The organism is Dyadobacter sp. HNCC25DJ183, from assembly GCF_056895175.1.
In genome coordinates, this window is sequence record NZ_JBXHAP010000006.1 from 115,343 (window position 1) to 173,013 (window position 57,671).

Sequence of the window (57,671 nt, forward strand, 5' to 3'; positions counted from 1 at the left end):
AAGTGCGAAGGCGCATAGCGAGGCAGGAAGTGAGCTGAAAGGGCAAACTATTCCGGCTGTCGGTGTTCCCAACGGAATGACACAATGGACACCTCAAACGCGCTCGACTGAGACCAAATGCATTTCGCCATACTATTATAATGATCAGAAATTTCAGGGATTTCGTGGTACGCACTGGCTGAACGGTTCCTGCGTGCAGGATTACGGCACACTCACGATTATGCCAATGTCCGGCGAGCTGATTACCAATCCGGAGCTGCGCGCAAGTACTTTCTCGCACGAAAAAGAACGGACTTCACCCGCTTATTACGGGGTATATCTGGAAGATGAAAAGATTGACGCCGAGGTAACAGCTTCCGCCCGGGCTGCTGTTATGCGCTTCCGGTTTGAGAGTGGTAGCGAAACATTCATCGTCATCGAGCCGAACAGCGACGAGGGACAGGGTTTTGTGGAGGTATTTCCGGAGAAAGGCGAGGTGGCAGGCTACAATCCTGTGCACCGGATTTACCAGGGTTCAGGCCAGCCGGCAGGGTTCAGCGGGTATTTTGTAATGCGGTTTGATAAAAAAATCTTTCAGTCCGGTGTCTGGCTGAACGACACAATTTCGCCAATGGGCCGCACTTTGACCGGTAAGGGAAAAGGGGAGAAGCTGGGTGCTTATGTAGGTTTCGGCGAAGGTGTGCAGACCGTCACTGTGAAAATCGGGACTTCATTTACGAGTCTGGAAGCAGCCCGGCAGAACCTGGATAAAGAAATCGGCAGCAAAGATTTTGAAAGTGTCAGAAAATCAACCGAAAAGATTTGGAATGATGCACTGGGGAAAGTTCAGGTGAAAGGTAGTGAGAATGATAAAACGCTTTTTTACAGTGCATTGTACCGCACGAAGCTGCTGCCCAGGCTTTTTTCAGATGTAGCCGGGACTTACCCTTCCTTTGCGGGAGGTACGCCGTTGCAAAAGGCGGAGGGTTTCGATTACTATTGTGATTTTAGCTTGTGGGACACTTTCCGTGGCGCTATGCCTCTAGATATCCTGCTGGAACCTGAGAAAGCGGGAGATATGATGCAATCGCTTGTGAAAAAAGCGGAGCAGGGAGGCTGGATGCCCATTTTTCCGTGCTGGAATCATTATACCGCAGCAATGATCGGCGACCACGCCATGTCAGTAGTCGCAGATGCGTACAGCAAAAACGTTCGCAATTTTGATGTGAATGCAGCTTATACTGCGCTACGGAAAAACGCATTTGAAGTAAACAGTGATGCGAAAAGTTATGCTTCGGGCAAGGGCAGGAGGGCGCTGGACTCCTATCTGAAATACAACTATGTGCCGCTGGAAGACAGTGTGCCGCTTGCATTTCACAAGCGTGAGCAGGTTTCCAGAACGCTGGAATATGCATATGATGACTTTTGTTTGTCTGTGCTAGCCAGTGGAATCGGCAAAACGGAAGATGCGCAGGTATTGCGAAAACGCGCTCTTAATTACAAAAATGTCATAGATCCAGCAACGGGTTATGCGCGCGGCCGCTACGCAAATGGGGGCTGGATTGCAGATTTTGATCCGTTTGCCAAACGGGCCAGCTTTATTACTGAGGGTTCGCCTGCGCAGTATACCTGGTTTGTTCCGCAGGATATCGCCGGTTTGCAGAAGATCATTGGCGGTGAAAATGCCTTTATCAATAAACTGGACACGCTTTTTAATCAGGGGCATTACTGGCACGGGAATGAGCCTAATCACCAGATTGCTTACCTGTACGCATTTGCCGGGCAACCGTGGAAAACACAGCAATGGACACGCAAGATTATCCGTGATGAATATGATACCGGCATGGGCGGGTTGAGCGGCAATGAGGATGGAGGCCAGATGTCGGCCTGGCTGGCATTTAGTATGATGGGTTTTTATCCTGTCACGCCAGGTATTGATCAATATGTACTTGGAAGTCCGGTGTTTGAAGAAATGACAATTCAGGGTGCAAAAGGCAGGAAATTCAGTGTTATCGCGAAGAATGTGGCTGACAATGCACCTTACATTCAATCTGCCACCTTGAATGGAAAGCCATTTAGCCGCACTTACCTCACCCACGAAGAGATCGTCAAGGGCGGTAAGCTCATTCTGCAAATGGGAACAGAACCAAATAAAAAATGGGGCTCGGAAGCGGCGAATGCACCATTTTCTCTTTCAACCAGCGGATTGTAGTCTGGTATAATCAATAGTAATTTTTGGATTTATAAACAGAAGTAAGTGTTTTCTTCTGAATTTCGCCGGGTATGCAGTAGGATATTTGTGATTATTGGTCAATGTCATTAATTTCAGTCAAATCCATTCCTATTTTACACCAACCCAGATGAACCGCAGAAACTTCTTCGAGAAAGCAATTCCCGCCACTTTTGCATTAGGTACCATTGCTGCTTCATGCGCACCCAAAACGCAGCAGTATTATCCTGACAAGCACTTTCATATCAGTGGGGGCTACCATCAGATTCCTAAGCTGCGGCTCTCCATGGACCGGATTGTGAAGGAAACGGTGGGCTTGCGGCCATTCCGGGCGTCGGGGCCGCGGCTCGATGTGGAGCAGCTGGGTAACAAAACGCTTGTACATAATTACGGACACGGAGGAAGCGGCTGGTCGCTGTCTTGGGGTACGGGCAATATTGCGCGGAATAATGTGCTTAAAACCGGCGAGAAGAAAATTGCGGTACTCGGTTGCGGAACAGTCGGCATTGCTACTGCCCGGCTTTTACAGGAAAGTGGCTGCGAGGTGACGATCTATGCCAAAGATGTTCCGCCGAATATTACAAGCAACCTCGCGACAGGTACCTGGTCGCCTGCATCGCGGGTTTGTGACAAGAAAGTAGCCAAACCTGAATTTCAGGCAATCTGGGAAGAGGCGACGCGGTTTTCACACCGCCGCTTTCAGTTTCTGCTAGGAATGAACGATATCGCCTGCTGGGCTGAGGAATACAGTGTTTTTAACCAGGCTCCTGTTTACGCGCCCGGCGCAGGCGGCGAAGATTTTGAAGTGGAAGGGTTGCTTCCGGAGCGGGTGCGGCTTACTTCCAAAGAGCACCCGTTTAAAGCTGACTATGTGACACGCCGCTCCAATATCATGTTCAATATCCCCACTTACCTGCGTCACCAATTGCAGGATTTTACGATGTTTGGCGGAAAAGTAAAAATTCACGAGATCAAGCGATTGGAAGATATTGACGCATTGCCGGAGAAGGTAGTTGTAAACTGCATGGGCCTCGGCGCCAAGCCCGTATTCAATGATGAAGAACTTACGCCGGTTTCAGGCCAGCTTTCCTGTCTGATCCCGCAAAGTGATATCAATTACAAACTGTACACGCAGGGAGCTAATTTTATCTCACGCAAAGACGGAATTTACATCGGGAGCAATGGCATTGTAGGTAACTGGGATACCACGCCAAGCAAGGAGCAAACCGAGAAAACGGTTGGTATTTTAATGAAACTTATGGAGGATATGAAAGGCTAGTGGCCTAATCCTCTTTCACGTGATATCTTCTTCTGATTTCGTTGATAAGAAACTTCTTGTGGGCAGTAAAACTTTCCGGGTGCATTGTTTCAAATATGCTGCGCCACTCCTGAAAACGGGCATTGTCTGCCTTTTGGAATGTTTCCGGGTCTATCTTTTTTGACGTTAAGTACTCTTCAAACTCCATATCTCAGATTTTTGACGCAATATATCGGTTTAAAAGTATTTGCAACTTATCATCACTACTTCCGTTATTCGTTGATATTTGGATTTGCAAAGTTTCAGGCAGCAATACTTTTGATTTAATACTAAAATGAAAATTGACTTACGCAGCGACACGGTCACCAAACCTACCCTGGGAATGCAGCAGGCCATGTGGGCCGCAGAGGTAGGGGATGATGTAATGGGCGATGATCCGACCGTGAATGCATTGCAGGAAAAGGCCGCGCAGCTTTTTGGAATGGAGGAAGCATTGTTCTGCGCGTCGGGTACATTGACGAACCAGCTCGCTATCCGCGCGCATACACAGCCCGGAAGCGACGTGATTTGCGATAAATACTCTCACATTTACCTTTATGAAGGTGGCGGGATCATGCTCAATGCGCTTTCCTCGGTGAAGCTGCTCGACGGCGACAGGGGCAGGCTAACGGCGAGCCAGGTAGCAGAAGCGATCAGCCCGGAGCACGATATACACTCCACAGTAACCCGGCTTGTTTCTTTGGAAAATACGATGAACAAAGGAGGCGGCAGCTACTACGATTTTGAGGAGATCCGTGCAATCAGGCAGGTTTGTGACACAAAAGGAATTCCATTGCACCTGGACGGCGCCCGTCTGTTTAATGCATTGGTAGAAACACGCGAAGAGCCCGCAAAATACGGTTCGGTTTTCGACAGTATCAGTATTTGTCTTTCCAAAGGGTTGGGCTGCCCGGTAGGTTCATTGCTGATAGGTACCAAGGAAGTAATCCAAAAAGCACGCCGTTTCCGGAAAGTAATGGGCGGCGGCTGGCGGCAGGCAGGTTTTCTGGCGGCGGCAGGGATTTACGCATTGGATCACCAGGTAGAAAGATTAAAGGAAGATCACCTGCGTGCCCGGGAGATTGGAGCCATTTTCGCTGCGAAGCCGGAAGTGGAAGAGGTATTTCCCGTGGATACAAACATCGTTATTATCAGGCTTGCGCCGGGGATATCAGAAGCTGAGTACGTACAGCAACTGGCGCAAAGAGATATTCTTGCTGTTACCTTCGGAAAAGGACTGGTGCGCTTTGTCACGCACCTCGACTTTACTGATATGCATCTGGAAGAACTAAGAAAAAGAACAGCCTGAACGATAACGTTGCAGGCTATACTTCCGGGATTGTTTCCTCGTATTCATACTCTGAATTCGGTCCCTGATAAATCACTTTCATTCCCGTGAGGTCGGCTACGTAGGTATGTATGCCTGCGGCGCCTATCTCGCGTAGGAAAGTTGGATAATCCGTTTCACCTTCCTGTGAACGCCTGATCGCATTTTTCACCTCTTCCAGCTCGAAAGCTTCGGCACATTCAAATTCCGGGAGCTCGCCCGGGATCATCAGTTTGTCCCCGTTCGTGGCCGTGTAAGTACGCTGGTAATTCCTCACTTTTACCTCGTAATTATCTACCCCGATCGCTTTCAGGTTCTTTACAAAATAAGGATATGGCTGTCCAGCAGATCGTTGCTCTGCCGACCGGATCAGTTCTTCCGTTAATTCGATCATTTCCATAGCTATGTGTTTTTTTAAATCCCCAAACCCTTAAAATAGCTGTGCCAGGCCCTTATTCCCAAATGTACAGCAACAAAATTCAGGCAATTCTCGCCGTGTTCAGCGAAGGTACCCACTCGTCACGGTTACAAAGACGACAAGTATGTGCCCCCGACTTCAACACTTCGGTGTTGCCGCAAAATGAGCACGAATGATAACCGTCGCTTGAAATCGTTTTGCTTTTCTTGTAATACAAAGACGGCAGCAGCGGCAGTCCGTATTTCACTTCTTCATCCTTGTAAAAAAAGATACTTACCTCGCCGGAAGGTTCCAGCAATGCAGTTCTTACCTGACCAAGATGTTCAATGCTTTTTGACCGCAATTCAGAAAAAAACTCATCCTGCGCCAGTGTTTCCTTCGAAAATTCAGAAATGGAAAAGCGGCCTTCATTGATCAGGCAGACTGTTTTTCCTTCTACTATCTTCTCGAAAAATTTGCTCTTTCCCGTAAGCCAGGTTACCAGCCTGTAAAGCATGATAATCGTGGCAAACACCACCAATGCCGGTATAATACCTACATCTTCATAAAACATCGGATCACCTGCTGCTGAGCCCAATGCGATGATAATGACCGTCTCAAAAATGGAAAGTTGCCTGACTCCCCGTTTGCCTGTGATTCGCAGGGCAACAAGAAGGAAGACAAACATGATGGTCGATCGCAGGAGTACTTCCAGCAGAAAAATGGGAGGGAGTTCGTTGAACAAAACCCGGTCCCATTCCAGAATTTCCGTCATTTAGCAGCAGATTTAGTAGAAAGGTTTGAGCAAATGAAAAGATGTTACTTTACACCTTTCGGGTAAGGTAACATCTTTTTGCACTTGTTTAGTCGAGGTATAGTGTGATTGACGCTTTTAATGCGCTATATCTTCATCATCGTGGTGCACGATCAGAGAACTTCTTGTATCAAGTTTCTTGATCATCTCATTTGTCATGCTATCGGCATAAACCCCATAGCTGCTGATCAATGTGCCTTTCAGACCATCTTTTGACTCAATCGCATAGAGGATCGACATATCGCCCGGGTCAGTCATACCTTCGAATCGGTATACCTGAACAATGTCAAAATCTTCCGGCGAAAGGTTCAGGCAGATACCGTCTTCCTTATGCACTTCCAATGCATGTGCAGTCAGGTTGAAATCGTAGGTAAACCCATCCTCTTTCAGATCTTCAAGTGTTTCGAGCAGGGTATCCGGCTCCGACATGTTTTTATTGGAAGGATTTTCCTTTTTGGTTTGATCCTTATCAGTTCCTTGCAAGTCCATATCTAATTTGTTTAAGGTTATAATCAGGATATCATATCTTCCGATATGTATGTATATAAGCCTCGTTGTGATCGGAGGCAGTTTGTTGTGCTAGTTTAAAAAACGCTACGCTGTTTGAAGGGTGAACAGAAAAAAGCATGCCTTTCAGCTACAATGTCACCAGGCAGTTATTAAGAAACTACTGTAATCTGTTCAGCGCATTTGAAATGTGCATTTTAAAACCGCTGAATGCTGCGTTTCTGCTGTTTTGGAATTCGATATGTGCAGTAATTTCTTGCAAATATTTTAGAAATCATGCGAACATTTTGAGGTGCTTTGACCTCAGTTTGTCTTAAAATGTAGAAAGAAAAATGCCCTGAGAGAGGCAGGAACTTACTTTGGCCGGTAAATCAGCTGTCCGGTGTGGTAAGCGGCAAAGCATCCGAGTCCGCCCTCAATATTGGTGAACACCAGTGAAGGTTCTACGAAGGGATTATCAGCGTTGCGTGCATTGTCCAGAGACTTGTGATACCTGAAATAATTCTCATCCGTATTTAACACCTCCATAGTCATGGAAATGATCTTGGCTTTTGGATAAACCGTAAAATACGATCCGTCACTTGTGCCGAAACCTGTGGGGCCGGGCAGCCTCAATGTACCTGTTGGCGAGGTGAAAACCGTTCCGTCCAGATTGACGTCGCTTTGAAAATTGTCGCGGCCGATGGTTTCTTCCCAGTTCACATTGAAACGGTTCCGCACGCGGCGCTCACTGTATTTACCACCTCCAAGACCGTCGGGAATGCTGTATTCGAGGTCAACAAATGCCCGTACGCGATAGTAATTTCGCTCACCCGGGATGTCAGTCCACTTCATTTTCAAACGAAGTGTCGTATCTGAAAAGCTGGTATATGCAGTGTCCAGTTCGAAAGTCATTGGCACCACCGCTTTTGCCGGTACAGAGCAGGTTGAGGTCACTGTCCGGCCTCCCTGAGATACGGTGATCTTGTAGGTCCGGCCGGCTACGACAGGAAACCGGGCTTTGTCCGTCACGTACAAATCGTTGGTTGAGTCAAATGGAACCGTTACCTCGCGCGTCTCGTCGGAAAGTTTTACTACTGCATTTCGGATAATTCCCTCGGTTGTATTAGGCTCTCCGAACAAGGGACGCGATTGTGTGACTGCTACAATAATGCGTGGATTTTCGGGAGACAGGAAAGCCTGAACCGTCAGTCGCGATTCGGTTTTTGGCAAATCAGCATCGTCGATCTCCGTCACCAGCGACTCGCAGGCCGACAGGCTGATCCATAAAATGAATGCGATTACAATGTTGATTTTCATATCAAAACTTGAAATTGTAGCTGAATGAGGGAAGGATAGGGAATAGTGAATAGCGTTTCAACGTTTTCCTGCTTCTGACTGACGAGCCTTCGGTCACGTTTTCACTATCGATATTATAGAAGAATGGATTGCGCCTGTTATAAACATTGTAAATGCCGAACTCCCAGGTCCGCTCGTGCCTTTTCTTCTTTTTGTGAAACTGGATAGCCACGTCGCCTCTGTGGAAAGGCTCTGCACGAAAGCTGTTTTTCTGGCCGTATTCATTCACTTCCCTGCCGCCCCAGTCGATAACTGTTTGCCCTTCCGGAGTAACACGCGGCACAAAATTGTCTCTGAGGCCGGTGTAAGTCGAGATTGGGAGGGTCAATGCATTTCCGGTTCCGTAAACCCAGGTTGCACTCAGGGTAATGCGCTTGCTTAGCTCATAAATGCCCACAACCGACAAATCATGCCGCCTGTCGTAACGCGGAAAGAAGGTCCGGCCAAAGTTCAGCTCGGGAAATTTCCAGTAAGTCCAGGACAAAGTGTAGCCGATCCATCCTGAAAAGCGCCCAGTTTTCTTCTGGATCAAAAATTCGGCACCATAAGACCAGCCTTTACCGGCAGTAACATTTTCTTCCCAGCTCAGTTCATTTGCATTTTCTCCATTAAAACTTAAAAAAGACGATCCTTCCTTGTAGTTTAAAATGTTGTCCATTGCTTTGTAATAACCTTCCAATGTCAATGTAATGGCAGGTTTTTCGAGGTCTTTGGCAAAACCGACTGCTACCTGTCTGGACTGCTGAGGAGCAATGCGATCGGTGGTAGGTACCCAGAGGTCGGTTGGAAGTCCGAGGCCGGTATTGGAGAGCAAATGCACATACTGGTTCATTTGTGCATAGGAAGCTTTAAACGAGAAATCTTTCGCCAGCCTTAATGCAGCTGAAAACCGTGGCTCCGGCCTGATATAGTTTTTGGTTTCGGTCTGAAATGAGCTTAACCTGAACCCTGCATTTATTTTGAATGCTTCAAGCGCCTGCCAGGTGTCTTCAATGTATAACCCGGCTTCAAGCGAGTTGACGGGCCTGACCGATCTTTCAATGGAGTTATCGATGAATGAACCCTCGATTGCAAGCGCCGAAGGTACAAACCGGTGGAAAGTCGCAAGTCCTCCGAATTTGACTGCATGTTTGGTCGATGGGTAAAAGTCGAAATCGATCTTGCCTCCAAAATCACGTATTTTCGAGTTATAATCGAGGCTGAATTCATCGGTATCATTTGCATTGATTTCTTTGGTGTAACTCGAAACTCCAAAGTCGAAATTGCTGTAAATCAGTGAAGTGTTGACAAAAAGCTTCTGATTCAATACGTGGTTCCAGCGCATGGTTGCGGTTGCATTCCCCCAGGCCAGGCCTGCGCGGGTTTCCGAGTCAGAGCTTTTTTCATTAGCATGAAACTTGTCTCTCCCAAAATACCCGCTCACGTAAAGCTTGTCCTTTGAGCCAAGATCATAGTTCATTTTTGCATTCAGATCATAAAAATAATAGCCGGGCTTCACCTGACTATCTGATCCCTGCTGCGATTGCGCGATAAATGGCGCGGCCAGAATATCAATGTAAGTACGCCGTCCCGAGATCAGAAAAGAGGATTTACCTTTTGAGATAGGCCCTTCCAATGTAAGTCGGGAGGAAATTAACCCGATACCACCTTCACCGTGCAATTTTTCTTTGCTGCCTTCTTTCATATTCATTTCCAGAACCGAGGAAAGCCGGCCACCATAACGCGCAGGAAAACCACCTTTTGTGAGCTCCACACTTTTCAGCGCGTCGCTGTTGAAAATGGAAAAGAAGCCGAAAAGGTGGTTTGCATTATATACCACTGCATCATCGAGAATGATCAGGTTCTGGTCCGGTCCGCCGCCGCGTACATACAATCCGGTTTGTCCCTCGGTCCCTTTCTGTACACCCGGCATAAGCTGCAAGACGCGGAGTACATCCTTTTCACCAAAAAATGCGGGTATCTTTTTAAGCTGCTGGATCGGAATCTCGACCTTGCTCATTTGCACATCGCGGCTTACATAATCTTCCTGTTTTCTCGCAGAAACCACTACTTCTTCGAGCTGGGTAATGGTTGCGAGAAAGATATTCAGCTCTGCATCCCGAAGTAAGCTCATGGGGCGGGTTACTTTTTCATATCCGACAAAGGAGAATGAAATGCGGGCAGAGTCGGTTCGGGGAAGGGTGAGCGAGTAAAATCCGTAGGTGTTGGTAACGGTCCCGTAAGGTGAATTTTCAATGTACACATTCACGCCCGGCAATTGCTCCTGGCTCCCGCTTTCCTTCACGAAGCCGCTGATGGTAATCCGGTCCTGCGCCAGCGCAGCGATTGTTACAAGAAAAAGAAGAGGAGTAAACAAAAATCGCATAGTGCGGGAGCTGGTTCGCTTTTGTAACGACCCGATAATATTTATAGTATGATCCGTTTTTCGCGCATTACCAACTCCCGGGGGCATTCTTAATGCATGCTTATTGTATTGTCATCCATGTTGTTGCGGAGCATCAACCCGGAAGATACGCTTGCCAGTACGAGTTTGAGATTCGGGTCAAGCTCTTTTTTAAACCACACTCTCCCATTGTTGATCGTGGATACGGCCGCTACTACTTTTCCATCCCATGTAAATTGATAGCCGTATACGTCATTTTGGGTCAAAAATGAAGTGGAGCCTTCCAGCTCGCGAATGCCTTCAATTTCTATTTTAATGTGGTTGGAGCGGACAAAACCGACAGTGCTGTTCTTGCTTAAACTCCGGCTTGCTCCGTCTACGTTATGAACCAGAAAGTCCCACGACTCACTGGATTCCGCAACTTTGACCGTACCTGCAAAGTAGTTTTTGTATTTGAGAGAAATAGAAAAGTAATCCTCCAAAGGCGCATATTCGGTTTCCTTAAACCGGCTGACAAGCGCCACATCAGCGGTAGTCCCATTTAAGCCAAATTGCTGAAAGCTGATCTTTTCGCGCGCTCCATTGAACTTAACGATAAATGGAAGCGAATAGCTGAATGTCCACCCGCGCTTGACTTTGCTGGTTTTGTAGTCACCAAAAGACAGTACCTGGCCAATCTGAAATCCCTGACGGCCTTTTACCTGGTAAGTTTCAGTATCCGTTTTAAGTTGATTATTAACTGCAACTTCGGCAGTGCGGCAGGAAAAAATGAGAAGAGAAAATGCGGCCGTAAAAAGAAGGCCTTTCACAATGTGTAAAGAGGATTTGAATTGCTGGTTCATGGAAATAAATAGAGTTTTTATTTCCAGAAACAAGAACAGATACGAAAGTTGCAGGCGAAAGAGAAATTCTGTGTAAACGGCAAAGGAGGCCCATTTGAACCTCCTTTAAAGCTGATCGCCGAAAGCCAATAGCCGAAGTTACTTCACCCCCTTAACCCTCATTTTCAAACCATAAACCGCAGTTTCTGCAGTTATAAACAACAGGTCCCGGTTTTTTCCTCCAAAACAAAGATTGGCGGTCCAGCCATTATGCGTTGGAAAGTGCGCGATTTGTTCGCCATTTTTATCGAAAACCGTAACGCCTTTTCCGGTAATGTACAGGTTTCCTTCTTCGTCCAGGATCATACCATCGGAGCCTTTTGACACAAAAAGGGTTCTGTTGGTCAGTGTTCCATCATTCTGAATATCATATTTGTAGGTCTTGTTATCACCAATGTCCGCTACGTACAATGTTTTGCCGTCGGGCGTGCCGATAATACCATTTGGCTTTTTGATCTTCTCGTCAACGCGGGTTAGTTTTTTGTGGTCGGGACTTAGATAATACACGTGCTCACCGTCCTGCTGCATTGCCGGGTCGCGCTTCCAGTAGTCGCGTTTGTAAAGTGGGTCTGTGAGGTAAATGCCACCTTTTGCATCTACCCAGAGGTCATTGGGTCCATTCAGCAGCTTGCCTTCGTAGTCTTTGACAAGCACAGTTGCTTTTCCATTTTTGTCAAAAGACCAAACCTGATTGTCTTCGTCCGAGCAGCTGATCAGGTTTCCCTTGCTATCGAAGTACATTCCGTTAGCCCTGCCTGCTTTATCCGAAAAAACAGAGAATTTGCCTGTTTCTGCATCCCAGCGGATGATTTTGTTGTTAGGCTGATCGGTAAAAAACACGTTACCGTCTTTGTCGGGCGTAGGTCCCTCGGTGAATTTATAACCTTCACCAAGCTTTTCAACCTGTGCTCCGGGAGCTGCTATTGATTTGGAATCCATCATTTGTGCTGAAAGTAAAGCCGGAAAGAGCAAAGCTGTTAATCCGGAAAAAATAGAAAATATACCTGCTGATCGTTTCATAGTAAAAACAGTGCCGGGTTGTGTTGATGCGGCCTTGTTGTAAAAAGCCGGTCAGCCTTGGTTCCTTACTTGTCAAATTCTCGAAGGAGCGACGCCATAGGCTTTTTTGAATGCATAGGAAAAATGGGAAAGGTCTTCAAAACCAATTTCCAGGTAAACCTCAGATGGCGCCTTGCCTTTCTCCCTGATCAAATAATAGGCTTCTTCCAGCCGGCGTTGCACCAGCCAGCGGCTTGGAGAAATGTGAAAAATCTTTTCAAAATCACGCTTGAATGTAGCCAGACTTCTTCCGGTCAGATAGGCAAACCGTTTCAGCTGCACATTGAAATGGAAATTCTGGTTCATGAAGCCTTCCAGGTCAATTTTTCCAGGTTCACTGAAATCGAAAAGAATGTCTTTCAACTCCGGGTTGGTTTGTAACAGAATCAGCAGTGCTTCACGTAATTTCAGCGAAACCAAATCCGGATTATCGGGTTGATTTGTTTCGTAGTAGGGTATAAGCGAGAGTATATAGCTTTTCAGCAACTTGTCAGGACGCAATTCGATTACCGAAGCGTGATTTTGATGCGGCGCTGCAGTGTACCCGTATTCAATGCTGAAATTGCGCAGCGTTTGCTGATCGAAAAAGATGGAAATGGATTTGAAATCGCCGTTTTCCGGCGGATACTTATTGAATTTAATCAGGCTGTTTCTCCTGCTGAGCCTGAAATCGCCTTCATTGCTGATGTATTCGCCGCGCCCATCATTAAGCACAAGCGAGCCGGCAATCTGAAAGCTGAAAGCATGTTCTTCAACAAACTGCTCCCCCTCGCGGCTCCTGGCGTGGTAGCAGGAGTATACAATCTGAGATAACTCGGAGCCTCGAACCGGGTTTGTCATTGTTTAAGCTATTTCAAAGAAACAGCATTGCAGCACTGATTTGTTCTGCAAGCTGTCTCTGATTTCAAAATGCAAAATCTGTTAGATACCTTTCATGATCTGGTAAACCTTACCGGCCTCCGATTCAAAAAAGTTTTCGGATTCGTCGCGATCTGTGGAAAGACTTACCTGCATCCATTTTTCGAGTTCTGCCTGCCTGGTTGCATCGGCGCGTTGCAGAATGCCGATCGCCTCGCTTCCAAGTACCAGATGTAACGGAGGTTCCGGATGGTTGGCTAAGTCTACCATCACCTTCGCGGCTTTATCAGGATCACCTACGGGGACAAATGCCCCGCTTTCCAGAAACTTTCGGATGCCGCCTACCGTTTGCTCGTAGCCTTCAATTTCCGGCGCAAAACTCATGGAGGAACCAGCCCAATCCGTGCGAAAACCGCCGGGTTCAATGCATGTAACTTTGATATCTAACGGTGCTACTTCCTTTGACAATGCCTCGCTGAATCCGCTTAGACCGAACTTTGCAGCCTGGTACATGGTGAGCCCAGCACCGCCTACCCGCCCGCCAATGGAGCTGATCTGAAGAATGCGGCCAGATCGTTGTTTCCGCATGTGCGGAAGTACGGCGCGGGTGACTTCTATGGGTGCGTACAAGTTGGTAGCCAGTTGACTTTGGACCTGTTCGTCGGTAAAAGCCTCTGCTGCACCAGTAATCCCGAAGCCGGCATTGTTCACCAGTACATCGATTCTCCCGAAATGTTGAACAGCGTCAGCTACTGCTGCATGGATTTGCTCCTTGTTCGTTACGTCCAGCCCGATGGGATATACCTGATTGGGATACCGGCGGACGAATTCATCTAATTGTTCCGTATTTCTTGCAGTTGCAGCTACTTTATCGCCGCTTTTCAGTACTGCTGCAGTGAGGCTCTTTCCCAATCCGCGGGAGCTGCCTGTGATAAACCAAACCTTTGTCATCGTTCTGTCTTTTTAAATTACGATAGCAAAGGTCAGGGGAAATGAATGTGACAGTTTTGTTGAAAAGCTCAAATGTGCTTTGTTCAAAAGCTCGCATTGGTAAAATCTGGAGTGATTTCGGAATGCGCCGAATGTTGCGATAATAAAAAAGGTGCCGTAAGTGGCACCTCAATAACTATGGGATCAAACGTTGCTGGCTTTTTTCAAGACCTTCCAAAAACTGCCGGGCCCGGGCTGTTTTTTCTGGAAAGAGATCGCGGTCACCGATTTTTATCAGTAATTGCCTCAGAAATTCAGCTCGCTCTTCCGGGTCATTTGGAATGACAGATGGATTTTTTTCTTTTGTTTCCATATCTTAAAGTTACAACTATTTTCTAAAAAAGAGAATGGCATCATATAACCGCCCTGGTATGTAAAGTTCAGTGGTGAGGCTTCTGTTTTCTCTTAAAAATCCACCTAAAAACCAGTAGTGTAGACCCAGAACCTGGAAGTTTTTCTCAACATAATTGCGATAAAGTGTGATCCGCTGGTTGAACTTGCGGCAAACCTTGGTGCAGCGTCTAATGCATGTTTCTCTGCATTTCTCAGCAAAGTCTGTTCGGCTGTCGCTTCCTTGTACCATAATGATTGCTTCCGGGAAGTTCTCGAAGAATGGTGGAATAGTGGACAAAACGGTGCGAAATACCTTATATGCATCTCCGTTGTTGGACTTTGCCTGATCAATAATGTGATCGAATTGCGGATCATAGTCTCCAAATCCAAGATTGTATACGTTTCTGCCTTCAAACTTTCGAACATAAGTGTACTGCACAGCTTTAATTATATTATCGGGGCCTTCACTCGTAAACATGAGTTTGTATCCAATTGGTAGTTTGATTTCCTGAGTCTTATAAGCATCGGATAAATTTGCCATTCAGAAGATTTTACATGAATGGGCAGAAGTTAGGAAGGCGATTAAACTTCTTTGCATTCAATTAGCAGAAGGCAATTGCTAAATGATCGTTCGGTTTGACACGTTTCAGAACGCACCAAGTTGCCGCAGCACTTCCCTGGTGATGGTCTTGCGGCAATTCCCAAATTCCGGGTTGGGCGTACTTCGCTTTTTGGTTACACGTGTGGCAAAAAAATAGGTGTTGTCTTTTCGTTCTACGTAGCCAACCCACCAGCCAATGTCATTTCCGTCCACCCGCGTCCAGCCTGTTTTAGCGCGGAGCGTATAGTCAGCAGTTTGTTCATTGACCATCACCTTTTTGAGAATATCAATATTGCGTTTTGAAAAGGGTACTTTCCCTGCGTAAACCGCCGCGAGAAAAGTGACCTGATTGCGTGGTGAAACACCGAATGCACCAAAATTCCAAAAGTCGTCGCCTTTTTCAGACAGGTTATTATTCCCGTATTTTGCAGCTTTCAGCTAATGTAGATACTGTTTCCAGCCAATCTTTTTCGCTAGTTCAATAAACGCCCAACCCGCCGACACTTCGAATGCTTCTTTGACCGAAATGTCATGGTATATTTCTGGCCTGTATCCATACAGCGTCGTGTCGGTAGAACCCGGCCACTTGACAATCTCATTTTCATCCTTAATCACACCTGTTTCAAGTGCAATGAGCAGGTTAATGATCTTGAATGTAGAAGCAGGCTGAGTCTCCCGGCGTGAATCTTCCTCATCACTGGTCAGCCATTTCCCTGTTTTATCGTAAATGGTAATGCTGCCTTCGAGGTTGCAGGATTTGAATGGGGTGGTGAGGTCCACCTGAGCGAATGCTGAGGAAAAAGAGAATAAAAAAGCAGTTATAATCTTAACTTTCATTGCTTTGAAGTGGCTGTTCACTGTAAAATAGCAGGGTTTTTTTGAGAGTGAAAATACAGGTAAACCGTCCATAATAGTTGAATAGGGCCTGCATTCTTTACTTTCGTAATTCAAATCGTCACCTGTTTAACTATATGACTTGGATTTCGACTACGAACTCCAAAACAGTATTGTTACGGAGAATAGTAGCTATCATTGTATCTAGGGGCCTCTTCCGGGCGATCACTTCTATTAGTTCCTGTATCGAATTCACAGGCTGGAAATCTGCTCCGATAAGAATGTCATGTATCCGAATGCCCGCAGCATAAGCGCTTCCAGACACGGTGTTATCCAATATTTCGACAAATATGCCTCCTCCGGTGTATGTTGATCCACTCAGACCGATGAACGGGCGCAGAATAGCTCCCCTTGAAACCAAAGCTTCCCCAATTTCTTTATTTCGTCGCCCGAAAGCCAGCTTTGCAGCTGTCCAGCCATTTTTATCTTTGTAGTGAATGTCTGCCCCGCTATCAAGCAGAAGCTTCGTAATGTCATAATTTTTATGGATGATGCTGTACATCAAAATAGTACTGTCCCCGCGCGAGCCCACCTTTTCGTCAATTTGAGCTCCTTGCCTGATGAGAATATCTGCCAGATCGGTTAATCCGTTCATAGCGCACCGGGCCAACGGAGTATGATTGTTCGTGTCTCGCAGGTCGATTGCAATTCCTGCTTTAATCAAAATTTCTGCAATGGTAAGATCCGCAGTAGTCGTCTTGTTTTGGGATGAAAGAAGATGGAGCAGATTGCCACCTTGTAAATAACTATCTTTTGTGAAACGGTGGTTCACAGATGCATGTTTTTCAATGAGGGACTGAACGAGTTCAGGAGATTTTATGAAAACAGCTAATCTTAGTGGAGATTGTTCCTCGGCCGCCAGATGATTATGTGATCGAAAAGACTGAACCTTAATGAAATTTACATCCCGCACCTGATCTATAAATCCAAATAAGGAAGCTTTCCATTGAGAGGCTGACGCGCTATCAGGTGTATCATACTGTTCGAAGGCAGCTCTGTCAGTCAATTCAAAAAAGTGTTCGGGAGAAAGTTCCCTTAAAGCCAACCCGTTAAAGACTGCTCTTACCTTCTCAAGTGAACCGTTGCGAATGGTATATAGAATAATACTATTATGGTTTTTTAGTTTTTCGAAAATCCCAGCTTGGATGAATAGATAAAATATGGTGTCCGCATCACGGCTGGAAATGGATCGCCTGAAGGCGGTTATCGTAAAGTCGATACCCATATTCCGAAGTGTATCTACAGCAAGTGCTTGTGATAGCATGAGATGTGTAATAGTGATAATATCGCCTATAAATTCACTACGAATTCAATTTATACCAGTATTGTCAAAATTAATAAACACAGAAAACCGTGGAGTTCCAATAAATAAATGCTGGTTACCGGTGGTTAAATGTCCCGTTGTATTAAAGAAGATAAAGAATGGAGCAAGCAACTCAACTCCAAATCTCCAACTGCGGATTCTTCCTCAACTCGCCAACCGGTTCAATAATCAACTTCTCTCCTTCCAGCCGCACCGTAATGTGTTCGCCGTAGTCGAAACCCATATCTTCCAGCCATTTGCCACAAAGACGGATTTCGGGAACGAACTTGCTCCTCCACTGGGACGTTTGCTGGTATTTTGGATAAATTTTTAACTGACGTTCCTTGAATATTGGCATACGAATCTACAATTAAGTTTTCGTAAAACTAAAATAAAATTTCGTTTTGCGAAAATTTTGTTTCGTTTTGTACATATAAATGAGTGTTAAGGTTCTCATTATCATTAACTTAAAGTTTTCACTAAGTTTGCGTCAAACGAAATCTCCGGCTCATGCCCAAGCAGAAGTACAACAGAATAAAGATTGTTCTTGCAGAGAAAGAAAAATCGTCGAAATGGCTTGCAGAGGTAACTGGCAAGGATAAATCAACGGTATCCCGTTGGTGTACAAATGATATGCAGCCTACGATTGAGACTTTTTTTGAGATAGCGAAGTTACTTGACGTGGATGTGAAGGAGTTGCTCGTTTCGAGTAAATAAGACATTTAAAAGTTGATTTATTTATTTCTCGTTTTCAATCCCTCAAATTCGACAACGCTTTTGTTAATTACATTTTGCAGAAATCCTCCAATAGGGTTTAGTATTTGGTCGAATTCAGTGCCAATGCTTATACCCTCGCTCCAAGTAATATCATATATTACATTAAGTTGTTCAATTGAGGATCTATCTCTATGTGCTATCGAAACATTTCGAATCTTTTTCAATGAATGCTCCCTGGTCGACTTGAAAGTGTTGAGCCTCGAAACATTTGTATTAAGCTCATCAATAAATTTTTCATGATTTGAAAGTGTTGATCTGGTTCTCCGAAAGGTTTTGCCTAGTAACTCTAGTAGATCATTCATTCCTTCATAGGCGAGTAGTGCTAGTTGTCTGACAAAATATCTTTTTTCCCATTCCTCTTTTGCAAGTACAAGATTCTTGACAACAACTTTAAGGTCGTAAGATAATATGTTCACATATCCTGCAACATTCCAAATTATCTTATTACTGTCAAACCGATTAAAGTCAGCGTGTCGAATGGATTTGGAAATTAGATCCAATGTTTTTTCTTGGATTTCAAAATTTTTAGAAAAGGTAGTGGCTAATGAAGCCCTATCCTTGTTAACCATTTTTTGTAAATCCTTGTCTTCTGATGTGATTTTATACATGTAGCTTTAATTAATTAGCAATAAACTTCGCGAAATTCCTAAAAACATTAAAGTTGTATAAACGGCTTATTACGATCATCTCCCCTTCACCACCCCATCAATCTCCCCCAGCAGCGACTTCACCCCCGTGCTATCCTGCAACAACTGCCAGATCATCACGCCGCCAACTTTGTCTTTCGCCAGCTCTGTTTTCTTCCGGATGGTAGGTAAGCCATTATAGTACACAATCCCGCCATTCAAATGCATTTGATCCTGATTCACCGAGTCGGGATATTGGCGGAGAATGCTTTTGTAGGACATACTTTCCGGAGCATTGCCGCCAAAGCCGTAGCCGTAGAAAGGCACGCCCAGGGTTAGTTTTTCTTTGAGGATTTTGCGGGTGTTCAGCCAGTAGTCGAGGTCTTCCTCAGCCATGGAGTAGGGGGCGTGCGGACCGGGTGTTTCGGGCCGCCAGGGACCGGTGCGGTCGTAGGACATGATATTTACAAAATCGAATTGCGCCAGTGCTTTGTCGGTGAACTGATCCTTGTAAACAGTCGCAATGGCGGCGGTGATTTGTTTGTTTTTCTGCCTTAATGCAACGGCAAGGTCGATCACAAAGTTTTCATAATTTGAGTCAATCAATGCACCTTCCAAATCCACATCAATGCCGTCGAGGTTATTGTCAACTGCCAGATTTACCAGGTCTTTGATCAGCTTATTTTTCTTCTCCCCAACCAAGAACGAAGGATAATACTTAGGAGCACTGCCTCCGCCGATGGAGGCCACGATTTTTACGTTTTTCGAATGGGCAACCACGGCCGTTTCTTTCAAACCTGCGGTTCGTGTAAGATTTCCCAACGAGTCGGGGTTGATAAAAGCAATGTACAAATGTGTGATCTTACCAAAGTCGACCTGGTTGGCAGAAGCTTGTAAACCATTACCGTTTGGTAAATAGCCGATTACTTTGAAGCGGTTGTCTGTGTCACCGCTTTTCGAAACAGTGGTGCTTTTTTTACTGCAACTGGTACTTAATGCAAGAATCACCATGAAAACGGAGATGCCTTGTTTGAACAACTTTTGAGATTTCATGGTAATTCCTGATGATTTTAGATTGCTATTTACCCGCTAACATAATCTTCGCGCCGCCTTTCCGAATGGACTCATAAACCGCATCTACGACGATCATATCTTTCAAACCTTCTGCACCGCTTACATTAGGATCGGGCTTGTTGTTGAGAATAATGTCGGCAATACCGTCCATTTGCAAGGTTTGGTGGGTCACTACTGGCTGGTCCATCGGACCTTTGTGCGTCCGACCTTTGATCGGTCCGTAGCTGAATGCGGGACTGAGTTCCACAAAACCCTTCTCTCCGACTACATATAATCTTTCGTAGTTATTGAAATTGTAAGTTGTGCCGCAGCTCGCGATTACGCCACTTGGAAAGCCCAGCTGGAACATAATTGTTTCGTCCACCTCTTTGAATTTGACAGGATCGGTTTTCGATTCCTGCGCTGTCACCCAAATCGGCTCTTCGCCTGTGCAATACCTGGCTCCATTTAATGCATAAATGCCCACGTCCATCATCGCGCCGCCGCCAGCCAAAGCCTTTTTAAGCCTCCACTGATTTGGATCGCCGGATTTGAAGCCCATATAATTGTTCACATGCATGATCTTGCCCAGCTCGCCTGCCTCACGCATACGGATCAGCTCGCGGGTATGCGGCTCGAAGTGCATCCGGTAGCCAATGTAAAACTTCACTCCAGCCTTTTCACAGGCGGCGATCATTTCACGCGTCTGCTTCGCATTATCTGCGACCGGTTTTTCACAAAGTACATGCTTGCCTGCTGCCGCGATTTGCAGCACATGTTTGTGATGCAGCGAGTTAGGAGTGGTAATGTACACCAGATCAATGTCCGGATTGTTCTTGATCTGAGCGACCGTCTCGTAATTGTACGTGTTCTTTTCAGGAATGTTGTACTTCTTTTTCCATTCTTCCAGCTTAGCTGGTGTGCCGGAAACGGCACTGACCAAAGTTGCCATTTTGCAATCTTTCATCGCCTCAGCCACGCGAGTTCCATAGCTGCCCAGACCCATGATCGCGACGCGCAACTGCTTGTCGGCTTTCGGGCCGGAGTACAATTCCCTTGCTGCGGCAGGCAGGTCTGCCAATGCAGTAGCACCAATTCCAAAACCTAATTTTTGCAGAAAATCACGACGTGAATCCATAGTAGTAGGGTGTTGTTTTTTGTTGATAAATACTCTTGCTCAATTCTTGTGCGAGGATGCGTAAATCGCATTTACCACGATCATGCATAGTTACTTACATGCATAATCTTGCCAAATCCCCCAGCCACGCGCATTCTGGTTGGTTCTTTGGTGTGAGGTTCAAAATGCAACCGAAATTCTGAACAATTAAAAAAGGGGTGTAGAGATTGTATCTCCTTATAAGAAGGCGAGATATGCTTCAGGCGTTACTATTCTTATTTCTGCCAATTTATAATCCTTGAGATTTCTGGTGATCAGCACATGAATGCTATTTTCGATCGCCGTATTATATTGAATTGCGTCTTCAAAGTCGGCAAAACCGGAAGCAATAGCACGATCTATCACTTTGCTGTCCACGGATAATATCGTAACCAGTGTTCTGAAACGCGCAATCAACAACGTCGGCTCTTTAACGCTATACTGGGCATTTAAAACATAATGAATATTGGATATCGAAAGTGCGGAAATACAGATCTCAATCTTTCCTTGCTCTGCCAATGTGAACAGTCGCTCGGCGAAACTATTGAAAGGTTTCCGTCCGGATAGCAGATCAATACAAACATCAGTGTCAACAAAAACCTTTTCCAAATTGCTATTTCGAATATTTTTCTAGTATGTGTTTTTGATATGCTTCCTTTTCGTCGTACTTCTCAGGCAGCGTGACTGCGCCGGAAAGACTTTTTACAAACGGCGTTATATCAGAAGACTGCTCGTCGACAGTTGTTACGAAATTCAAATAATTTTCAATCAAATGCGATAGGCTCACCTTCTTGGTTCTCGCATAGTTCTTTGCACGTTCAATGGTTTCCGTGTCAAGTCTTAAAGTCAGTTTAGTGTCCATATCTTTGAGTCTATACGTCTAAATATAACTTATTTAGACGTATAAACAAAAAAGCTCCCGAGGAGAACCCCGGGAGCCTTTTTGAACCCTAACTAAATGAATTATTTCACAGTAACGATACGTTCTACTTTCTGTTCTGACAGCTGGAAAGTTTTGGATTGAACTTCACCTCCGCTGATCACGTCCAGCTTGTACTGTCCGGCTTCCATGCTGTCGAGATTCAAAGTGCGACCGAATTTTTGTTGTCCTTTACTAACTGTCTCGCGGTAAACAACATCACCGCTCTCGTTTTTAAGCAACAAAATAGTGCTTGATTCTGTGTTTGCTTTGTCTACCAATACATTGATCTTGCCTGCTTTGGTAGGGTAGATACCTGTTCCCAATGCTGCTTTTTTGGCTTCTTTGTCTTCTGCGTTGGCAGTGAAAGATGCAGCTACGAATGCGAAAGCTAATGCGAAGAATTTGAATGAGGTTTTCATGGCTAATTTATGTTTATGGCTGTTGTTTTGATTTTCTTTTTTGTCCCTGAGGACATAACAAAGGTGGTGCAAAACCCAGTACTATGTATTACAAAGTACAGGAATGGTGGTTTAAGTAAATGAGTGGCGGATATCTTTCATGAGTAATTAAATGGTTTGATGTGGTGGACTCAATTTCGGTCTAATGATGGGCGTATGAAGGTGAAAGTTGCTTGGTGGAATGTTAATAACTGTTAAAAAAAATGGCTGCCCGCGGTGCAGACAGCCATTTCCTGGTAAAACAATTAAGAACAGGAACTATTCCTTCTCTACAAAATCCATGTCTTTCGTAAAAGTTTCTTCCAGATAATATAAGGCAAGCAGCGCTACTGCAGACGTAGCTACTCCGATGACAAGCCCGCTTTGGATCACACCAAGGTCCGGTTTGAAGTTGACAAATAGCGCCGCAAGTGGAATAGTAGCTCCCCGTACAAAGTTGGGGACAGTAGTAGCAACAGTTGCACGCAGGTTTGTTCCGAAAAGCTCAGCGGCGATGGTGATGAACAATGTCCAGTAGCCGTTACAGAAACCAAGTAAGGCACAAAGCAGGTAGAATGAGAACAAATCAGTGATCGGAATTAACAGATAACCTACTACCATCGCCAGTGAAAGCAGGATAAATAGCCTGATCACCTTTTTGCGACTTTTCAGATATTGACTTAGTAAACCGCTCACTATATCTCCCCCAACCTGGCCAGAAAATGCAAGCATTACTGCTTTCCCTGCATTGATGCCCTCAATACCTTTTGCAGCACCAAACTCCGGCGAGAACGTAATCAGGATACCTACCACAAACCAGATCGGAAGTCCCACCAGGATCGCCATCATATATTTACCAAATCGTTTTCCATTGGTCAGGATCATCATGATATTCCCCCGGTCGACCGACTTTTCCTTCACGTGCTTGAACATACCGGACTCAAATACATTGAATCGCAGTACCAATAGCAGCAAGCCCATTCCACCACCGACGAAATACGAGATCCGCCACGCAAACAAATCTGCCACAAAATAAGCCAGAATAGCACCCAGCACACCCAAAGTCGCCACGAGCGTAGTTCCATAACCTCTTATCTCTTTTGGCAAAACCTCTGTTACCAGCGTAATTCCCGCACCCAGTTCACCTGCCAGACCCACTCCCGCTATGAAGCGCAGGATTGCATACTGATCAAGTGAAGTGACAAAACCGTTTCCGATATTGGCAAGGGAATACATGATAATCGAGCCAAAAAGCACCGATAAACGGCCTTTTTTGTCAGCTATAACGCCCCACAAAACGCCACCAATCAGCATTCCCGCCATTTGGTAGTTCAGCAGACTGATACCTTCGGTGAGCAGCTGGTCTTCCGGCACATTCAGCGCCTTCAAACTCGGGACACGCACGACGCTAAACAAAAACAGGTCGTACATATCGACCAGGTAACCCAGTGCCGCCACAATAACCGGCACCTGCATTAATTGCGATAAAAGAGAAGGACGGGAAGTAGGAAGTTCGGACATGGAGCGGTTGGTTTACTTCGGCTGTCGGCTATCGGCAGTCGGGTTTTTGTTTTATTTCGGCTTTCAGCTATCAGCGGTTGGCCTTTGAATTTCATTCATCCATTCAAGACAATAAAGCCGATAGCTGATAGCCGACGGCCGAAAGCCAAATCACAATCTATCAATCAACATTCCCCCATCTACACCAATCACCTGGCCGGTGGAGTAGGGGAAGTCGCCTCTTGTGAGGGAGGCTACGGCTTTACCTACGTCGTCGGGGGTACCCCAGCGTGGTTGTAATGCAATACCGCCTTGAAAAAGATTATCGTATTTTTCCTGGACTTTGGAGGTCATATCAGTCGATATAATGCCGGGGCGAATCTCGAAAACGGGGATATTGAACTCGGCCATTCTTACTGCGAAAAGTAGGTTTGTCATCGCCAGTCCCGCTTTGGAGACGCAATATTCTCCCCGGTTGACGGAAGCCACAGTTGCAGAAATGGACGTAACGAAAATGATCGTCGCCTCAAATGCATTGTTATTCTGCTTCGTATGCGCCATTCGTTTGGCAATGGCCTGCGTGAAGAAGAATGGACCCTGCAAGTTGGTGGTCATCACTTCTTCGTAGTTCTCAATGGTAGTTTCAAGAATGTCGAGTCGCACGCGGGGCGCGATCCCTGCATTATTGACCAGCACATTGATCTCTCCCAGGCCAGAATAGGCTTTTTCAATAATTGACTCGCGGTCAGTTGCGGAGGCGATACTTCCCTGGCAGTAAACCACTTCTGCGCCAAGGCTGCGTAGTTCGTCCAATGCTTCGGTTACGCTTTCTTCATCACGCACACCATTGATCGCCAGATTGTAACCTTCTTTCGCCAATGCTTTTGCAATACCAAAACCGATTCCGCGGCTTCCTCCTGTTATCAGAGCGGTCTTTTTCATAGTTCCTCAATGTCAACCCAGGCGCGTTTTGCCCAGCTTTCAAGACCTTTTTCCGCGAGCTGAACACCTCTTGCACCTGCTTTCAGATCCCACGGGAATGGTGTATCTTTTACAATATGTTTTAAAAACAGCTCCCACTGCGCTTTGAATGCATTGTCAAAAAGTTCTTGCTCAGGTACTTTCGCCCAGCCTTCGAAGAATGGGATTGGCTGCGGAATATCCGGATTCCATACCGGCTTCGGCGTATTTCCGTAATGCTGAATATGGCAATCGCGCAAACCAGCTACTGCTGAACCGTGCGTACCGTCGACCTGCAAAGTCAGAAGATCGTCGCGGCGCACGCGCACTGTCCACGAAGAGTTGAATTGTGCGATTACGTCACCTTCCAGCTCGAAAGTTGCATAGCAGGCATCATCCGCAGTTGCCTTGTAAGGGTTTCCGTTTTCGTCGATTCGCTCGGGAATGTGGGTGGCGCCGAGGCAGGAAACCGATTTTACCTTGCCAAAAAGATTATCCAGTACATAGCGCCAGTGGCAAAGCATATCTACGATAATCCCGCCATCATCTTCCTTACGATAATTCCAGGAAGGCCGCTGAGCAGGGATACTGTGCCCTTCAAAAACCCAGTAGCCGAATTCGCCGCGCACAGAAAGGATCTTTCCAAAAAATCCATTTTCCATTAAACGCTTCAATTTGAGCATACCCGGCAGCCACAATTTGTCCTGTACCACACCATTTTTCAAGCCTGCGGCAGTTGCCAGTTCGTAGAGCTCTAATGCTTCCTCGGTAGTAGTACCCGTTGGTTTTTCACAATAAATGTGTTTCCCAGCCAAAATCGCTTTTTTCACGGCAGCAGCGCGGCGGCCGGTTACCTGTGCGTCAAAATAGATCTGGTAGTTAGGATCTGACATAACAGAATCGAGGTCGGTTGTATACTTCTCCACACCCGATTGCTTGCACAGTGCCTGCAATTTCGATTCGTTCCTGCCCACGAGAATAGGGTCCGGCATGATCACTTCGTCTGCCGAAAGTTTTACACCACCTTGTTCCCTGATCGCCTTAATCGAGCGCAGTAAATGCTGGTTCGTCCCCATGCGGCCGGTCACGCCGTTCATGATAATGCCGATGTTATGTGTTGTCATTGTAGTTAGCTGTTAGATTTTAGCTGTTAGCTATTAGCGGTTAGTTTTTTATACTGTTTTTAAGAAAGCTGCCGTAATTTCTTTCAGGAAAATATTCTGGTTTTTGGCCCAATGGATATTTGAAAAGATTTCGACTTCGCAGAAACCTTTAAAGCCCGTTGCTTCCACCCAGCTTCTGATTTTTTTCAGGTCAATGCAGCCTTCGCCCATTAATCCGCGGTCATTTAGTAAGTCGATTGTATTGACTTTCCAATCGCAGACGTGGTAAGCAAACAAATTCCCTTTTGCGCCACAGCGCGCTATTTCTTTTTCAAGATCACCGTCCCACCACAAATGGTAAACGTCTATGGCAACTCCTACGAAAGGTGAGTTGAAATGCTCTGCGAGATCATTTGCTTGCGCCAGCGTATTAATTGCCGAACGGTCGGCCGCATACATGGGATGCAGCGGTTCGATGGCGAGTTTCACATTCAATTTTTCAGCAAGAGGCAATATCGCCTGGATGCCTTCTCTGATCTGCTCCCTCGATTTTTCAAGAGATTGATCGGGTGAGGCACCACAAACGAGTACAATCATTGGCGCGCCCAGAGCGGCCGCTTCTTCGAGTAATTTTTTGTTATGATCAATCGCCTGCGCGCGGCCTGCGCTGCTGGTGTGCGGGAAAAATCCGCCGCGTACGTAGGAAACAATTTCAAGTCCGGCAGATCGGATCAGCTCTCCGGCATGGTGAGGACCGATCCGTTCTATTGAATTCTGCCAGACGCTTATTCCTTTGACCCCCGCCGCCGCATACTTTTCCACCGCCTCGGAAAGCTCCCAGGGCTTGGTAGTTATCGTATGAATGCAGCACCGGTCGAGTGTTATGTTTTCCAAGGTTTGTTTTTGTTTTAATGAATGCTTTTGTGCCTGCCCTTCGACTGCCCGGCGGCCCGGTGCGCTCAGGGTGACAAGTGCTTTTGTCACCCTGAGCGCAGTCGAAGGGCAGGTGCCATGCTACCTTACAGCGCCCAAATAAGTATAATAAGGCAATCCTTTATTAATCCTGTCCAGGTAAAGCGCCAGTTCTCTTGCGTGGTAATCACCCCACATGCTCGATTCTCCATTCGGGATTTTTTGGCCTGCCGGGATGTTATCCCAGCCATTCGGGCGATGGTAGATTGAGTGTAAAATCAATCCCTGGTGTGTTGGGTCTGTTGACAGGTAGGGTTCTGCAAAGAGTGAATCCGCTGCTGTGAGTCCTGCCTGCCAGTATTTTCCGCCTTCTTCCTGCTGGCCTTTGCTTTCCAGATATTTACCCAATCTCAATAAACCCTGCGCACCGATGGCGGCAGCTGAGCTGTCGATTGGTTCAAATTCATTGTAAGGATCAGAAGTGCGGCTGGTGTAATCGCCTAATTTATAGAGTTGCGGTGCGCCGGTATCCCAGTAGGGGATTCCATCTGCGGCTGTATTTTCAATGTAAAAGTCACAGGTAGCTTTGGCTGCTTTGAGGTATATTCTTTCAATTTCCTCTCTGCCACCTAGTGCTGCAAGTTCTTCGTCGTTGAAGCTTGAAAGCGATTCGAGCTGTTCGGCGAATCCGAGCATAGCCCAGGCTAACCCGCGCGTCCAGGTGGTAAATCCGGAGAAACCCTGCTGTGAATTTGGGCAGCGGTAATTGCCGTCGTTGGTGTTGAAGACGCTTTCATGCGCAGTGCGGCCCCACAAATCATAACTGTCGCGGCCTTCGCCATAATAAACTGCATAGTTGGCAGTAGCAATGGAGTGCAATGTGCCGCGTTCCAGCAGACTGGTTTTTACATCATTTTCACCCATTAAACTGTGGCCCATTAAATGCGAGACCATCAATGCACGAACCGAGCGGATCGTGTCGACGAATAGGGAATGGGGACCATTGAACGAATGAATAAAACCTTGTCCATTCTTAGTATTTGTCCAGCGTTTGGCTTGTACAGCTCCTGATATTTTCAGGGCAATTTCGTAGAAGTTGCGTTCCCATTCATTTTCAGGAATGCGCCCCTCATTCATCAATCTCAAAAGATTGCCGTAAGTACTTACATTATTAAATCCGTGATCATGAACACCGAAATGGCCCACGTGCGAAGCCATATATCCGACTGTCTTCTTTTTAGCTGAATCCAGAAAAGCGGTATCGCCGGTAGCGTCAAACTGCAACACCTCAGCCCCGTATTGGAAACCCTGTGTCCATTCTGTCCAGCCTCTTAGCGTATATTTACCATTTACCGTAAATACCGGCGTGCCTTTCGAATTGTCATACTCCTTATTAATAAGGTTGATTTTCTCGGCGGAAACCTGCCAGAGTCGGTCCAGTTTGGATTTAAGTGATGCGGCGGTGAGGTCGTTCCTGATCTGCATAGTATCCTTATAGTATTATTTAGTATTTTCTTAATAGGATAATACAAAGATATTATGGCCAAAAAACCGGATCAAGGTACAAATCGGCTAATGGATGGTACTTTTCCGAACTTGCTCGCGGTATTCGTTTGGGGTAAGACCTGTTTTCTTTTTGAAGATGCGGCTGAAATAGGAAGGGTCGTCGAGGTGAATGTGATAGGCTATCTCTTTACTGCTCAGGCCCGTAAAGACAAGTAGTCGCTTGGCTTCGAGCAGCAGTTTGTCCAGTATATATTCCTGAGAAGGTGTTCCGAGGTACTTTTTAGTGATTTTACTTAAATAGTCGGGAGAGACCGAAAGGGCATTGGCATATTGCTGAACTTCATGTATCTGCAGGAAATTTTTCTCCACCATTTCCTGAAACCGGCCAACCAGTTCGGGAATAGGCTGTGCTGCTGATTCTTCCGGCTGCGTATTTTGCTGACTTAGCAGCGCACATTTTTGTAAAAAAACACCGAGGTACCTGCCAATCAGCGCCTGATCTGCTTCATTGCTCAAATGATCAGAAACCATATTTTCCAAAATATTATGGAAATACCGCTTCTCCGATTCTGATAACGTGATAATGGGCTGGCGGCGCGCTGGCTGGAAGAATGTATACTGGGAAAGCGGCTGACTGACCGGATTATAAAACTGGTAGAAGTCCTCGGAAAAGGCAACTATAAAGCCTTGAAACGAACTGGAAAAAGTGAGCAAATGCACCTGACCAGGCGTAAGAAAATGCAGCCCTGCGCCGAATACGTTATAGGAACGAAAATCAATCTCATGAAACCCCCGGCCTTCTTCCACAAATAAAATCTCGTAGTAAGTGTGCCTGTGGGGCGTGTCGGTTGGTAATGGAGTGATCGGGAGCGGAATAGCGAGCTCTTTATTGATCTCCACGCTGTTTTTGAAGCGGAATATTTTTAATGCAGAAACCTGACTGGGTGTTTTCGGCAGGGAATGAACCGGTATTGCGTCTGACACGGGAATCATAATCTACTTTTTCAGTTGCTACAATGTTTTAAGAAGCCGCAGAATCACGAAAACTACCAGCAGAGGGAGTTTTTTGAAATCGTTGGTGACGTTTTTATAATTTACTTTGTTGGTTATTGACACTAGTCTACAACCACAACCATTCCATTACAAGGTGAACCAGGAAACCAAGAGCGGCCAGATATTCGATCTTCCTACATTAAGACGTCTATATGCATTCGTTCGCCCTTACCAGCGCCAATTTTATTTATTGATCGGGATTATCCTGCTCAATGCCTTGCTAGCTCCTCTGACGCCGCTACTCATTAAGTACACCATTGATACGCCCATTGCAAACGGCGATTTTCAGCAACTGACAATCATGCTGGTCGTGATGGTGGTTGTTACTATTTTTCAGGGAGTTGCGCAGTTTTGGAATACCTATATGTCGGGCTGGCTTGGACAGTTTATCATCCGCGATATCAGAGTGCAGCTTTACCGGAAAATAATCGGATTAAGATTAAAGTTTTTTGACAATACCCCAATCGGCCGGCTCGTAACACGTACTATTTCCGATGTGGAAACACTTTCGAATGTATTCAGTGACGGAATGGCGGCAATTGCCGGGGATATCCTGCAATTGATACTGATCATCGCCGTGATGTTTTATACCGACTGGAAGCTGTCGCTTATCAGCTTGTCGATGATCCCGCTCATGCTGATCTGTACCTATATATTCAAGGAGAAGATCAAGGACTCATTCAATGAAGTGCGTGCAGCGGTGTCTAACCTGAACTCGTTTGTGCAGGAGCACTTAACGGGAATGGGCATTGTGCAGATTTTCAGCAGCGAGGATATTGAGTATAAAAAATTCAGGGAGATCAATAAGGTGCACCGCAATGCGAATATCCGGTCTATCCTTTATTACTCCATTTACTTTCCGGTAGCTGATGTGATCGCAGCTGCGGGTACTGGTCTGGTAGTCTGGTACGGATCAAAACAGATACTGGATAGCGAAGTGACTTTCGGTACTGTTACCGCATTTGTGATGTTTATCAACCTTTTCTTCCGCCCGATCCGTCAGCTTGCCGACCGGTTCAATACTTTGCAAATGGGTATTGTGAGCACAGACCGTATTTTGAAAGTGCTCGACAGCGATGAATATACCTCCAACGAAGGCACTTATGATCCCCCGATGATTAAAGGTAATGTCGAATTCAAAAATGTCTGGTTTGCCTACAATGAGGAAGAATACGTTTTGAAGGATATTAATTTTAAAGTAAATGAAGGTGAGACCATCGCGCTTGTTGGCGCAACCGGTGCAGGGAAATCGTCTATCATCAATTTATTAACCCGCTTTTACGACATCAACAAAGGGAATATTTATGTAGATGGCGTGGAGGTGCATGATTATGAACTGAATGCACTTCGCAGGAACATCGGCATTGTATTGCAGGATGTTTTTCTTTTCTCCGATACAATTGAAAACAATATCCGGCTCGGCGACTTTTCCATTACCCACGAAAAGATAGTGGAAGCTGCTAAACTGGTGGGCGTGCACGATTTTATTGAGCGGCTGCCGGGCGGTTACAGCTATAATGTAATGGAGCGCGGTGCAACACTCTCCGTTGGTCAGCGCCAGTTGATTTCGTTTGTACGCGCGATGGTACATGAGCCTAAGATTATTGTCCTCGATGAAGCAACCAGCTCGGTCGATAGTGAAACCGAAGAACTGATCCAACACGCCATTGAAACATTAATGAAAGGCCGCACCGCCATCGTAATCGCGCACAGGCTCTCAACGATTCAGGAAGCGAACAAGATCATTGTCGTAGATAAAGGCCGCATCGTTGAAGAAGGCAACCACGAGCAGCTACTGGAAAAAGAAGGAGCTTACGCGAATCTGTACCGGATGCAGTACAAGGAAGTATTAAAGATCGGGGCGTAGAATTAGGCTTTCCATAGCCTTCGGCTTCTTCCTTATCGCCCATTTTTGTCACCCTGAGCGCAGTCGAAGGGCGGGCGTTATCGCTCCTCCCTTCGACTGCGCTCAGGGTGACAACGTTTAAAATCAGCTAGTTCCTCCCTCCCGTATCCAGTGGAATAGGTGGCGGGCCGATTAAAAATTCATCTTCTGCGCTTCTTCCGGCAGGCGTGCTATCGCCTTCAATGCCCAGCGAATCAATTGAACTTGGCAGGTACAGGGTAGGGCAGTTGTAATTTTTGGTAATCTTGAAGCTCGGTTTCGGGAATGGGCCGGGTTCATAGCCGATCGATTTATCTCGGTATACCTTCTCTAAAAAGCTTCCTACAATCGGTAACGCAGTTTTAGCTCCTTCTCCCAGGTTTGTTGTACGGAAGTGGATACTCCGATCGTCACCACCCACCCAGGCGCCTACTACCAGGTCACGCGTAATGCACATAAACCAGCCGTCGGAGTTATTGGATGTAGTTCCTGTTTTGCCGCCCAGTTCGTTTCCATTACGAGTTACATCAAATTTCCAGCGAATGCTGCCGGAAGTACCTCCCGGCTCTTCCACACCGGCTTTCAGCATTTGTACCATCAGAAATGCAGATTCCGGCCGGATTGCCTCTCGGTGCTCTGCCTGAAATTCTTCAATTACTTTCCCATTACTGTCTTCAATTTTTGTCACCAAAATGGGCTGTGTGTAGGTTCCGTTATTTACAAAAACACTGTAAGCGGCTACCATATCGTAAAGCGAAACATCAAATGGACCCAAACCAATGGACGGTAATCCTTTAAGCGGCGTAGTAATACCCATTTTCTTGGCATACCTGGCCACATTGTCCGCACCAACCTGGTCCGTAAGCTCCGCTGTAACCGAGTTGATTGATTGTGCCAGGGCGCGCCGCAATGTCATGCTTGCATAGGAAAAAGTACCCGTTGCATTGCGCGGTCTCCATTCCTTTTGCTCGCCGTCTTCCATATAAATCTTCTCAAACGGCTTGTCAACAATCTGATCACACGGGGTCATATTGTAAGTAGTATCGTCAATCGCCGTTGTATAAACGAAGGATTTGAATGTCGATCCCGGCTGCCTTTTGCCTTGCTTTACCGCATCGTATTTGAAATAATTATAATCCAAACCACCCACCCAGGCTTTGATCTGGCCGCTCTGCGGGTTCATAGCCATCATACCTGCGCGCAAAATCCGCTTGTAGTAATCCAGCGAATCCATTGAACTCCAGTATTTCTTCATCTCACCACTGTTTTTCCAGTCGTAGACTGTCATGGTGTCTTTTTTATTCAGGTAATAATTGACGCTGTCCGGATTGTTCGGAAATTTGGCGGCAAGCGATTTGTATTTGCTGGTCCGTTTTACCACGTTTTGAAGAAAGTCAGTGATTTCCTTGCCTTGTTCGTCTACCCATGGATTCTGGTTTCGCCAGTGATCTTCAAACACGCGTTGCAGCTGCTTCATCTTCTGCGTCATCGCTTCTTCGGCTTTTTCCTGCATCCGAGAGTCGATCGTCGTATAGATTTTCAGTCCATCGGTATAAAGGTCATAACCATTTTCGTCACCCCACTTTTTAACAAAATCAACAACTGCATTCTTGAAGTAATTGGCATTGCCGTCGTATGGTGTTTCGAACTTGGTTTTTAGCTCAATAGGTAGCGCGCTGATCGAATCCGCTGCTTTGGCGCTGATGTACCCGTATTTCTCCATTTGCGCAATTACCACATTCCGGCGTTCAAGCGACCGCTTCATGTTGCGGATCGGGTTGTAGGTGGTAGTCGCCTTTTGCAAACCCACCAAAACCGCCGATTCCTGCACATTGAGGCTGTCGGGCGATTTACTGAAATACGACTTCGCTGCCGTATTGATCCCGTAAGTATTGTTACCGTAATCAACCGTGTTGAAATACATGGTCAGGATTTCTTCTTTGGTAAAGTTCCTTTCCAGCTTAATGGCAGTCAGCCATTCTTTTGTTTTATAAATTAAAATACTGAAACCGGGAATGTAGCTTAGCACTCCGCGTGCACCCGATTTTCTTGTTTTAAATAATTTCTTTGCAAGCTGTTGTGTGATAGTACTGCCTCCCCCACGATCTGTCGCGCCGGTTACAATGCCCATTGCCACGCTCGCCATTGCTTTATAGTCTATTCCTGAATGTTTGTAAAAACGTACATCTTCGGTCGCGATCAAAGCTTTTACCAGGTTCGGAGAGATCATTTTGAATGTTACCGGAGTCCGGTTTTCGGTATAAAACTTACCGATCATTACTCCGTCTGCTGTGTATATCTCCGAGGACTGGGCAACTTTTGGATTTTGTAGGTCTTCAACACTCGGCATACTTCCCATCAGCCACAGGAAATTGGTTTCCACACAAAAAATGTAAAGTGCAAATGTCAGAAACCCGTAAGCAAAGGTTTTCCAGATAAACATGATCGGCCGGTAAAAACGGGAATTGGTATCCACATTGTTTTCCCACCAGCTGCGCAGGGATCTTTTGTTTTGACGATAGGAATGGAACAGGTTATCAGCGCGTTTTTTGCCGGTAACCAATGAAGTAAGCTTGTATGCGATACGGTTGATGAGTGTGGCAATGAATCTGAAGACTGCCTTTATTTTGTTAAAAAACGATCGGATAACTTGCATCAAACGTTATGGTTCGTAAGAATTCAAAGATAAGAAAAGCCGGACATTTATGATTGTGTCCGGCTTTTACGATTATACTATTCGGCTTTATTGAATTTCAAGGCAGCGCCATTCATGCAGTATCTGAGTCCGGTTGGCTTTGGACCGTCATTGAAAACGTGCCCCAAATGTCCCCCGCAGGTTCTGCAAACTACTTCAGTCCGGATCATACCGTGACTTTTATCGACGATTTCCTCCACACTCTCCTTTGCAACCGGCTGAAAAAAGCTCGGCCAGCCCGAACCTGATTCATATTTCGTTTCGGAGCTGAACAACGGGGTGCCACAAGCTGCACACACGTAGGTACCCTCTTCCTTGTTATCATTATAGGGATGTGAAAATGGGCGCTCAGTCCCTTTTTCAAACAGCACAAAACACTGTTGTCCAGTTAGTTCCTGCTGCCATTCTTCTTTTGTTTTCTGTACTTCTCTCATTTTATCCGGATTTGAAGATATGTTACGTTTAGAAAAATTGTACCACATTATACGTAACGCAAGACAGCCCTTTATCGTTTAGAAAAAATGCGTCTGATCCATGAATCTTCGCGTGGCCAGCACTGGTTGGGCGACTCGGGCGGGCGGCGGAAAAGGCCGGCCGATATCCCGAAATAAAGATTAAATGCTTTTGGATTGCCAATGTTCAACAGTCCTGTCAAATGATCGGTGCCAATCCACAAAGGTCCCGCGCGTCCAGCCAGCCCGATTGCCGGTGATCTGTACCGGTTCATCAAAGATACAGGTACAGACAATTCATACCATTTATGCTCAATGCGCGGTGTTACCGCAAGAAAAGATTCTGCTTTCATACCGAATGCACCCTGACTGATCAGGTTCTGTACCCACAATCCGCTCACATAAATTTTTGATTGAACATGGTAATCAACACTCGCCTGAAACGCCATTGGCAACACCGACTTGAAGTTAGGCGCCATTGTAGGTCCTCCGTCCAGCGATGAATTGATCGCATTAAACAGTCCCTCGGACCCCTGCAGTTTCTGGAAAGAGTTAAAACGGAATTCCTTGTCCCTGGTGTGGGTTTCCTGTTGCAGCAAATAAGCCGGATTTTTGAAATGGACCCGCCCAATATCGGTCAGCGAAACTGCGACGCGGTACAAATACTTATTCTTGGAAGCATCACGTTTTCGCTCACCACGTTCTGTATAAGAGTATTTGTTGATATCCGGCCGGTATTCGTATACGGCGCCGATATCAAAGCCCCACCCGCTTCCCGGAGGCGCACCGCCTAGCAGCCAGGCCGGTGAAGGTTTGATATTCTGGAAACCTTCATCCCGGGTAATCGCATACTTTACATTGATCTGCTGCACATTGATATACTGGCGGCGGTTTTCGTAAGCTTCGTCGGGCAGGATATTGTAAGTCGAATTGTCAATGATCGCATGTGCATTGTACAGTCCTATCAGTCTTTTTACGGTAAAACCAACTTTGAGGAACTCCGTTTCGTTATCCACCACAATGCCGCCCAGCGTCAATGCAATTTCTCCCAATGCATTAAAGTGTAACTGGCCTGACTGGTTCTCGAATGTGCTCCCCTGAAGTTCTTTCATCTGCGCGGTTTTGCTGATCAGTCGGGCAAGTGGCTCGGTGAGCTGGGTCGTATTCAGTATGTACCGTGCCCTCGTTGATATACCCACGCCCATTTTACCTTTCAGCAAATTGAACATCACAGACGGCAGCCGCGTATCTCCGCCTGCGTTCAGATATTTGTAATTACCGTTAAGCTTTTCCTTCAAATAGGAGCGCGGGAACATGAGAACACCGCGTTCATTCCTGTATTGATCCGGCACTGAGTTAGTCATCAGGGAAAGGAAGGAAAATGGCGCATCGTACTTGACGTGGTTGTTACCTGTATAAAACTGGGTACCTACCAGGTTCACGTGGATAGCATAGCGGCTATCGGCGACAAAGGCAGGATTATGGTACAATGCATTGGTACCCGCGTAATTTCCCATCGCAACGCCAGGCAAGTGCTGGGCCGATCCATTCAATGCTATCCCAAGGAAAATAAAGGATGCGAGTATCAGACTTTTGGGCATAGTCACTAGAAAACGTTGAATCGGCGAATTTTATATTCGTGTGCAAAGAAAAGCGGAACTGCACGGAGTTGCAACGAATGTTCTGCGATTCAGAATATTTAATCTTGCGTCAGCGGCATGATTTTAATGCGCTCCAAATCGAACAGAAGTGCTGAATATGCTATTATCCCAAGAAAAAATGTGCGCGCTTTTATAAAATAGTCTGAAAAAGGATGAAGGCTTGTGTTTGCCGTTTTAAGCAATTAGGTACGATCAGGAAGTGAATTCCAGATTGTTTTGTTAATTAAAACATAGACCATATATTGTTTTGTTAAAAACGGATATAGGCTTTTTCAAATTTTGTATTGTATGAATTTCTCTTTTTCAAATTATCAAAGTGAAAATTTCTTCGATGAAATGTTTTCCCCCGACGGACAGACGCGCCCAGGGTACGAGCATTTGAAGAGCAAATTTGAAAATCTGACCCACGAAGACCTTACCAATCGCCAGCTTGCTACCGAGCGGGCGCTGCTTTCGATGGGAATTACTTTCAATGTCTATTCCGAAGGAGAGGGGACGGAGCGAATTATGCCGATCGATATCATTCCGCGCGTGCTGCCCAATGCAGAGTGGGAGTGGCTGGAAAAAGGCTTGAAGCAACGCATAAAAGCGTTGAATATGTTTATCGATGACGTTTACAATGAACAAAATATTCTCAACGACGGCGTCGTACCGCGCGAGCTGATCGAGTCGAGTAAGTGCTTCTTGAAACCCTGTCTTGGACTTAAACCACCCAAAGGTATCTGGTGCCACATTACTGGTACTGACCTGATCAAAGGTGACGACGGTACTTTCATGGTTTTGGAAGATAACCTCCGCTGTCCGTCAGGTGTATCCTATATGTTGGAAAACAGGGAATTGTCCAAGCAGATTTTCCCGGATGTTCTGGCAAGAACGGGCGTAAGGCCGGTTTCCGATTATCCTACTCGCCTGCTGCAAATGCTGCAGCACCTTGCCGACCGTCCTAACCCGACTGTGGCGGTTCTTACGCCAGGCATCTATAATTCAGCGTATTTCGAGCATTCGTATCTGGCTCAACAAATGGGCGTTGAGCTGGTGGATACGCGCGACCTGGTAGTTTCCGACGGTTATGTAAAAATGCGGACTACCAGCGGGTTACAGATTGTGGACGTGATCTATCGCCGGATTGACGATACGTTCATGGATCCCGAAGCATTTAACCCTGATTCGCTGATAGGTATCCCCGGTATTTTCGAGGTTTACAAAAAAGGTCGTGTGGCACTTGCAAATGCGCCTGGTACCGGTGTGGCCGACGATAAGGTGGTGTACGCCTATGTGCCGCGTATCATTAAGTACTACCTCAATGAAGAAGCCATTATCCCGAATGTGCAGACCTACATTTGCGGCGAAGAGGAAGATTTCAATTATGTGCTTGAAAACATCAGCGAGCTGGTTGTGAAGGAAGCCAACGAGGCCGGCGGTTATGGTATGCTGATCGGGCCGAAAGCGACGGAGCAGGAACATGAACTTTTCAGACAAAAAATCCGGAATAATCCGAGAAACTACATTGCCCAGCCTACCATATCTCTCTCCCGCGTACCTTGCATGGTCGACGGCCACGCAGAGGGCAGGCACGTGGATTTGCGCCCGTACATCCTGTATGGCGATGATATCAGCGTAATCCCTGGCGGGCTGACGCGGGTTGCATTGCGTAAAGGTTCTTTGGTTGTTAACTCGTCACAAGGTGGCGGAGGTAAGGATACCTGGGTCTTGTATTGATTTATTACCACAGTTACTGGCAGGCTGTTGGTGATAATTGGTTCGAATATTGAACCGCGTTTGAATCATGCCTGTTAATCGTTAAGTAACTTAAATGGTAAAGAAATGCAACGCGAGGTAACCGGTTGGTATAGTCCGGCGCTAAATGAACATATGGATATTGCGGTTTACGGACATTATGGGTTTGCACTCCTGCTGATCCCGACTGCCGCTTCAAATTATATGGAGTATGAGGAGAATGGCCTGATTGAAAGTATCCGTCCGTTTATTGATTCCGGAAAAGTCAAAGTCTATTGCATTAACAGCATTAATTCAGAAAGCTGGCTAAATCCTTACATGCACGGTTATGACAAGGCAGTAAGGCACCAGTTGTTTAATGATTATGTGATCAAAGAAGTAATCCCATTTATTAAGGATACATCCAGCCAGACTAACGAGATCATCGCAGGCGGCGCATCTTTTGGTGCAATGCATGCAGCTAATCTCTTTTTCAGGCACCCGGATTACATTCACGGGATTATCGCCATGAGCGGTTGTTATGATCTGAGTGTTTACACCGACGGATATTATGATGACAATGTGTACTTCAACTCGCCTGTCCATTATCTGCCGCAACTGAAAGCAGAATGGCATTTATCCATGTACCGCGACAGTCGCCACATTCATTTTATATCGGGCTCGGGTGCGTATGAGGTGCCGGAATATTCACGACAGATTTCGGCTATTTTAACCTCGAAGAATGTTCCGCACGAATTGGATATCTGGGGAACTGACATTCCACACGAATGGTGGTCCTGGAAGAGAATGCTTCCTTATTACCTGGAAACAAGGTTTTAAATATGAAAATGTTTCGGGCAAACAGGCGCTTGCCCGAAACATTTCATTTATGCTCCCTCGAACTGTCTGAGAAAGCGCACGTCATTTTCTGTAAATAAACGCAGGTCATTGATCCCGTATCGCAGCATCGTAATACGCTCGATACCCATTCCGAAAGCGAAACCTGTATACTCCTCACTGTCTATCCCGCAATTTTGCAGCACATTCGGATCCACCATGCCTGATCCTGCGATTTCTACCCAGCCGCTGTACTTGCACACATTGCATCCTTTTCCTTTACATATAAAGCAACTTACATCAATCTCGGCACTTGGCTCGGTAAATGGGAAGTAGGAGGGACGAAGGCGTATTTTTGAATCTTTACCAAACATCTCCTTTGCGAAATGATAAAGTGTGTCTTTCAGATCTTTAAAGCTCACATTCTTATCTACATACAAACCTTCAACCTGATGAAAAACGCAGTGGGCGCGGGCAGAAATGGCTTCATTCCGGAACACGCGACCAGGCATGATCGAGCGGATCGGAGGTTTTTGCCGCTCCATTAAACGTACCTGTACATTAGATGTATGGGTGCGGAGCAACACATCATCCTTCACTTCACCTTCGCTTTTGGATATAAAAAAAGTATCCTGCATTTCACGGGCAGGGTGGTTATCGGCAAAGTTCAATGCGCTGAAATTGTACCAATCTTTCTCGATTTCTGGTCCGTAAGACACATTGAAGCCCATTCTTTCGAAAATTTCGATAATGCGGCGGCGTACAATGGTAAGCGGGTGCAAACTACCCTGTAAGTTGGGCACCACAGGAAGGGTAAGATCGATCACCATTTCAGGATTGGCGTCCGTCGCATTTTCCAATGCAACCGAAAATTCCTGAAAACGGCCCTGCGCAAGGTTTTTCAGGGTATTAAGTTCCTGTCCGACCGCGCGCCTTTCTTCCGGCGCTATATTTTTCAGTCCGTCAAACAGCTCGGTAACAACTCCTTTTTTGCTGATATATTTTAACCTGAAAGCTTCCAGCTGTTCTTTATTTTCAACTGTGACTTTCTCAATTTCCGATACTAGTTCTTTTACCTTTTCGGTAATCATAACGCATTTGATGTTGTTGGTAACAGACTTATTTATCGCCCGTTTTGGCAAAACTGACTGGCGAAATCATGGTAAAGATAATCAAAGTTCAGGCGCGTGTAGACTGGTAATCGTGCTTCATTGCCGATTTCATGCGTTCAGAGCGTAAAATGGTGCTTTTTAGGACTACGTAAAATTACGCATTTTGCTAAGGTCTGTTACGTCATTTCACCTTTCGATCAATGGTAAGTACCTTTAAATCAGTGAATTGAAAAATGACACGTAGTTCTACGTATTTTATTTGAGCTGCACTATTGACTAATTTTGAATCAACAATCAAACATTATTAGTCATACGTTACCATGAAAAATTTCACATCATTTACTCGTTCCAACATTTCTGAAAGAACTTACAACGACAGCCGCAACTCCATTTCGGTACAATCAATGGGGCGGACTATCTTTTTGACTCCCGACGTGATCACCTTCCTGGAAGGTGAAGGCAACTATACATTTATATATACAAACACCGGCAAGAAATATCTGGTGTCAAAAACATTGAAATCACTTGCAGAGCAGCTTAATGCTAATTTCATGCGGGTACACAAATCTTACCTGGTTAACTCGGATTACATTGTAGAGAGACTGGAAGACGATCGTATGCTGAAATTATCCTGCGGAAAAGAAGTAGCGGTTTCACGCAGAAAGATCAAAGAAGTAAGTGGTATTCTCAACCACAACAGTCTGCGCATTACCGCATAACTGTTAAGATTTTGGTGAATTAAATTAGTGGGTTATTCATAAAAACAGCAGCCATCGCTTGATCGAAGGCTGCTTGTTTTGTTTTAATGAGTGAATGATTGAATGAGTGAATGAGTGAATGATTTGTTTTGAGCACGGAATGATCTTGTTTATAAGCTCATTCGCTCACTCATTCATCGACTAATAAATCCTTCATTCTAACATTCGTTCATTCACTCATTCGCTCATTCACTCATTCAAAATTAAAACAGCTTCAATCCCAGCGTTACTTGCCAGGAACTGATCTTCTGTTTTACATCTCCTCCCTGACCATCGGCATTGAATGAGGCCACATTGGTGAAAGATCCTTCCTTGCGCACATCCAGACTAAAACTTCCCAGATCAAGTCCGCCGCCGAGCTGGTACCCGAAAGTCGCCTGTGACAGTGCATTGTTCAGATCAGACGTGTAATACTTGAATGCATCCCGAAGCTTCTGATTATCGCCGATCCGGAATGAGGTAACCGGGCCAGCCAGTATTCGGAAAGGTCCACCCTTTAAACCGATCAAAAGCGGCACATCGATGTTGCTGTATTTGATATTGATTGTCTTGGAAATAGGCTGTTCTTTATCCATTTCAACAATTTGAAATGATCCTCCTTTTGTAGACACCAAAACTTCCGGCTGAATAAAAAGTGTGCGGCCAAAACGTGCATATATACCTCCAACTGCACCTGTTTTTGTGTCAAAACTTTGTTTAAGGTTGTCCCTCACCGCCTTCCCGTCATATCCCAGGTAGGGATTTCCTGCGTCGTCATACCGCGTTGTAAAAACATCTCCCATCGTGAGGCGTGATAAATTCACCCCTCCTTTGATACCGAACGCGAAACCTTTTTTCTGAGCTTGTGCTGATCCAATCGCAACAATGCATAACATACAAATACAAGCTACTTTTGTCAGGATGTTCATGGATAATATCATTTTTTAAGTAAGACGGATAATAACGCCGAAAAACAAAAAACTATACCTTACCTACATTCTTTTTGATTTTGTGGCTTAAACATCCAATTTTCGATTTCGGATCGATATTATCAGCTTAGTTGTTATACACTTACAAATTAGATTATTCTACTTATGGCCAAAGCCAAGACTGCCTACTTTTGTCAGGAATGCGGGTACAATTCACCAAAATGGGTGGGGAGATGTCCATCATGCGGTGAGTGGAACACGTTTGTTCAGGAGGTGATTGAAAAGGAAGATCCGAAGACGGCGGTTTCCTGGAAGTCGGTGAACCTGGCCAGCAGGCCGCGCGCCATTTCAGAAATCGAATATCAGAATGAGCCGCGCATTAAAACCTCGGACGAAGAATTGAACAGGGTGCTTGGCGGCGGTATCGTGCAGGGTTCTTTGGTACTGATCGGAGGAGAACCCGGTATCGGCAAGTCTACCCTGATGCTGCAAATCGCATTGACACTTTCGAATAAGAAAGTACTCTATGTTTCGGGTGAAGAATCCGATCAGCAGATCAAAATGCGGGCCGAGCGAATGGACGCGAAAAGTGACAAGTGCTACATTCTCACCGAAACTCATACACAGAATATTTTCCGGCAGATCGAAGATTTTCAGCCCCAGGTTTTGATCATTGATTCCATTCAAACCATGCAATCGACATACATAGAGTCGGGCGCCGGCAGTGTGTCGCAGGTTCGGGAGTGTACTGCCGAATTTATGAAATATGCCAAAGAAATGGGTGTGCCTGTTTTCCTCATAGGGCATATTACCAAGGATGGTTCATTGGCCGGACCCAAAGTATTAGAACATATGGTCGACACAGTTTTGCAATTTGAAGGCGACCGGCATAATACTTACCGCATCCTGAGAACTGCAAAAAATCGCTTTGGAAGTACCTCAGAGCTGGGCATTTATGAAATGCACGGAACTGGTCTGCGGCAGGTAAGTAATCCTTCCGAAATACTGATATCACAGCGCGAAGAGCCCGTTAGCGGAATTGCAATCGGTTCGATGATGGAAGGCAACCGTCCTTTGCTGATTGAGATCCAGTCCCTGGTGAGTGTGGCCACTTACGGTACTCCGCAGCGAAGCAGCACGGGCTATGATGCGAAGAGATTGCAGATGTTGTTGGCTGTACTTGAAAAACGGGGCGGGTTCAGGCTTGGTACGCAGGATGTTTTCCTGAATGTAGCCGGCGGATTAAAGGTGGAAGATCCTGCGATTGATCTTGCCGTTGTGGCGTCACTTGTATCGTCTTATGAAGACAAATATATTCCGCCGTCGGTGTGTTTTGCCGCAGAGGTTGGTTTGGGAGGAGAGGTAAGGGCGGTGAATAGAATTGAAAACCGGATTTCGGAAGCGGAAAAGCTGGGATTTAAGAAAATGTATATCTCTAAATACAACAGCAAGGGGCTTGAATTGAAGAGAGGAAACATTGAAGTGATCCCGGTAGCGCACCTTGATCAGCTTTTTATGTCTTTGTTCCTGAACGAACATTAACAGGATTTACCGCATTTTGGCATGTTTAACCAGATACGCCATTAGAATGGGATCAAAACCCTGCGCAATGTCAGCTTCAATGAAATCGATTTTGTACTGACCGCATTTGAGTTTGAGTTTTTGGTAAAAGTCACTGACAAACTCTTTGTAAGAATCGCGGACCTGATCAGGCTGGACCTTGATTTTCTCGCCTGTTTCAAGGTCTATAAATTCATAGGGGCGGTTTTCAAAAGCGAAGTTTTCCTCTGTTTTTCTGTCGGTCACATGAAAGAGCAATACCTCGTGTAGATTGTGGCGTAAATGCTGAAGAGAGGAGAATATTTTATCAGCGTTTTCCAGATTGTCGAACATATCACTGAAAATCACCACGAGTGAGCGTTTATGGATCTTTTCGGCAATCTGGTGGAGTACTTCGGATACTGAAGTTTTGAGAAGAGGCCGGCTGCTTGTAAGCTGGTTTTCAAGTTCCAGCATGATCTTGTGAACGTGTGAGGGAGTTGACTTGACAGCTGTCTGCACTTCGATTTGCTCCGAAAATGTGCAAAGACTTACTGCATCTTTCTGACGTTGAAGCAGATACGTCAAACTTGCCGCTGCCATCACACTGAATGTCATTTTACCAAAATTCTCTTCCGGGTAGTACATGGAAGAGGAAGTATCCAGTAAGATATGGCAGCGGAGATTGGTTTCTTCCTCGTACCGTTTTACATATAGCCGGTCGGACTTTGCGAAAACCTTCCAGTCAATATTTCTGGTTGATTCTCCTGTATTGTAGAGTTGATGTTCTGCAAATTCCACAGAGAAGCCGTGGAACGGAGACTTATGCAAACCGGTTATAAATCCTTCAACGAGCTGTTTGGCAAGGAATTCAAGATTTCCGAATTCTCTTACTTTGGCTAAATCAAGCTGCCGGTTGCTCATTGAAGTTTTACATTATTGTTTGCCTCTCATTGCGATCACTTTGCCGGATTTGGGATCAATATGTTCATTGGATTCCAGCAGTACCATTCCCTCCATTCCTACAACGCGTACTGAAACAGCTGCTACACCTTTTGCAACGATACCGAGCAGCCTGGCAGCTTCCTTACTCAGGTCAACGATCCTGTTGCGGGAGAATGGACCTCTGTCGTTTACTCTGACGATCACTTTTTCGTCATTTTCAAGATTCGTGATTTCCAGCATCGTATTCAGCGGATAACTCCTGTGTGCGGCTAACAATTCAGTGCTTTTGTGCACTTCTCCGAAAGAAGTTTTTCTTCCATTAAACATTGACGCATAATAGGAAGCGTGACCTGTTTCTGTTTTGCCTAATTTGACCTGAGCGAAAACTTCAGGCGAGGCAGCGAATGCTAATAAGATGAGAATCAGAATCCGACGATAAGTCATATCTCAGGATTTAAGTGAAACATAATAAGGAAAAAACGCCCTTACTTGATACTTGTTGCCCGGTTCTTCGTAGGAAATGAAAGACCAGGAATTTCAAATGTAATGGAAAAAGATGAGAAATGAACAAATGTTAAGGTTAAAGTACAACTGAAGAGTCGAATAGTGTAGTTGTAGCCCGCGCGCTCTTTAATATGTCTTTGTTTTTTTTGTTCGCAGCAATAAACGTTTTATTTTAGCGTTTGAAAACCTATTTAAAACTAAACATAGTGGAAGACAGAGAGCAAATCTACTCCAAAAGGGTTAGGGCGGGAAAACGGACTTACTTCTTCGATGTTCGCTCTACGCGATCTAACGATTATTATCTCACCATCACTGAAAGCCGTCGCCACCCACAGGGAGACGGATTTACGTACGAAAAGCACAAGATGTTTTTGTACAAAGAGGACTTTGATAAATTCGTGGACGCTTTGAAAGAGGCCGTTGACCACGTGAAGACAGAGTTGATGCCAGAAGTTGACTTCTCTCAGTTTGAAACCAAGGCCGACGAGGTGGATGTGGTTGGAGAGTCGGATCTTAAGTGGGATTAAAAACATTACATGAATAGAAAAGCCTTTGCAATCAATTGCGAAGGCTTTTGGTTTTTGTACTCGCTAAATGGTAATTTTGCAAAAAATTTAATTTAGCAGACAGGAGTTCTTTGCTTTCCAACAAGAAGAATGCCTGCTATTCACTGCATACTTCTTAAAATATGAGTCTTCAATGCGGGATCGTCGGGTTGCCAAACGTAGGTAAATCCACTCTCTTTAATGCGATTTCTACCGGCAAAGCCGAAGCAGCCAACTATCCATTCTGTACAATTGAGCCCAATGTAGGTGTTGTTACAGTTCCTGACGAGCGTCTGGAAGTTCTTACTACACTTGTGAAGCCTCAAAAGGTAATCCCCACAATCATTGAGTTTGTGGATATCGCCGGTCTTGTAAAAGGTGCCAGCCAGGGCGCAGGGTTAGGTAACAAATTTTTGGCCAATATCCGCGAGGTTGACGCGATTGTGCACGTGGTCAGGTGTTTTCAGGATGAAAATGTAGTGCACGTGGAAGGACGGGTTGATCCTGTTTTTGATAAAGAGATTATCGACGCGGAACTGCAGCTGAAAGATCTTGAGTCCATTGAGAAAAAGATCCAGCGTACTGAAAAAGGCGCCCGCGCAGGCGACGCCAAAGCAAAAGCTGAATTGGAGTGGTTGAAGAAATACAAAGCCACGCTTGAAGCCGGTAACAATGCAAGAAGTGTCGAGATAGACGAAGAAACGAAAGAGGCCGTAATCGGCGATTTGCAGCTGTTAACAGCAAAACCTGTTTTGTATGTAGCCAATGTGGATGAAGGCTCGATGCTTACTGGTAATGAATATTCCGAAAAGCTGAGAGAGACTGTGGCCAAGGAAGGTGCGGAAGTGATCGTGCTTTGTGCTGCCATCGAATCGCAGATTTCAGAAATAGAAGATCCTGAGGAACATGAAATGTTTCTGGGTGAATACGGATTGAAAGAATCGGGGTTGAGCAAGCTTATTAAAGCTTCATATAAGCTGTTGAATCTGATAACCTATTTTACTGCCGGTGTGAAAGAAGTTCGCGCGTGGACAATCGTGAAAGGCTGGAAAGCACCGCAGGCCGCCGGTGTCATCCATTCGGATTTCGAAAAAGGTTTTATCCGCGCGGAAGTGATCAAGTTAGCCGATTACGAGCAATATAAGACGGAAGCGGGAGTGAAGGAAGTTGGCAAAATGGCAGTAGAAGGAAAGGAATATGTTGTTGCCGACGGAGATATCATGCATTTCAGATTTAACGTCTAGCTATTTATAAATTCATATAAATTCAAAAGAAAAGAGCAGCCGGATAGGTTGCTCTTTTCTTTTGAATGCTATCTGCGCCGATTCCATTCCACTGTGCGGTAACCTACCAGTAAATCGGCCCTGCCGGCCGGTGGGCGATGATAGATCAGAATATCGTAGTCGTTTTCCGTAGCTCCGTAATTTCCTTCAATAAATGACTCGTCCGGCTTCCCATTGCCTGTTTTCATGATGTAGTCGTAGTTGATTACGCCCTGTTTCAGCATGATTTCCGCTTCGTAAGCCTGCGTGTCCGCATTGTAGGTCATTTTGTTGCGTTCATTCAGCTGCCAAAGATTAAATGCGCCATTTACATAAAAAGCAGCATCAGGTTCTTCGGCTATTTTCAATGTGAAAAATACCGGCGTATAATCAGCCTCCACACTTCCCCGACCAGATTCTCTTTGATCTACAATATAATTTCCGTTAAAATCATCGACCTGAATGTAAGCGCCACTTGACCTTGGTTTATCAGGAAACAGGTGCAGACTTGTAAATTCATTGGTACGCTCCATTTCATTAATCCCGAAACCTCTCGCGGATAGCGTCCGGCTGTCGAAATAACGGAATTCATTACCCCCCGGAAACGTATTTTCAAGATCGAAAAAAGTGTATTCAAGCAGCCGGTCAAAGGGCTTTACGCTAGTGGGTTTGAAGCCGCTTTTCATCTGGTCAAACCGGAAGTTTTTGCGGATAAATACTCTCAGATCAGTCTGTGGGGCAATCAGCTCGTATCCCTTGTAATCTACGGAAAAGTCAATCTGCTGATCAGAAAATTGCTCCTGAATGCCCTGCGAGAACCTTGCTTTTGCATTGATACTTACCCTGTTCTCAAAAAGCATAAATCTCCTGCTCAAAACGGGTTTTCTGTCCCTGTCTGAATATACATAAATCACATAATTGCCTGACAGCTTCAATCGCGGCAATTCGAGCCGGTAATGAAAATAGGGCACTTTGGTGCTGAATGCCTGTTCGGGACTATTGACAGGGTATTCGTTGAATTCATAGGTGAATTCAATATCATTCAAATTCGACTTTGTCCAATCTGCATTGCAATGGACAATTTTGGCCCGGTAACTATTGAACTCTGCGGACAGATCATCAAATTCCAGAACAAACGGCGAACCGCCATTGAGCTGCTTAACCGGTGGCGTGAGCAGGCGCGTAGGGTTCTCGGGATCTTCCAGCGCCGGGTATAGTAAAACCGTCCGGATTTTTTCATCATAGATATAGTCTTCCAGACGCAGCCAATTCGGCTGCGCCTGTGCCTTTAAGGCACATATGGTAAGACAAATTACAAGCAGTAGTCGCATTGGAGATTTTTGAAATAGTAACGTTACTTTTCGGGTCAAGGTACGTATAGTAAGTAAAAGTGATTTGAACATTATTAACTATTTTTGTTTACACACGTATGACAGCACAACCTATCACCATGTATTCAGCAGAAGAGTATCTCGAACTAGAAAGAGCCGCAGATTACAAAAGCGAGTACTACCGCGGGGAGATTTTTGCAATGGCCGGAGCCGGGCGGAATCACAATCGTATTAAGGAAAACTTGTCAATTGAAATTGGGTCTTTCCTGAAAGGCAAGTCCTGCCAAAGTTTTTCCAGTGATATGCGGGTGCATATTCCGGAAAGTACATTGTACACATACCCGGACTTACTGATTTTATGTGGAAAGGCAGAATTTCTGGACCGGCACACTGATACCCTGCTCAATCCGTCTGTAATCATTGAAGTGTTGTCTCCAAGCACCGAAAGCTATGATAGAGGTAAGAAGTTTCGATTTTACCGCGGCATCGACTCGCTGGTAGAATATATCCTGATAGATTCCACCGAGCTCAGCGCAGAAGTGCATCGTAAAGAAACCGGTGATGTTTGGGTTCTTTCGTCTGCTGCATATGATCTAGAAAGCAGCATTGAAATCAGCCAGGTAGGTCTCACGTTGAAGATGTCCGACATCTATTCTCAAACGGAAGGCATATTCTAAGTACAAAAAAGGAGCTATTTCTAGCTCCTTTTTTGGATAAGTTTATTTTCCTGCAAGCTCTTCCACTTCCATCATCAGGTTTTCCCAATCCTCTGTGGTTTTTTCCAGCTTTTGTTTGATATCGGCATAAAAGCGGTTCATTTCGGCCAATGCAACAGAATCATTGTAAATCGTCGGATCTCCCAGCTTTGTTTCTGTTTCCGCTTTGCGGATTTCCAGATTGTTGATGGTCGATTCCAGTTCTTCGATCTGTTTTTGCGCTTTTTTCAGCTTGGCTGCATCCTCACTCGAATGCGGTTTGGGAGCACTCTTTGCAGGCGCAGCTTGCTGTGCAGACTTCTGAGGAGGCGCGCTGCTGACAGTTGCTTTCTCGCTCACAGCAGATTGCAAGCCTCTTTCTTCAACCCATATTTCATATTCCTGATAAGTACCAGGATATTCTTTGATCTGATGATCTTCAATGTACCAGATCTTGTTTGCAATGTTTTCAACGAAATACCTGTCGTGGGAAACGACAATGTAGCTGCCTTCATATTGCTGCAAAGCCTGGATCAGGATATTGACAGACTGCATATCCAAGTGGTTGGTAGGCTCATCGAGCAGCAGGAAGTTAGCCTGTGACAACAATACCTTCGCCAATGCAACCCGCGATTTCTCTCCTCCCGACAATACTTTGATTTTCTTGAAAACATCGTCCCCGGTGAACAGGAAGCAGCCCAGTACAGTCCTGAGTTCGGTTTCTGTTTTGGTAGGGTTCGCATATTTCAGCTCCTCGATCAGGTTGTGTGCAATATTCAACGATTCAAGCTGGTGCTGCGCGTAGAATGTAAACGATACATTGTGTCCCAGCCTTCTTTTGCCTTCAATAGGTTCAGTACCTGCAACAACGCGGAGTACGGTGGATTTCCCACGACCATTTGCTCCGATCAATGCAATTTTATCGCCCCGCTCCATACTGATGTTGGTGCTGTCCAAAATGACCTTCTCTCCGTAAGCTTTGGACGCGTCTTCCAGCTGAAAAACGTGCCTGCCGGGTTGGGTAGTGAATTGAAAACGGAAATGGACTTTCGCATTCTCGTCAACCACCGCATCCACAACTTCCATTCTGTCCAGCGCCTTTACACGGCTTTGTACCTGACGCGATTTGGTCGCTTTGGCTTTGAACCGCTCGATAAAACGCTCAGTCTGGCGGATTTTAGCCTGCTGGTTCTCGTAAGCGCCCCGCTGAATTTCATTACGCTCTTCTTTTTCTTCCAGATAGTAAGAGTAATTCCCCGCATAGTAGATCAGCTTTCCACCTGATACTTCTATGGTCGTGTCGATTGTATTATCAAGAAATTGCCTGTCGTGGGAAACAACGATCACAGCTCCTTCGTAAGACTGAACATATTTTTCAACCCATTGAATCGAGGGTAAGTCAAGGTGGTTGGTTGGCTCATCGAGCATGAGCAGCGAGGGTTTTTGCAAAAGCAGTTTCGCAAGCATTACACGCATTCTCCATCCACCCGAAAATAACCTGAGCGGCTGGTTCAGATCGCCGGTGGAAAAACCAAGTCCTTCGAGTATCGCTTCCGCCTTCGATTGAACAGAATATCCGTCGAGCGCCTCGAATTCGTCCTGCACTTTCGCCAGCTTGTCTACCAGCGCATCTGTATAATTATGCTCCATATCGTGCAAAATCTTGTCGATCTGCACTTGCAATTGATTTTGTCTTTCGAAAGCCTGCATAGCTACCGAAAGTATAGAATCGTCACTTTGGTAGGAAAGCAGGTCCTGGTTCAGAAACCCGATTGTGCAATCACCTGACTTGGAAATATGTCCCTCGTCGGGCTGGAATTCTCCATTGATCATTCGCAGGAGTGTCGATTTTCCTGTTCCGTTCAGACCAATGAGGCCAATTTTCTGTTTCGGCTTTATATGCAGCGATGCACCGTCGTAAAGTGCTCTGTCGCCAAGGAAATAACTGATGTTGGTAATTGCGATCATAGTACAAAGTTACACGGAAAGAAGCAGATAGTAAAAGTAGGATTGTTGGAATAGTTATAAACCGGACCCGACAGGTAGAATCCAAACTTATTTTATAGTAAATTTGATTATAATCCATTCATCCAAACAACAGGCCGTGAACGAGCTTTTCCCTATTTTTATCAAGCTTGAAAACCTGCATACATTGATTGTAGGGGGAGGTTACGTGGGGCTCGAAAAGATCACCGCAGTACTGGACAATTCACCCCGGGCTACCATCACACTTGTAGCGCCCGAGATCCGGCAGGAGATTGCCGACCTGGCTGCGGAAAATGCAAGAATCACATTGATCAGGCGCGTTTTTGAAGATCAGGATCTTGACTATAAAGACCTGGTTATTGTGGCTACGAACGATAAGGAAGAGAACAAGCGTATCTGGAATACGGCCCGGGCGCGGCATATACTCGCCAATGTGGCCGATACTCCCGCTATCTGCGATTTTTATCTTTCTTCGGTTGTCAGAAAAGGGAACCTGAAGGTCGCTATTTCAACCAATGGAATTTCGCCTACTCTGGCCAAAAGATTAAAAGAAGTGCTGGGAGAGGCGCTTCCAGACAACTTGGAAACAGCAATGCAGCAATTAAAGGAAGTCAGGGATATGCTCAAAGGGGATTTCGCCTATAAGGTCGACGAGCTAAACCGCATTACCTCTGTTTTGACAAACCCGGTAAAAAGTGCTGAAAACAATTTGGAAAGCGATAAATAACGCCTCTGATGGTTACAATAAATCTTGCGCTAAATTGTTTTAATAAAGATCTTTATACCAGTACTTACCGCACCCTCTAAATCAGTTTCAGTTTCTGCGTACCCCGGATTATTAACTCCGGAACTGAAATTCCATTCATCGTTTGCATACTCTTGCCGAAAGCGAAAAATTGAGTTCGTTTTTTAAGACTATAATATGTATTATTGAACATACTAATTAACCAACGCCGAGCAGTCGGAAGCCCTTAATTTTTGAGATAGACTTATACACAAACATATGGATCGTTTTTACCGGAACAGTGGCCAGGGTCGGCTTTCGTTGTGGCTTCTTGGTGTTTTCTTCTTTTCACTCTTTCTTTTTTCCCATTCATCGTCTTCTGCTGCGCTCGCTTTTGAAGTGAGAGGTATTGTCAAAAGCAGTACCGGTGAAGTGTTGATCGGTTCTACGGTGCGCGTCAAAGGCACTCAGAAAGGGACGGTTACCAATGAAAGGGGCGAGTTTGTTATTTCTGATGTGAATGAAGGTGCCACGCTGGTCGTGACGATGATCGGGTTTTTACCAAAAGAACTTCCTGCCGCACGTAATATGACGATTGAGCTGGCTGAGGATGCAGTTGGTTTGCAGGATGTGGTCGTAACCGGTTTTCAGCAGATCGACAAGGATAAGTTTACGGGCTCGGCGGTTACGCTTAAAACAGACGATGTAAAAATCGACGGACTGCCTGACGTGAGCCGGATGCTCGAAGGCCGGGCTGCGGGAGTTTCCATTCAGAATGTATCAGGTACTTTCGGAGCAGCGCCCAAGATCAGGATCCGCGGCGCCACTTCTTTGAATGGAGATAATAAGCCACTTTGGGTGATTGATGGTGTCGTTCAGGAGGATATTGTGAATATTTCAAATGACCAGCTTTCCAGTGGCGACCCTACTACATTGCTGGGTTCGGCAGTAGCGGGACTTAATCCCAACGATATTGAAACCTTTGACATCCTGAAAGATGCCGCTGCGGCTGCATTGTACGGAGCCCGCGCAATGAACGGGGTAATCGTGATCACTACCAAAAAGGGAAAGAGCGGCAAGCCGGTGATAACTTATTCGGGTAATTTCAGCACGCAGCTTACGCCTTCCTACCGCAATTTCAACATCATGAATTCTGCCCAGCAAATGTCGGTTCTGGGTGAATTGGAGCGCAAAGGATACCTGAATTCGGACATTCTTTCCAAGCCTGATTTTGGTGTTTATGGCAAATATTACAACTCGCTGAATGGAGACAGTCAGGGTAATTTCCCGATCCCGAATACGCAGGATGCCAAGAAAAACTACCTGCTGAGATATGCCAAAGCCAATACTGACTGGTTTGATGTACTCTTCAAGCAAAATTTCATCCACGAACATTCGCTCAGCGTTTCATTTGGAACAGATAAATCAAGTTCGTACGCATCAGTAAGTTATCTCGATGATAATGGCTGGACCATCGCCGACAAGGTGAAACGCTACACATTGAACTTCAATAATACATACCAGCTTTCTGACAGGTTAAGTGTGGGCCTCACGACCCTCGCTTCCGTGAGGAGGCAGCAGGCGCCCGGCTCGCTCAGCCGCAGAAGTAATCCCGTGGAAGGTAAGTTTGACAGGGACTTTGATATCAATCCATTCAGTTATGCATTGAATACCAGCCGCACCTTAACTGCATACGACGAGAATGGCGATCTGGAATACTTCCGTAGAAACTTCGCGCCTTTTAATATTGTATCCGAGCTCGCCAATAACAGGATCAACCTGAACCTTGCGGATATCAAACTTCAAGGGAACCTATCCTACAAGCTTACAGACCATATCAGCTACGATTTCCTGGGTGCATTGCGCTACATTCAAACGGGCCGCGAGCATATTATTACCGAACATAGCAATATGGCGAATGCCTATCGCGCTGCTGATAACTCTACGATTGCTCTGGCCAATAAATACCTGTATACTGATCCTGATGTGCCTAATGCTTACCCGGTGATTGTGTTGCCAAGCGGAGGTTTTTACAACCGGAATGAAGATCAGATGCTGTTTTACAACATCCGGAACAATTTCAGGTTCAACAAAATGCTTGCGGAAAGGCACCAGATTGACCTGCTCGCCGGTCAGGAGATCAAGTACACAAACCGCCAGAATTCAAATAATACGGGATATGGATTTCAGTATGACCAGGGAGGAACTCCATTCGTAGACTACCGCATTCTGAAACAAACCATTGAAACAAACTTCCAGTACTACGGAATGCGCATGGATTATGAGCGTTTCGCCGCATTCTATGGAAGTGCGGGGTACACGCTTGACGATAAATACAACTTTACCGGATATATCCGCTACGATGGTTCCAATGGTTTTGGTAAATCGGCAATCGCACGCTGGCTGCCAACCTATACCATCGCGGGATCCTGGAATTTTGACCGTGAAAACTTCATCAAAGGCTTCAAATGGCTAAGTATGGGGAGATTGAGGGCCAGCTACGGACTTTCAGCGGATACCGGCCCTGCCACAAACTCTGCTGTTTTGTTCCAAAGCATTATCACCAGGCGACCTTATGCTGATGAAAAGGAATCGGCTATTGCATTGTCTTCACTTGAAAACACCGAATTAACCTGGGAGAAATTGTACAGCGGGAATGTAGGACTTGATCTGGGGCTGTTTGCCAACCGTGTTAACCTGACTGTTGATGGTTATTTCCGGAACAGCTTTGATCTGATTGATGAGATAAAAACATCAGGTATCGGCGGACAGATTTACAAAGTCGCCAACTATGCGGATATGCAGTCTTACGGCGTTGACTTTTCCCTAGACGGGGTTTTGTACAAAACCAAAGATTGGGATTTCAGATCTAGAATCACAGTGGGTTATGCCAAAACCCACATTACCAATGTTGATAACTCGCCCGGTATCTTTGATTTGGTAAAATCAGAGGGTGCAAATGTAAAGGGCCGTCCCGTGAGGAGCCTTTTTTCCATTGACTACCGCGCATTAAACCCGGAATCGGGTGTTCCGATCTTTGTGAACGAAAATGGCGAGGTCAATTCAGATGTTTATCTGCAGGATCAGAATGTATCTTATCTGAAATACGAAGGCCCGGTGGATCCACCTGTAACTGGCGGGTTTAACAATACCCTTGCTTATAAAAACATTACGCTCAATGTGTTTTTAACCTATCAATATGGTAACAAAATACGCCTGAATCCATTGTACAAGGCTGCATTCAGTGACCTTGATGCAATGCCCAGAGAGTTTCTGGATCGCTGGCTGATTCCCGGTGAAGAAGGTGTGACGCCAGTAGCGTCAATTCCTGACAAGTTAGAAGCTCAATATCTCGCAGGTACCTATCCTTATAATATTTACAATTACTCAACTGAGCGCGTGGCGAAGGGAGATTTTATCAGGTTGAAATCCGTTTCACTATCCTATAAAGTTCCCGTTTCCGTTGCCGGCAGATATGGTCTCAAAGGAGCAAGTATCCAGCTGTCGTCGATCAATCCCTGGTTGATTTATGCCGACAAGAAGTTAAAAGGGCAGGATCCCGAATTCTTTAACTCGGGCGGGGTCGCTCAGCCCATTCAGAAGCAGTTTACAGTTGCATTGAAACTGACATTGTAACGGGGACTTAGACTAAGATTTTGATTCAAGATATTTCATATGAGCACATACAAACTTTTCAAATACCTGAGCCTCGTCTTCCTGGTCATTATTTCGGCTGGTTGTGAAGACTTCCTGTCTACCGAGCCGGATAGCACGCGCGCTTTGATCAATACGCCAAAGCAAGTGTCACAGCTGCTTACTACTGCTTATCCGCAGGGTGGTTATGTGGTGTTTGCGGAAACAATGAGCGATAATGTAACGGACAAGGGAACAGGACAGGATGACAAGGTCAACCGGTTTTCGTTCCTGTTTGAAGAAGTGGAGGCAACTGTTGATGATCAGGATTCACCCGACCAGTACTGGGCAGAATGCTACCGCGCCATTTCCGTAGCAAACGAGGCACTCGACATTATCAGCAAGGCTGAAAACCCGGAAGAATACAGCGCGCAAAAAGGGGAGGCGCTGGTCGCACGTGCTTATGCGCATTTCATGCTTGTTAACTTTTTCAGCAAATTTTACGATCCTGCCCAACCAAATACCGACCCGGGGATTCCTTATGTAACCGAGCCCGAGCGTGTGGTGTTGAAACAATATGAGCGGAAAACGGTTGCTTATGTTTATGAAATGGTAGAAAAGGATTTGCTGGAAGGGTTGCCGCTGATCAGCGACGGATCTTATACTGTACCTAAGTACCATTTCAACCGTGCAGCTGCCAACGCATTTGCAAGCCGGTTTTATCTTTTCAAAAAAGACTACCAAAAAGTAGTACAATATGCGAATGCAGCGTTTCCGGGAGGGAATATTGGTGAGAACCTGCGGCCGTGGAATACGACCTACAAAAGTTTGTCACCTGCTGAGCTGTACAACACCTACTCCCGCGCCAGCCAGAATGCGAATTTGCTGCTGGCAGAAACCTCGTCTTTGTACGGCAGGTACGTGGCCCAATATCGTTACGGTATGAATTTCAGGAAGTGGCAGGAAGTTTCAGAAGGGGAAGGTATTATTGGCGGCAATGCAAGCTGGGCTTATCCATTGTACACTCAGGGCGATAACAACTATTTGATCCCGAAGCTGAATGAGTATTTTGTACGTGAATCCGTAAATGCGGAAATTGGCTTGCCTTACGTAATGCTGCCGTTATTTACAGCAGAGGAAGTTTTATTCAACAAAATTGAGGCAAATGCGTATCTCAATAATACAAACGAGAGTATTGCCGACCTGAACCTGTTTGTGAGCAAGCGGGTAGCTAACTACAATCCCTCTACGCATACGGTAACAGCTATAAGAATGCGCAATTTCTTCAATGTGACTTCTACGCGTTCAGCGATCGTGAATACGGTCCTGGCTTTTAAAAGGGTCGAATTTGTACAGGAGGGAATGAGGTGGTTTGATTTGCAGCGATATGCGATACCCGTGGAGCATGAAACATTCTCAGGGCAAGTGATTGCAGTTGCCGGCAATGATCCGAGGAGAATTTTGCAGATTCCGCAATCGGCAACTTTGGCAGGTTTAGAACAGAATAGCAGATAATTGACACATACAATGATCACAAAGGTATTATCAAAAATATCCCTGGCCGGAATGCTGGCGCTCAGTACGCTGCTTACCTCGTGTAAGGAAGAGGAAATCGGCGAAGTGGAAGATATTCCCGGACTGGGCGGTGACGAATGGGTTCAAGGGCCGGTGGACAAGTGGATACTTGATAGTCTTACCACACCTTACAATATCTCTGCGAAGTATAAGTGGGACCAGTTTGAGTTTGGTAATATCACCAAAACGCTCGTGCCGCCAGATGAAGCCCAGGTAGTTCCGCTGTTGAGCACAATCAAGAAAGCTTGGACGATTCCCTATGTTCAGGAAGCCGGGAAAGTGTTTTATAACCGGTTTTCTCCCAAGTTCTTCATTTTGTCAGGCAGCAACGAGTACAATGCAGAAGGCTCTGTCACGCTTGGTACCGCGGAAGGTGGTCGCAAAGTGGTTTTATTTGGGGTTAACCTCTTTAAAATAAAGGGAATGCAGGGGTACAATGCAGCCCGGGATTCATCTTTTGTGAAAGACTGGTTCCTGCATACGATCCACCACGAGTTTGGTCACATTCTTCACCAGACCGTACTTTATCCCGTGGAATACCGCAATATTACGAAGTCGCTGTATCAGGGAGGAAACTGGATCAACTGGTCGGATGCCGATGCGCGACGCGACGGGTTTGTTACTGCTTACAGCTCGCTTAATTTTGATGAAGATTTTGTGGAAATGATTGCGATGATGCTTACGGAAGGAAAGGCAGGTTTCGACAAGATCGTGAATTCCATTCCCGAAGGAACAAGTCCGCACGGAGTGACCAAGGCGCAGGCACAAGCTTCACTCCGGCAAAAGGAAGCGATTGTGGTGGCATATTATAAGAATACCTGGAATATAGACTTTTACAGCCTGCAAAAAAGGGTGCGGGGGTCGATGAACCAACTTTTTTAGGATTGATGAAAAAAATCGTTTTATATCTTCTGGTTGCGTCGGTGGGCCTTTTTTCCTGCGAGAACAGCGACGATACATTGTTTGAAGAATCAGCCGATACACGTCTGAATGCAGCCCTGGCTTCTTACCAGAAAAAGCTGGTGGAAGCGCCTTATGGCTGGAATGCTGTGATTTACCCGGCGGGTGGAGGCAGTTACGGATTTTACTTCAAATTCAATGATCAGAACAGGGTAGTCATGTATTCGGATTTTTCAGCTGCTTCTGCCGCAACTGCCAAGGAAAGCAGCTACCGGCTCAAAGCAATGCAAACGCCTTCGCTGATTTTTGATACCTACTCATACCTGCATGTCCTGGCTGATCCTGATGAAGAGGTAAATGGCGGAACAAGGGGCGAAGGATTACAATCTGATTTCGAATTCAGCATATTCCCGGACTCGCTGGGGGAAGATCGGGTTGCATTTGTAGGTCGTAAAAACCAAAGCAGGCTGGTTCTTACCAAAGCTACGCAAGCCCAGGCGGCCGCCTTTACCAATGGAGATCTTGCCAAAGCATTGCTTTTCAATAATATCGCCAAATACCAGGCCTACTTCAAAAGGATCATAGTAGGAAATGTCACTTACGAGGTGACACCCAATTTGAAAGCACGCACCATTAAGCTGACCTGGCTGGATGGGAGTACGCCAAAGAATTTTACCACTGGCTATTATTTCAGCGGAGGCAATCTTGTCTTCCTTAATCCGCTCGTAAATGGATCGCAGACGATTAATGGATTCAATAATTTCAGCTGGACCGAAAGCACAGTTCAGTTAAAGTTTAATGCGGGAAACGTA

52 protein-coding genes and 1 pseudogene (2 of these 53 running past the window's edge) are annotated in these 57,671 nt (G+C 45.7%); 17 read left to right on the plus strand and 36 right to left on the minus strand.

What is annotated here, in order from left to right:
- Both AC1XTG_RS16205 and AC1XTG_RS16210 read left to right on the plus strand, forming a co-directional pair.
- Positions 1-2,191: the 3' portion of a GH92 family glycosyl hydrolase gene (locus AC1XTG_RS16205; RefSeq protein WP_484842658.1), read on the plus strand. It extends 131 nt beyond the left edge of the window; the window shows 2,191 of its 2,322 coding nt (coding positions 132-2,322); the start codon falls outside the window, past its left edge; the stop codon is at positions 2,189-2,191.
- 148 nt (positions 2,192-2,339) lie between these two features.
- Positions 2,340-3,488 (plus strand): FAD-dependent oxidoreductase, encoded by a 1,149-nt coding sequence (locus AC1XTG_RS16210; RefSeq protein WP_484842659.1) that lies wholly within the window; start codon positions 2,340-2,342, stop codon positions 3,486-3,488.
- 4 nt (positions 3,489-3,492) lie between these two features.
- Here AC1XTG_RS16210 and AC1XTG_RS16215 read toward each other — a convergent pair whose 3' ends face one another.
- Positions 3,493-3,675: a hypothetical protein gene (locus AC1XTG_RS16215; RefSeq protein ID WP_056280911.1), complete on the minus strand. Its 183-nt coding sequence runs from the start codon at positions 3,673-3,675 to the stop codon at positions 3,493-3,495.
- Between the two features lie 126 nt (positions 3,676-3,801).
- On the opposite strand from AC1XTG_RS16215, the gene AC1XTG_RS16220 reads away from it, so the two are divergent.
- Complete coding sequence (locus AC1XTG_RS16220) at positions 3,802-4,815, plus strand: threonine aldolase family protein (RefSeq protein ID WP_056280914.1); 1,014 nt, start codon at positions 3,802-3,804, stop codon at positions 4,813-4,815.
- A 16-nt stretch (positions 4,816-4,831) separates the two neighbouring features.
- Here the strand turns inward: AC1XTG_RS16220 and AC1XTG_RS16225 are convergent, their stop codons facing one another.
- From AC1XTG_RS16225 to AC1XTG_RS16290, 14 genes and pseudogenes are all read right to left on the minus strand, one after another.
- Positions 4,832-5,233, minus strand: a complete 402-nt coding sequence (locus AC1XTG_RS16225; protein WP_056280916.1) for a DUF1398 domain-containing protein — start codon at positions 5,231-5,233, stop codon at positions 4,832-4,834.
- Positions 5,234-5,312: 79 nt separating this feature from the next.
- The gene (locus AC1XTG_RS16230; RefSeq protein ID WP_484842660.1) at positions 5,313-6,005 is read right to left on the minus strand and encodes a DUF421 domain-containing protein; all 693 of its coding nucleotides are present in this window, start codon (positions 6,003-6,005) and stop codon (positions 5,313-5,315) included.
- Positions 6,006-6,122: 117 nt separating this feature from the next.
- Positions 6,123-6,533: a hypothetical protein gene (locus AC1XTG_RS16235; protein WP_056280921.1), complete on the minus strand. Its 411-nt coding sequence runs from the start codon at positions 6,531-6,533 to the stop codon at positions 6,123-6,125.
- 372 nt (positions 6,534-6,905) lie between these two features.
- Positions 6,906-7,850 carry a DUF4249 domain-containing protein gene (locus tag AC1XTG_RS16240; protein ID WP_056280923.1) on the minus strand — a complete coding sequence of 315 codons (945 nt, stop codon included), beginning with the start codon at positions 7,848-7,850 and terminating at the stop codon, positions 6,906-6,908.
- A 1-nt stretch (position 7,851) separates the two neighbouring features.
- On the minus strand, positions 7,852-10,254 hold the full coding sequence (locus AC1XTG_RS16245) for a TonB-dependent receptor (protein ID WP_484842661.1): 2,403 nt from the start codon (positions 10,252-10,254) through the stop codon (positions 7,852-7,854).
- 89 nt (positions 10,255-10,343) lie between these two features.
- The gene (locus tag AC1XTG_RS16250; protein ID WP_484842662.1) at positions 10,344-11,114 is read right to left on the minus strand and encodes a hypothetical protein; all 771 of its coding nucleotides are present in this window, start codon (positions 11,112-11,114) and stop codon (positions 10,344-10,346) included.
- Between the two features lie 138 nt (positions 11,115-11,252).
- Complete coding sequence (locus tag AC1XTG_RS16255) at positions 11,253-12,092, minus strand: SMP-30/gluconolactonase/LRE family protein (RefSeq protein WP_229238606.1); 840 nt, start codon at positions 12,090-12,092, stop codon at positions 11,253-11,255.
- A 153-nt stretch (positions 12,093-12,245) separates the two neighbouring features.
- The gene (locus tag AC1XTG_RS16260; RefSeq protein WP_484842663.1) at positions 12,246-13,052 is read right to left on the minus strand and encodes a helix-turn-helix domain-containing protein; all 807 of its coding nucleotides are present in this window, start codon (positions 13,050-13,052) and stop codon (positions 12,246-12,248) included.
- A gap of 81 nt (positions 13,053-13,133) precedes the next feature.
- Positions 13,134-14,021, minus strand: coding sequence for an oxidoreductase (locus AC1XTG_RS16265; protein WP_484842664.1), 888 nt, complete (start codon positions 14,019-14,021; stop codon positions 13,134-13,136).
- A gap of 175 nt (positions 14,022-14,196) precedes the next feature.
- Positions 14,197-14,373, minus strand: coding sequence for a hypothetical protein (locus AC1XTG_RS16270; protein WP_157474575.1), 177 nt, complete (start codon positions 14,371-14,373; stop codon positions 14,197-14,199).
- Positions 14,374-14,388: 15 nt separating this feature from the next.
- Positions 14,389-14,934 (minus strand): DUF6934 family protein, encoded by a 546-nt coding sequence (locus AC1XTG_RS16275; RefSeq protein WP_056280935.1) that lies wholly within the window; start codon positions 14,932-14,934, stop codon positions 14,389-14,391.
- A gap of 105 nt (positions 14,935-15,039) precedes the next feature.
- Positions 15,040-15,831: pseudogene (locus tag AC1XTG_RS16280) on the minus strand (penicillin-binding transpeptidase domain-containing protein).
- A gap of 130 nt (positions 15,832-15,961) precedes the next feature.
- The gene (locus AC1XTG_RS16285) at positions 15,962-17,152 is read right to left on the minus strand and encodes an ankyrin repeat domain-containing protein (RefSeq protein ID WP_484842665.1); all 1,191 of its coding nucleotides are present in this window, start codon (positions 17,150-17,152) and stop codon (positions 15,962-15,964) included.
- A gap of 172 nt (positions 17,153-17,324) precedes the next feature.
- Positions 17,325-17,549, minus strand: a complete 225-nt coding sequence (locus tag AC1XTG_RS16290; protein WP_056280940.1) for a SymE family type I addiction module toxin — start codon at positions 17,547-17,549, stop codon at positions 17,325-17,327.
- Positions 17,550-17,701: 152 nt separating this feature from the next.
- Between AC1XTG_RS16290 and AC1XTG_RS16295 the strand changes: the two genes are divergently transcribed.
- Positions 17,702-17,908, plus strand: a complete 207-nt coding sequence (locus tag AC1XTG_RS16295) for a helix-turn-helix transcriptional regulator (RefSeq protein WP_056280943.1) — start codon at positions 17,702-17,704, stop codon at positions 17,906-17,908.
- Positions 17,909-17,925: 17 nt separating this feature from the next.
- Here the strand turns inward: AC1XTG_RS16295 and AC1XTG_RS16300 are convergent, their stop codons facing one another.
- The 12 genes from AC1XTG_RS16300 to AC1XTG_RS16355 form a co-directional block, all read right to left on the minus strand.
- Positions 17,926-18,576 (minus strand): hypothetical protein, encoded by a 651-nt coding sequence (locus AC1XTG_RS16300; protein ID WP_484842666.1) that lies wholly within the window; start codon positions 18,574-18,576, stop codon positions 17,926-17,928.
- Between the two features lie 75 nt (positions 18,577-18,651).
- Positions 18,652-19,647 carry a glycosyl hydrolase family 18 protein gene (locus tag AC1XTG_RS16305; RefSeq protein ID WP_484842667.1) on the minus strand — a complete coding sequence of 332 codons (996 nt, stop codon included), beginning with the start codon at positions 19,645-19,647 and terminating at the stop codon, positions 18,652-18,654.
- A 25-nt stretch (positions 19,648-19,672) separates the two neighbouring features.
- Positions 19,673-20,785, minus strand: a complete 1,113-nt coding sequence (locus AC1XTG_RS16310; protein WP_484842668.1) for a Gfo/Idh/MocA family protein — start codon at positions 20,783-20,785, stop codon at positions 19,673-19,675.
- Between the two features lie 216 nt (positions 20,786-21,001).
- Positions 21,002-21,412, minus strand: a complete 411-nt coding sequence (locus AC1XTG_RS16315) for a type II toxin-antitoxin system VapC family toxin (RefSeq protein WP_056280952.1) — start codon at positions 21,410-21,412, stop codon at positions 21,002-21,004.
- A 4-nt stretch (positions 21,413-21,416) separates the two neighbouring features.
- On the minus strand, positions 21,417-21,665 hold the full coding sequence (locus AC1XTG_RS16320) for a DUF6364 family protein (protein WP_031526125.1): 249 nt from the start codon (positions 21,663-21,665) through the stop codon (positions 21,417-21,419).
- Positions 21,666-21,766: 101 nt separating this feature from the next.
- Positions 21,767-22,144: a hypothetical protein gene (locus AC1XTG_RS16325; RefSeq protein WP_056283269.1), complete on the minus strand. Its 378-nt coding sequence runs from the start codon at positions 22,142-22,144 to the stop codon at positions 21,767-21,769.
- A 297-nt stretch (positions 22,145-22,441) separates the two neighbouring features.
- The gene (locus AC1XTG_RS16330; protein WP_056280954.1) at positions 22,442-23,683 is read right to left on the minus strand and encodes an MFS transporter; all 1,242 of its coding nucleotides are present in this window, start codon (positions 23,681-23,683) and stop codon (positions 22,442-22,444) included.
- A gap of 150 nt (positions 23,684-23,833) precedes the next feature.
- Complete coding sequence (locus tag AC1XTG_RS16335; RefSeq protein WP_484842669.1) at positions 23,834-24,604, minus strand: 3-ketoacyl-ACP reductase; 771 nt, start codon at positions 24,602-24,604, stop codon at positions 23,834-23,836.
- Positions 24,601-25,746, minus strand: a complete 1,146-nt coding sequence (locus AC1XTG_RS16340; RefSeq protein ID WP_056280958.1) for a Gfo/Idh/MocA family protein — start codon at positions 25,744-25,746, stop codon at positions 24,601-24,603. The genes AC1XTG_RS16335 and AC1XTG_RS16340 overlap by 4 nt, the downstream gene beginning before the upstream one ends.
- Positions 25,747-25,794: 48 nt before the next feature.
- Positions 25,795-26,619 (minus strand): sugar phosphate isomerase/epimerase family protein, encoded by an 825-nt coding sequence (locus AC1XTG_RS16345; RefSeq protein WP_484842670.1) that lies wholly within the window; start codon positions 26,617-26,619, stop codon positions 25,795-25,797.
- Positions 26,620-26,739: 120 nt separating this feature from the next.
- Positions 26,740-28,122 carry a glycosyl hydrolase gene (locus AC1XTG_RS16350; RefSeq protein ID WP_484842671.1) on the minus strand — a complete coding sequence of 461 codons (1,383 nt, stop codon included), beginning with the start codon at positions 28,120-28,122 and terminating at the stop codon, positions 26,740-26,742.
- Between the two features lie 87 nt (positions 28,123-28,209).
- Positions 28,210-29,136 (minus strand): helix-turn-helix domain-containing protein, encoded by a 927-nt coding sequence (locus tag AC1XTG_RS16355; RefSeq protein ID WP_484842672.1) that lies wholly within the window; start codon positions 29,134-29,136, stop codon positions 28,210-28,212.
- Positions 29,137-29,290: 154 nt separating this feature from the next.
- Between AC1XTG_RS16355 and AC1XTG_RS16360 the strand changes: the two genes are divergently transcribed.
- A complete protein-coding gene (locus tag AC1XTG_RS16360) occupies positions 29,291-31,063 on the plus strand; it encodes an ABC transporter ATP-binding protein (protein ID WP_484842673.1) in 1,773 nt (590 codons plus the stop codon).
- Positions 31,064-31,190: 127 nt separating this feature from the next.
- Here the strand turns inward: AC1XTG_RS16360 and AC1XTG_RS16365 are convergent, their stop codons facing one another.
- From AC1XTG_RS16365 to AC1XTG_RS16375, 3 genes are all read right to left on the minus strand, one after another.
- Entirely contained in the window at positions 31,191-33,737 is a 2,547-nt protein-coding gene (locus AC1XTG_RS16365; protein ID WP_484842674.1) for a penicillin-binding protein 1A, read from the minus strand.
- A gap of 77 nt (positions 33,738-33,814) precedes the next feature.
- Entirely contained in the window at positions 33,815-34,210 is a 396-nt protein-coding gene (msrB, locus tag AC1XTG_RS16370) for a peptide-methionine (R)-S-oxide reductase MsrB (RefSeq protein ID WP_056283273.1), read from the minus strand.
- 71 nt (positions 34,211-34,281) lie between these two features.
- Positions 34,282-35,829, minus strand: a complete 1,548-nt coding sequence (locus tag AC1XTG_RS16375; RefSeq protein WP_056280967.1) for a DUF5723 family protein — start codon at positions 35,827-35,829, stop codon at positions 34,282-34,284.
- 348 nt (positions 35,830-36,177) lie between these two features.
- Between AC1XTG_RS16375 and AC1XTG_RS16380 the strand changes: the two genes are divergently transcribed.
- Both AC1XTG_RS16380 and AC1XTG_RS16385 read left to right on the plus strand, forming a co-directional pair.
- On the plus strand, positions 36,178-37,608 hold the full coding sequence (locus tag AC1XTG_RS16380; RefSeq protein ID WP_056280970.1) for a circularly permuted type 2 ATP-grasp protein: 1,431 nt from the start codon (positions 36,178-36,180) through the stop codon (positions 37,606-37,608).
- Between the two features lie 105 nt (positions 37,609-37,713).
- The gene (locus AC1XTG_RS16385; RefSeq protein WP_056280972.1) at positions 37,714-38,445 is read left to right on the plus strand and encodes an esterase family protein; all 732 of its coding nucleotides are present in this window, start codon (positions 37,714-37,716) and stop codon (positions 38,443-38,445) included.
- 47 nt (positions 38,446-38,492) lie between these two features.
- Here the strand turns inward: AC1XTG_RS16385 and pheS are convergent, their stop codons facing one another.
- A complete protein-coding gene (gene pheS / locus AC1XTG_RS16390) occupies positions 38,493-39,533 on the minus strand; it encodes a phenylalanine--tRNA ligase subunit alpha (RefSeq protein WP_484842675.1) in 1,041 nt (346 codons plus the stop codon).
- A gap of 341 nt (positions 39,534-39,874) precedes the next feature.
- Here pheS and AC1XTG_RS16395 point away from each other — a divergent pair, with 341 nt between their 5' ends.
- Positions 39,875-40,273: a LytR/AlgR family response regulator transcription factor gene (locus AC1XTG_RS16395; RefSeq protein ID WP_056280973.1), complete on the plus strand. Its 399-nt coding sequence runs from the start codon at positions 39,875-39,877 to the stop codon at positions 40,271-40,273.
- A 242-nt stretch (positions 40,274-40,515) separates the two neighbouring features.
- Here AC1XTG_RS16395 and AC1XTG_RS16400 read toward each other — a convergent pair whose 3' ends face one another.
- Entirely contained in the window at positions 40,516-41,220 is a 705-nt protein-coding gene (locus AC1XTG_RS16400; protein ID WP_056280975.1) for a porin family protein, read from the minus strand.
- A 165-nt stretch (positions 41,221-41,385) separates the two neighbouring features.
- Here AC1XTG_RS16400 and radA point away from each other — a divergent pair, with 165 nt between their 5' ends.
- The gene (gene radA, locus AC1XTG_RS16405; protein ID WP_484842676.1) at positions 41,386-42,762 is read left to right on the plus strand and encodes a DNA repair protein RadA; all 1,377 of its coding nucleotides are present in this window, start codon (positions 41,386-41,388) and stop codon (positions 42,760-42,762) included.
- A gap of 6 nt (positions 42,763-42,768) precedes the next feature.
- On the opposite strand, the gene AC1XTG_RS16410 is transcribed toward radA, so the two are convergent.
- The gene (locus AC1XTG_RS16410; protein ID WP_056280980.1) at positions 42,769-43,683 is read right to left on the minus strand and encodes a DUF58 domain-containing protein; all 915 of its coding nucleotides are present in this window, start codon (positions 43,681-43,683) and stop codon (positions 42,769-42,771) included.
- A gap of 12 nt (positions 43,684-43,695) precedes the next feature.
- Positions 43,696-44,148, minus strand: coding sequence for a septal ring lytic transglycosylase RlpA family protein (locus AC1XTG_RS16415; RefSeq protein WP_031526096.1), 453 nt, complete (start codon positions 44,146-44,148; stop codon positions 43,696-43,698).
- Between the two features lie 239 nt (positions 44,149-44,387).
- Between AC1XTG_RS16415 and AC1XTG_RS16420 the strand changes: the two genes are divergently transcribed.
- Both AC1XTG_RS16420 and ychF read left to right on the plus strand, forming a co-directional pair.
- The gene (locus tag AC1XTG_RS16420; protein ID WP_031526095.1) at positions 44,388-44,735 is read left to right on the plus strand and encodes a DUF3276 family protein; all 348 of its coding nucleotides are present in this window, start codon (positions 44,388-44,390) and stop codon (positions 44,733-44,735) included.
- Positions 44,736-44,896: 161 nt separating this feature from the next.
- Positions 44,897-45,997 carry a redox-regulated ATPase YchF gene (ychF, locus tag AC1XTG_RS16425; protein ID WP_056280982.1) on the plus strand — a complete coding sequence of 367 codons (1,101 nt, stop codon included), beginning with the start codon at positions 44,897-44,899 and terminating at the stop codon, positions 45,995-45,997.
- A gap of 68 nt (positions 45,998-46,065) precedes the next feature.
- On the opposite strand, the gene AC1XTG_RS16430 is transcribed toward ychF, so the two are convergent.
- Positions 46,066-47,346, minus strand: a complete 1,281-nt coding sequence (locus AC1XTG_RS16430) for a type IX secretion system plug protein (protein ID WP_484842677.1) — start codon at positions 47,344-47,346, stop codon at positions 46,066-46,068.
- 98 nt (positions 47,347-47,444) lie between these two features.
- Here AC1XTG_RS16430 and AC1XTG_RS16435 point away from each other — a divergent pair, with 98 nt between their 5' ends.
- Entirely contained in the window at positions 47,445-48,023 is a 579-nt protein-coding gene (locus tag AC1XTG_RS16435; RefSeq protein ID WP_056280985.1) for a Uma2 family endonuclease, read from the plus strand.
- 42 nt (positions 48,024-48,065) lie between these two features.
- On the opposite strand, the gene AC1XTG_RS16440 is transcribed toward AC1XTG_RS16435, so the two are convergent.
- Entirely contained in the window at positions 48,066-50,009 is a 1,944-nt protein-coding gene (locus tag AC1XTG_RS16440; protein ID WP_056280988.1) for an ATP-binding cassette domain-containing protein, read from the minus strand.
- A gap of 136 nt (positions 50,010-50,145) precedes the next feature.
- Here AC1XTG_RS16440 and AC1XTG_RS16445 point away from each other — a divergent pair, with 136 nt between their 5' ends.
- From AC1XTG_RS16445 to AC1XTG_RS16465, 5 genes are all read left to right on the plus strand, one after another.
- Positions 50,146-50,754: a precorrin-2 dehydrogenase/sirohydrochlorin ferrochelatase family protein gene (locus tag AC1XTG_RS16445; protein WP_484842678.1), complete on the plus strand. Its 609-nt coding sequence runs from the start codon at positions 50,146-50,148 to the stop codon at positions 50,752-50,754.
- 276 nt (positions 50,755-51,030) lie between these two features.
- Complete coding sequence (locus AC1XTG_RS16450; RefSeq protein ID WP_484842679.1) at positions 51,031-54,387, plus strand: SusC/RagA family TonB-linked outer membrane protein; 3,357 nt, start codon at positions 51,031-51,033, stop codon at positions 54,385-54,387.
- A 39-nt stretch (positions 54,388-54,426) separates the two neighbouring features.
- The gene (locus tag AC1XTG_RS16455) at positions 54,427-55,899 is read left to right on the plus strand and encodes a RagB/SusD family nutrient uptake outer membrane protein (RefSeq protein ID WP_484842680.1); all 1,473 of its coding nucleotides are present in this window, start codon (positions 54,427-54,429) and stop codon (positions 55,897-55,899) included.
- A 12-nt stretch (positions 55,900-55,911) separates the two neighbouring features.
- The gene (locus AC1XTG_RS16460; RefSeq protein WP_484842681.1) at positions 55,912-56,841 is read left to right on the plus strand and encodes a zinc-binding metallopeptidase; all 930 of its coding nucleotides are present in this window, start codon (positions 55,912-55,914) and stop codon (positions 56,839-56,841) included.
- Between the two features lie 5 nt (positions 56,842-56,846).
- On the plus strand, positions 56,847-57,671 hold the 5' portion of the coding sequence (locus AC1XTG_RS16465; RefSeq protein ID WP_484842682.1) for a DUF4302 domain-containing protein. Its footprint extends 480 nt past the window's final position; the window shows 825 of its 1,305 coding nt (coding positions 1-825); it begins with the start codon at positions 56,847-56,849; its stop codon lies off the right edge, out of view.

What these genes read in the sequence shown, in the direction of transcription:
- AC1XTG_RS16210 (WP_484842659.1), top strand. Translation starts at nt 2,340, where the DNA reads ATGAACCGCAGAAACTTCTTCGAGAAAGCAATTCCCGCCACTTTTGCA.
- AC1XTG_RS16215 (WP_056280911.1), bottom strand. Translation starts at nt 3,675, where the DNA reads ATGGAGTTTGAAGAGTACTTAACGTCAAAAAAGATAGACCCGGAAACA.
- AC1XTG_RS16220 (WP_056280914.1), top strand. Translation starts at nt 3,802, where the DNA reads ATGAAAATTGACTTACGCAGCGACACGGTCACCAAACCTACCCTGGGA.
- AC1XTG_RS16225 (WP_056280916.1), bottom strand. Translation starts at nt 5,233, where the DNA reads ATGGAAATGATCGAATTAACGGAAGAACTGATCCGGTCGGCAGAGCAA.
- AC1XTG_RS16230 (WP_484842660.1), bottom strand. Translation starts at nt 6,005, where the DNA reads ATGACGGAAATTCTGGAATGGGACCGGGTTTTGTTCAACGAACTCCCT.
- AC1XTG_RS16235 (WP_056280921.1), bottom strand. Translation starts at nt 6,533, where the DNA reads ATGGACTTGCAAGGAACTGATAAGGATCAAACCAAAAAGGAAAATCCT.
- AC1XTG_RS16240 (WP_056280923.1), bottom strand. Translation starts at nt 7,850, where the DNA reads ATGAAAATCAACATTGTAATCGCATTCATTTTATGGATCAGCCTGTCG.
- AC1XTG_RS16245 (WP_484842661.1), bottom strand. Translation starts at nt 10,254, where the DNA reads ATGCGATTTTTGTTTACTCCTCTTCTTTTTCTTGTAACAATCGCTGCG.
- AC1XTG_RS16250 (WP_484842662.1), bottom strand. Translation starts at nt 11,114, where the DNA reads ATGAACCAGCAATTCAAATCCTCTTTACACATTGTGAAAGGCCTTCTT.
- AC1XTG_RS16255 (WP_229238606.1), bottom strand. Translation starts at nt 12,092, where the DNA reads ATGGATTCCAAATCAATAGCAGCTCCCGGAGCACAGGTTGAAAAGCTT.
- AC1XTG_RS16260 (WP_484842663.1), bottom strand. Translation starts at nt 13,052, where the DNA reads ATGACAAACCCGGTTCGAGGCTCCGAGTTATCTCAGATTGTATACTCC.
- AC1XTG_RS16265 (WP_484842664.1), bottom strand. Translation starts at nt 14,021, where the DNA reads ATGACAAAGGTTTGGTTTATCACAGGCAGCTCCCGCGGATTGGGAAAG.
- AC1XTG_RS16270 (WP_157474575.1), bottom strand. Translation starts at nt 14,373, where the DNA reads ATGGAAACAAAAGAAAAAAATCCATCTGTCATTCCAAATGACCCGGAA.
- AC1XTG_RS16275 (WP_056280935.1), bottom strand. Translation starts at nt 14,934, where the DNA reads ATGGCAAATTTATCCGATGCTTATAAGACTCAGGAAATCAAACTACCA.
- AC1XTG_RS16285 (WP_484842665.1), bottom strand. Translation starts at nt 17,152, where the DNA reads ATGCTATCACAAGCACTTGCTGTAGATACACTTCGGAATATGGGTATC.
- AC1XTG_RS16290 (WP_056280940.1), bottom strand. Translation starts at nt 17,549, where the DNA reads ATGCCAATATTCAAGGAACGTCAGTTAAAAATTTATCCAAAATACCAG.
- AC1XTG_RS16295 (WP_056280943.1), top strand. Translation starts at nt 17,702, where the DNA reads ATGCCCAAGCAGAAGTACAACAGAATAAAGATTGTTCTTGCAGAGAAA.
- AC1XTG_RS16300 (WP_484842666.1), bottom strand. Translation starts at nt 18,576, where the DNA reads ATGTATAAAATCACATCAGAAGACAAGGATTTACAAAAAATGGTTAAC.
- AC1XTG_RS16305 (WP_484842667.1), bottom strand. Translation starts at nt 19,647, where the DNA reads ATGAAATCTCAAAAGTTGTTCAAACAAGGCATCTCCGTTTTCATGGTG.
- AC1XTG_RS16310 (WP_484842668.1), bottom strand. Translation starts at nt 20,785, where the DNA reads ATGGATTCACGTCGTGATTTTCTGCAAAAATTAGGTTTTGGAATTGGT.
- AC1XTG_RS16320 (WP_031526125.1), bottom strand. Translation starts at nt 21,665, where the DNA reads ATGGACACTAAACTGACTTTAAGACTTGACACGGAAACCATTGAACGT.
- AC1XTG_RS16325 (WP_056283269.1), bottom strand. Translation starts at nt 22,144, where the DNA reads ATGAAAACCTCATTCAAATTCTTCGCATTAGCTTTCGCATTCGTAGCT.
- AC1XTG_RS16330 (WP_056280954.1), bottom strand. Translation starts at nt 23,683, where the DNA reads ATGTCCGAACTTCCTACTTCCCGTCCTTCTCTTTTATCGCAATTAATG.
- AC1XTG_RS16335 (WP_484842669.1), bottom strand. Translation starts at nt 24,604, where the DNA reads ATGAAAAAGACCGCTCTGATAACAGGAGGAAGCCGCGGAATCGGTTTT.
- AC1XTG_RS16340 (WP_056280958.1), bottom strand. Translation starts at nt 25,746, where the DNA reads ATGACAACACATAACATCGGCATTATCATGAACGGCGTGACCGGCCGC.
- AC1XTG_RS16350 (WP_484842671.1), bottom strand. Translation starts at nt 28,122, where the DNA reads ATGCAGATCAGGAACGACCTCACCGCCGCATCACTTAAATCCAAACTG.
- AC1XTG_RS16355 (WP_484842672.1), bottom strand. Translation starts at nt 29,136, where the DNA reads ATGATTCCCGTGTCAGACGCAATACCGGTTCATTCCCTGCCGAAAACA.
- AC1XTG_RS16365 (WP_484842674.1), bottom strand. Translation starts at nt 33,737, where the DNA reads ATGCAAGTTATCCGATCGTTTTTTAACAAAATAAAGGCAGTCTTCAGA.
- msrB (WP_056283273.1), bottom strand. Translation starts at nt 34,210, where the DNA reads ATGAGAGAAGTACAGAAAACAAAAGAAGAATGGCAGCAGGAACTAACT.
- AC1XTG_RS16375 (WP_056280967.1), bottom strand. Translation starts at nt 35,829, where the DNA reads ATGCCCAAAAGTCTGATACTCGCATCCTTTATTTTCCTTGGGATAGCA.
- AC1XTG_RS16380 (WP_056280970.1), top strand. Translation starts at nt 36,178, where the DNA reads ATGAATTTCTCTTTTTCAAATTATCAAAGTGAAAATTTCTTCGATGAA.
- AC1XTG_RS16385 (WP_056280972.1), top strand. Translation starts at nt 37,714, where the DNA reads ATGCAACGCGAGGTAACCGGTTGGTATAGTCCGGCGCTAAATGAACAT.
- pheS (WP_484842675.1), bottom strand. Translation starts at nt 39,533, where the DNA reads ATGATTACCGAAAAGGTAAAAGAACTAGTATCGGAAATTGAGAAAGTC.
- AC1XTG_RS16395 (WP_056280973.1), top strand. Translation starts at nt 39,875, where the DNA reads ATGAAAAATTTCACATCATTTACTCGTTCCAACATTTCTGAAAGAACT.
- AC1XTG_RS16400 (WP_056280975.1), bottom strand. Translation starts at nt 41,220, where the DNA reads ATGAACATCCTGACAAAAGTAGCTTGTATTTGTATGTTATGCATTGTT.
- radA (WP_484842676.1), top strand. Translation starts at nt 41,386, where the DNA reads ATGGCCAAAGCCAAGACTGCCTACTTTTGTCAGGAATGCGGGTACAAT.
- AC1XTG_RS16410 (WP_056280980.1), bottom strand. Translation starts at nt 43,683, where the DNA reads ATGAGCAACCGGCAGCTTGATTTAGCCAAAGTAAGAGAATTCGGAAAT.
- AC1XTG_RS16415 (WP_031526096.1), bottom strand. Translation starts at nt 44,148, where the DNA reads ATGACTTATCGTCGGATTCTGATTCTCATCTTATTAGCATTCGCTGCC.
- ychF (WP_056280982.1), top strand. Translation starts at nt 44,897, where the DNA reads ATGAGTCTTCAATGCGGGATCGTCGGGTTGCCAAACGTAGGTAAATCC.
- AC1XTG_RS16430 (WP_484842677.1), bottom strand. Translation starts at nt 47,346, where the DNA reads ATGCGACTACTGCTTGTAATTTGTCTTACCATATGTGCCTTAAAGGCA.
- AC1XTG_RS16435 (WP_056280985.1), top strand. Translation starts at nt 47,445, where the DNA reads ATGACAGCACAACCTATCACCATGTATTCAGCAGAAGAGTATCTCGAA.
- AC1XTG_RS16440 (WP_056280988.1), bottom strand. Translation starts at nt 50,009, where the DNA reads ATGATCGCAATTACCAACATCAGTTATTTCCTTGGCGACAGAGCACTT.
- AC1XTG_RS16450 (WP_484842679.1), top strand. Translation starts at nt 51,031, where the DNA reads ATGGATCGTTTTTACCGGAACAGTGGCCAGGGTCGGCTTTCGTTGTGG.
- AC1XTG_RS16455 (WP_484842680.1), top strand. Translation starts at nt 54,427, where the DNA reads ATGAGCACATACAAACTTTTCAAATACCTGAGCCTCGTCTTCCTGGTC.
- AC1XTG_RS16460 (WP_484842681.1), top strand. Translation starts at nt 55,912, where the DNA reads ATGATCACAAAGGTATTATCAAAAATATCCCTGGCCGGAATGCTGGCG.